Raw genomic sequence first — 40,813 nt, 5'->3', positions numbered from 1 at the left:
CAACACAACACAACACAACACAACACAACACAACACAACACAACACAACACAACACAACACAACACAACACAACACTCTTTTAAATAAAAATCAGAGTTATGTTGCCTTAGCGAATAAAAAAGAATATATGTATATAGTACAATCCTCTTTAGAGCCTGACAAATGTAGAATCGGAATAACTGATAACCTTGAAAGAAAATTAAAAGAATACAATTCAATAACAGGAAAATCCGAAGATAATATTTACAGCTTTCTTTTCATATGCGAAGTAAAAAATATGCGTAAAATAGAAGCTGATATAAAAAATCAATTTTCTTGTTTAAGAGAGCTGTCAAGAAATGAGATTTATTTTTATAATACTATTCTATTTGATATGTATGTAGACTTCATTAAGTCGCATCCTTTATTTATAAAAGAAATATTTATAAAGCCGAAAGAAAAAAAGACTGTAATTAAAATTATAAAAAACTATTCCTACACTTCTTAAAAGAGGATTAACCAGACACGATATTAGCAAAAATTACATAATATTAATAATAATGAGTTTTATATTTATTATGAAGATGATAAAGAATATTACTCATATCATAAATGGCAAGAAAAAATTCGCCCATATTTTAATCACGAAAGTGCATCTATGACAACAGAAAGAAAATAATTAATATAAATAATGAAAATTCACCGCAATAGTCAATCTACTTGTTTTTTATATATTATTCATTATGTATCATAACAATATATTGACTTGCTGAAAGGTTTAACTCAGCCGCTTTATTTGTTATACTATCCCAATACTCATCATGCATAGTTGTATTATGACTATTCATTTTACCTTTTTCTTTATTTCTAAAAGTGCGTTCTGCTCCCTCTCTTTTTTTGCCTCTGCAATTTTGTACTCCTCCAAAGGCGGACAAAGTCAATTTTATATTCTCCCTCATCTTCATGCGGCTTGAATATACTGCCTTAATAAAAAAATACCTAATAACTCTATATATTTATTTCGATTTCTATATCATTTATATCGCCTTGTTTTTCATATACTGTATCAAATATAAAAACCAATCACCTTATTTGGGGCAGCCAAAAAACATATATTCTTCTTCTCTTGTTTTGCTGTATCTAGGTTTAATTTCTCCGAATTTTAGATTATTTTGTTTAATTAATTCTTTTACTTTGGATATGACTTTATTATTAAATATTAAATCTATACTATTATTAAGCAATCATCATTTTCAGGCATAACATAATAAATATAATAGTAATTTTTTTGGCATAATATCACCATTTATGTTTTTTAGCTTAAAGTAAGTAAGTAAGTAAGAGAATATAAAAACTAAAATTATAATTTTTTATAAAGCATCATTAAATCTTTTTATAACTTTTTTTTATTACTTTTTATCTATAAATTTTAATAATTCATCTAATGCACGTATCATTTTTTCAGCCTCTTTTTTAGTAACATTAAGATTATGATATGAATTATTTTTCTCCATTCTTAATATAGTTGCTTTACTTTTAATAGCTTCTATACTTTTATCATTTAAAATAAATTGAAATAATATAAATTCATTAGCACTGCCATAATAAGTAAAATTAATTCCTGAATCAGATATTCTATTTTTCGGTTCAGCCTGCATTATATAATCATTAGAATATTTAATATATAATCTATCTAAAAAAAATACAGTATTAGGCGTATAACTAACAGCAACATCCATAATGATTATATTTTTATTACCATTAGCAGTTCTAAACCTAATTTGTCCCCAAGTACTAAAACCAGCTTTAGACATACTCAAAGTAATTTCTTTTGTCTGATAGTATTCTGTACCATTAAAATCATCTTTTATAATATCTATTTTAGCAAAAGCTATAGATGATACAGATAATAAAATAGTTATATAAGTTAATAATTTTCTCATATATAAATCCTTCTCTTATAAAGATAATAATATATTTTATGCAAATTAAAAACTATATTAAAACACAGTATATATTTATATTATAGATTATGTTAGTTTTTTATTAACTGCTTATTTAAATGTAAACACAATATATTTTTCAAACATTGTCAAATTATTGTATATTTTTATATTGACTTTATGATAAAATACTATATAATAATACAATAGATGTTTGTTAAGATTTATAATACAGCAAGCCGGAAATTTTTTTATGAATATAGTAAGATACATAGTAATAGGATTTATTTCTTTAATAACAGGCATATTAACTTCATTTATAGTATTATTTTCATTATCACCTATATTAGAATTTATAGGTTTTAAAAATAATGGGGATAAATGGAATTATGACCCTATAGCTCTTCTATCAATAAATGTCGGAATATTACAAACATTACTTGCTATAATAACTTTAGGTATTGGTTCTGTGGCTTTTTTTAATTTTTTGAGTATGAAAAAAGAGTTTAAAAGATTTAAAAAAAGTATTAAAAAGCAGGTTAAAAATATTAGAAATAATGGTGATGCAAAAGAAACTTCTAATAAAGAACTAGAAAAAATTACAAAAGAAACAGATAAATTAGAAGAAAACCAAAAGGGGGAAGAAGTAAAAGATGTTTTTTAATGAAAATATGTATAATCAAAATTATTTGAATATAATAAAAAAAAATCAAGAAACTATTCCTGTAAAAATTACTAAAATAGCTTCAGAACTAGGAATAACTATTTATCGTGCTGATATGTCAAAAAATATTTCTGGTGCTATATTTGGCAAAAATATTGGCTATGATAATGAAAAATACTTAATATATGTTAATGGCTCACACCATATTAATAGACAAAGATTTACAATAGCACATGAAATAGCACACTTTTTATTGCATAAAGATAAAATAGGAGATAATTTAACAGATAGTGCTATGTATAGAAGCAAACTATCCAATGTTTTAGAAAGACAAGCAAATACATTAGCAGCAGAAATATTATTACCTATAAAAGAATTAAGAAACTATTTTTACGAAAAAAGAATAACAGATATTAAAACATTATCTAATATATTTGAAGTATCAAAAGAAACTATGCAGATAAGATTAAGAGATATAGATAAAAATAATATTTTTTTAGAAGAATAATAAAAATAATAAACATCAATAAATTTATTAATACACAGTCTTTATAGCAAATTAAATATATAAATTTATATTAAAAAATAAAAATATTAAACTTTAGTTTGAGACTTATATTTATTAGTATTTTCTAATTTAATAAATACTATTCTCAAATTTAATTTTTATTACTCTATATAAGCATTTCTAAAATCATATATAGAAAAAATATCATATTTTACACCATAAAGTTTTTTACTCTGCATAACAGTAGCCTTATCATAATATATAGGTATAATAGCCATATCTTCTTGTATAAGTATGCGTTCTGCATCATAAGCTGCTTTTATTCTTATATCTTCATTTGCATTAGTCATAGCAATATCAACTAAATAATCATAAACTTGATTTGTGTATCCGCCGTCATTTCCTAATCCTTCAAGCTGAAAAAGCCTTAAATAACCAGATGCCTGATTATAAGCAACACTTGTACCCGCCTTAATCATCTGAAAACTTCCGTCTTTTATTGACTGCAAATATGTTGCAGGCTCTTCATACCTTAGTTTTAAATCTATACCCAAATTATTTTTATACATATTTTGAATAGCTTCGGCTGTAAAAAGAGATGAAGGATTAGTAGTTGTAATTAATTCTATTATAGGAAATTTTTTTATATCAGAATATCCAGCCTCTGCAAGAAGTTTTTTAGCCTCTTCAATATTTTTTTGATAATCGCTTTCTTTTAATGAAAAATATTCAGGGGCATTATCCCTGAAATTATTAGTTCCTATTTTTACATTAATAGGCACAAATCCGTCAGCAGCAGCTCTTCCTCCTCCTAAAACATTATTTACTATATAGTTTCTGTCTATGCCTAATGCTAATGCCTTTCTTACTAAAGGATTATTAAAAGGCTTTATTTTTAAGTTAACCATATAGTATGCAATAGATGTTATATCAGCTTCTCTTCCTATACCCTGCTCTATCAAAGAAGCCCTTTCATTTTCAGGTGCTTCAGGATAAAATAGTATGCTGTCTGCATAAATAGCAGCAACTGCAGTATTAACATCTTCTAAAAACTCGAAAGTTATTTTTTTTGCTTTTACATTGTCTTTATCCCAATAATAAGGATTTTTCTCCATCACTATTTTTACAGCCTCATCATATTCTGTAATTATATAAGGTCCGTTTCCTATATAATGCTCTTTACTCAATGCCCAATTCCCGCCATAAGTATTTATAATATCCTCTCTCACAGGAGAAGCGATATCGCTGGCCATAGCCTCTTCAAAATAAGGAAGCGGTATATCAAGCTCAATTTTTAATGTATAATCATCTAAAGCATAAACTCCAAGTTCTTCTAAATTCTTTTCGCCTTTCATAATACTATGAGCATTTTTTATTATATCAAAACCCAAAGAAAAAGGAGAAGCTGTTTTAGGGTCTATTAGTCTTCTTAAAGTATATACAAAATCATTAGCTGTTAAATCTTTTCCGTCTGACCATTTTGCATTTTTTCTTAAATGAAATATATAAACTGTGTTATTACTCATAGACTCCCAGCTTTCAGCAAGTGCAGGTATTATAGTTCCTTTTTCATCTCTTTGAGTAAGTGTTTCAAAAGTATGAGTTATATAAACTGCTGTATTAATACCTTTTGCAAATGCAGGGTCTAAACTGCTCGGCATTCCGCCGACTGATACAACTATGTCATCATTATATGATTTATTATTAGAACAGGATAATAAAAATATATTTGTAAGTAAAATTATTATAAAAATATTTTTCTTCATAAATATTTACTCTCTTTAATATTTACTCTATTTAATATTTATTCTCTTTAATATTTATTTTTTTTATATTGTTTTTTTATTATTATTATATTTTTTATTTTTTAAACAAAAAATAAATTAATTTAATAAATATAATAAACAAATATATAATTATGTCAACTATATTATGTTAATAAAAGTTCTCAAGGTAAATAAAATTAAACAAAAGAAATAAAGGTAAATATACGAAAAAATATAAATGTATTATTTTCATTATCTAGTATATAAATCAAGAAAAATAAACGGTGTATAGTTTTTTTACTTAATAAAAACTTGAGCGGGATTAAAATTCCTAATTAAGTTTTAAAAATAATTAAAATTTTATTATCTAAATAAAACTATAAAATATAAATGGATGTGTATGTTATTTGATTATACTTACTATATATTCAGCCATATACATAAATTGCATAGCCGAACTTTATTTGATGTCTTTATATATCTATTCAGCATTATATATAATTTAAATATCATAATATATATTACAAAAGCCTTTTTATATTATCATTATAATGCTCCATAGAATATTTAAGAGGTTTTTTTAAAAATTTATCATAAAACTCTTGCGTTAAATATTTTTTATCATTATCAAAATATTTTATTGTAAAATCCTTTTTTATATAATCTTTTTCATCTATATATTTCAATATATCTTCGCTTGTAATTTTAACTATTGTACTAAATTCGATTTCACTATTTACATTATGCTTTCTTTTTACAGAACCTAAGTGCACCCAAACAAATCCGGATATATAATTACTAGGCGGTATATTTATAATCTCCACTCCTAAATCTTCATATATCTTATATTTATATATTTTTGAAGGCAAAAAAATAAAATGATCTCCTACACATCCATTATATACATTTAATGTGTTTAAATAAAAACTGTTATTATTTAATACTAAATTAAATCCTCCCAACAATAAACAATAATTATATTCATTTTTTATTTTTGAATATATAATAAAATCTTTTAAATTTAAAAGCTCTTCTACTCCGTTAAATTTATAATCTTTATTTTTTATATTAAATAATTTTTTTATGTAATATGTTCTGAAATTATTTCTTAATTTTTTAATTGGTATATACCAAGAAATTTTATCTATTTTTAATAATTTATTAATAGTTTCTGAACAATTAATATCTGACAGTATAGCCTCTCTAATTTCAAGAAGCTTATCTTTAAAATAAATTTGATCAGCATCTATCTTCATATAGTATTTATATTTTATTTTTAAATATCCAAAATTATAATAATTAGGCAAATAATGAATTAATGAATATTTAGTAATATATTCATTTTTATGATATTTAATAATGTTAGGTCTATAGTAATAAAGTCTTATTTTATCAGGATACTTTGCAGCATACTCTTTCAATATATCTTCTGTAGAGTCTGATGATTTATTGTATGTTATAATAAGCTCATCTAAAGCATCAATACAGGAATCTATACATTCAGCTACACTCATAGCTTCGTCTTTTACTCTCAAATGTCCTGATATACCTAAAGGACGATATTCATCAAGTATTTTAAAATCTTTTTCTTTTATTATGTATTCTTCAGGATTAAATTCTTGATTTCGGCATTGTTCGCATTCGCAGTAATATGACATTTTATGCTCCATTAGCATTTAACTGCATTATTTTTTTTGAAAAACGAAAATTAAAATGAGAATTAATTTGATGCGAATTTGTATTACATATAAAATTATGCAATATAAAAATAGCCCTATTAATTAGAATAGGTATATATATAAATTGAAATATTTTATTTATTTGCTTGCTTGCTTGCTTGCTTGCTTTATAAGAATATAAAGATATTATATTATGAATAGATATTAAACTTATCATATTCTCAGATTATATAATAAATTAATAAAAAAGCAATAAAAAAAACTTATGAGTTTTTTTACAGATTTTTATTATAAAAGTAAGTATTCTTCTTAATAATATTTTTTAATCAAAATACTTTTATTTTATCTATAAATTAATAAATAATATTGCCTGCTAAAACTTTATTCCACCTAAATCTATTGTAAAAAATTTATTTTACTTGTAATATAAATAAATATTTTTATTTTAAGCAATTTATAAAAGGATATATTTATGGCTGTTATAGGCTTATCTGGAAATATTTTATATGAAAATAATTCTATACCGAAAGCATTTATTAATCGTTATTATGCTGACTCTGTTATAAGATCTAAAGGAATTCCATTTATAATGCCCATTACAGAAGATGAAGAAATTATAAAAAAAATGACTGAAAATATTGACGGAATCATAATGACAGGAGGAGCCGATATTCACCCATTTAGATTTAATGAAGAACCTATAGAAAAAATCGGTAATATTCTAACTGAAAGAGATGAATTTGATTTTAAATTGATGAAATATGCAGTTGAAATGAATAAGCCTATATTTGGAATATGCAGAGGAATACAAGTAATTAATGTTTATTTCGGAGGCACTTTGATACAGGATATACCAAGTCAAAGAAATACTAATATACTTCATAGCCAAACAGCTGAATACTATGCACCTACACATAAAATTCAAACTGTAAAAGACAGCATAATATATGATATGTTAGATGAAATTTCAGAAGTAAACAGCTTTCATCATCAGGCTGTCGATAAATTAGCTAAAGATTTTAAAGTTACAGCAGCGGCAAAAGACGGAATAGTTGAAGCTATAGAATATAAGAAAAAAGATTCTTTTATACTCGGAGTTCAATGGCATCCTGAATTGATGAGTGCAAAAAATATAAAAATGCAGAATATTTTTGATATGTTTGTAGAAGTTTGTAAATCAAGAAAATAATTTTTTATTATATTATTCTATATGTAATCATAGCATTCATATCAAAATATAATTTTCCAGAATATTGCGGATGAGCTATATATTGCCCTATTCTCAGATTTACTTCAGTGTATATTCTATTTAAAAACTCATATTGAAAATGAGCATAAGCACCTATGGAATGCCATAACTGTTTTGTATTATTCATATAAGCAAGCATATAATTAATACCTACAGTTAAAGGCATTAAGTCAAAAAGAAACATAGAATCTAATTTATATGATATATCATCCTGATCCCTTATCAAAAGCAAATCATAATCTAAATGATATTTTCCATGCATATTATGTACATATTTAAAAGAAACACCTGCCTGCAAAATCAAGCCTCTTCCTTCAAATAATAACCTTAAAAAACTTACTTTAAATGTCGGAGTTATCTCAGCTTCAAATGATAAATTAGCAGTTTTATTAGCAGCATTTATACCATTTGTGCCGAAATCTGTATTAGGAGTATCAAAATTAATAAATCCTCTTTTGGCATAAGAAAGATAATAATTAAGCATTGATAATTTAACATCTATATTAAAATATTGAGATATAGAACTATTAACAAATAATGTAAGTCTGTTCATTTCAGCACTGATATGATCGCTTATGCCTACATCAGTTTTTATGCCTTCAAAAACATATCTTGGAAAAACATCTGAAATAAATCTGTAAAATAATAATATTCTTCCTCCGCCGTCTAAATACGGGCTAAATCTTCCGTTTAAATCAGCACCTATGTAAAGACCAGCCTGAATATTAGTTTGAGCTGTCAGAGGCTTGAATATAATTAATATATATATAATTGTAAAAATAAATAAAAATTTTATTAACTTCATTTAAAACATTCAATATTATAATTATAACACTTTATAAAAAATATGAAATTATATATTTTTGCAAAAATAAGTAATTAATTTTTCACAGGTGTTACAATAGTATCTTCAAAATCATTATCATTATAAGTTTCATTATCAGAATAAGCCTCTTCAGCACTCACTAAAAGATTAGCTTCTCTTTCATCTTCAGATGCTTTTTTTGATTTCTTTTTTGAAGAGTGATTTTCTTCATTTTCATCATTATTTTCTTTTGATATTTCTTTAGCTGCTTCATTTTTCTGTTCTTTCAAATATTCATCAAGTTTTTCTCTCACCTTATCAGCACCGCCCATATTTAATGTTTCTCTAATCTGTATCTCAAGCTCCATACGCATTTTAGGATCCGATGCCAAAAGTTCTCTAACCCTTTCCTTACCCTGTGCAATCTGTTCTCCATTATAATAGAACCAAGCACCGCTTCTAGTAATGATTTTTGCCTCCATTGCCAAATCTATTAAAAGTCCCTCTGATGATATGCCTTTACCGAATATTATTTCTAAATTAATAACTTTAAATGGGGCTGATAATTTATTTTTTACAACTTTAATTTTTACTTTATGACCTATAGTATCATCGCCTTTTTTAATCCATTCAGTTCTTCTAATATCAAGTCTTACAGACGAATAAAATTTCAAAGCCTTACCGCCTGTAGTAGTTTCAGAAGGACCTGCACCATAACCAGTAGTGGCAATATTCTGTCTTAATTGGTTAATGAATATTACAGCAGTATTAGTATTACTTATTATAGCTGTAAGTTTTCTTAAAGCATGGCTCATAAGTCTAGCCTGCAAAGCTATATGGGCATCTCCAATATCTCCTGCAAGCTCTGCCTTTGAAACGAGTGCCGCAACAGAGTCAACAACAACTATATCAAAAGCAGTAGAAGATACAACTTTTTCTAATATTTCCAAAGCTTCTTCACCGCTGTTGGGCTGAGAAATATATAAATTATCTATATCAACTCCTAAAGCACTGGCATATACAGGATCTAGGGCATGTTCTGCATCTATAAAAGCAGCATAACCTCCTGCCTTTTGTGCCTCAGCTATGATATGCAAAGTGAGTGTTGTTTTACCAGAAGCCTCATGTCCGTATATTTCTATAATTCTTCCTCTAGGAACTCCTCCAACTCCCAAAGCATGATCAAGAGTTAATGCCCCAGTAGAAATAACATCAACATTAACAGTTTTATTGCTCCCAAGTCTCATAAAAGAGCCAGGACCATATTTTTTATTTATCTGATCGGTAATAGCTTCAATAGCTTCATTCTTACCATCTTTTTTTACTTCAGCAGTTTCTTTCTTTTTAGTAGCCATATTAAAAATTCTCCTAAAAATTAATATTAATATAATAATACATTGTACAAAAATACATTATTTTGTCAAGGTATTTATATATAAAAACTAATATTTTTTATAAATTCGCTTTTTCTAAATATTCATAAAGTCTTATCATAATAGATACTACATCTTCAGCTTTATCATCATATATATATCTAGTATATAAAAAATTATTTTCATTTTCTCCTTCAAATTCCATAATATTATATATCTTATCTCTAACAGAATTATCATATAATTTGTTTTTAATTTCTGCATCATTTGAAAACACACTAATATAAAACTGATTACTATCAATAGCTATCCATAATATTACAGATAATCTTAAATCTTTTAAATTTAAAGTTACAGCCCTAGAAAAATCATCATTAATAAGCTGATATTTAATATTTTCCATAGATAAAATATAATTATTACTATTTTTTTTGTCTTCAAAATATTTATTTAATTTTTCTATAGCTTCTGTTAATAAAGTAATATTCTCTTTTATAGGAGAAACTTCTATTTTTTTCATCTTAATTATATTAGCAGCTCTATAAAGTAAATCAGCATAATTATTAATATCTTCAACACTATTCAATGATTTATATTCATCTGTTTCGACCAAAAACTCTCTTATAACTTTATCTTCCATATCTTCATTCCTAAATTGTTTAGTAATTAATTTTTCATTATCTCTCATCTGTATTAAACCAGAATAAAGAGAATGATATTTTATATCTTTCTGCAAAAAAGAATATTTATTGATAATAGTTTCTTCAATAAAATCTCCAAGCTCATCATGCGATAAACATTTTATTCTTTTATTTTTTGATATATCATTATATTTATCTCCTAAAGAATTAGGCTTATCTCCATATTTAGTTAATAAAACCACAAATAATTTATTTTTGTCAATATGTGATTCTCTGTCTATATAATAATCATATAGCTGATTATTTAATTCATAGGAATTTATTTTATTTTCTAAAATTATTTCAAAATTATTTTCACTTTTAATAAGAATATCAATTCTCCTATTCTTAGCAGTAAGAACTTCTCTATAAACCTCTATTTTCTCATCAGTATTTATTTCAGTATGAGAACATCCTTTTTTTATGACATAATTAGAAAAATCTCTTGCAAAGTTCACTTCTTTTTCATTATCAGCAATAAAATTTAATTTAAGCATTTCATATATTAATTTACTATTGTATATTTCTAAATTAGAATAATCTAAAATTTTTGTTATATTGAATTGGGGAATAATTTTTTTATTTTCTTCAGTAATTAAATCAAAAATTAAATCTTTTTTGTTACAAATTAAATTATAAAAAGAATTTAATAATTGCTCATCATTCATATTGATTCCTAAAATTATTAAATTTTAATATATTATATAAAAATACATTGTTTTTGTCAAGCTATTTAATTATAAAATAAAGAAAAAATAATAAAAATAAAATTGGATTTAAGAGAAATAAAAGGCCCCTTACAGCAGGAGAACTAGCACCCAGTTGGGTTGACTTACCGTTGCTTCCTTCCGAACCTGGCGGATTCATCATCAACTGCCGTAGAACCCCGCTATAAGAGATGTATAAAAACTAAGCTTACGGAGAGAGTGGGATTCGAACCCACGGTACTTTTACGCACACACGACTTCCAATCGTGCTCCTTCAACCAGCTCGGACATCTCTCCAATTTGTGCCTGAGAAGATTTGAACTTCCAGCCTTCAGAACCGCAATCTGATGCTCTATCCAATTGAGCTACAGGCACTTAAATATTTTAGTTATGCAAGTATAACATATTTATATTTTTTTTGCAAATTTTTATTAATGACTAGAATTTTTAAACTTGACTTATTATATTATTTTTATTTGATAATTAAATTATTTTTATATATTAATTAAATTAATTCGCATTCTATTAACTATTTCAAAAATAATATTTTTAGATTTAAAATATTATCTTATAAAAGTAATAGAACTGCATTTTTTCAAATATTATGTTCACTCTTAAAACATATAATTATGAATATAAATTAATTATTAAATAAACCGCTTCCTACTTTTAAGCCTAATTGAATGCCTAAATCAAATGAAGCCAGATTTCTGCTGTCAACTTTTACTAATTCAGCACCTCTTAAATCTATTCCAAAATCTGTACCTACATAAGCCCCCAATAATAAAGCAATATTCTCGTGAACATAAAAAGAATAGTCAAATGTTAATTTCACATAAGTCATAACAGTATTTTTCATAATGCTGTTCATTTTAGAAGTATTATAATAACTGTATGTTTTAATAATTTCATTATCTTTTGCAATTTCTGCAGAATGCGTAAGATATAAAGGAAGTTTTACTCCTACCCCAAAACCAAAAGAATAATTTTTATAATGAAATTTAGGAAGTATTCCAATAGATAAACTTTCAAAAGTATAATATTCAGTGCTTTTTACTTTTATATTTCCTTCATTGTATGAACTTGATAATCCGAAAGAATCATGAGAATATCCCAAATCCAATAATAAGCTTATTCCTTTATCTCCGTCAGATATCAAATATCCGCCTTGCAAATTAACTCCTGCATCAAATCCTACTGCCCCATTTATTTTTTGATAATTTTTTATATAATCAGCAGTAGCTTCAGAATTATTAAAACGAACATTATAAAAACTAAAACTAGCCCCAATAGGAATCATAATTCCAAACTGCCAGCTGCTCTCAGCAAAAGAAAGTTTAGAAAATATCATAATGATTGAAAAAATAATAATTGTAATATTCTTCATAAAAATAAATCTCCTTAAACATTTAACATATAAATTATATTTCAGACATATCTATTTTTTTGGCTTCATACCATAACTTATCTAAATTATAATACTCTCTTCCCTCTTCAGTAAATATATGAACCACCAAAAAACCATAATCGCTTAAATACCAAACAGATTCCGAACTATTATCATTTTCAGCATAAGGCAGTACTCCTTCTTCTTTCAAATCCTTATAAACGGCATCAGAACCTGCTTTCATCTGAGGCGAAGAAGAGGCTGTAGCTAATATAAAAAAGTCAGAAAGCGTTGTTACTTCTTCTAAATCTAATATAACTATATCTTCAAGCTTCTTATCATATAAAGACTTAGCTGCTTTTAAAGTTAATTCCTTTGCTCTATCTTTATCTATAATTTTTTTCTTTCTCTTTTTTAATTTAGTTTCTAAAACTTCATTTGCCTTGTTATTAGATAATTCCTTATTTTCTTCATTATTGTTTTTATCGTGTAATTTCATAATAATCATTCCCCAAAATTAATACAACATTATTTAATACTCTTCTATCTGTTTTAGCATATATGCGGTTTATTCTGCCTTCATTAGCAACCATAAATGCCTTTTCTATATTTCCGTCCCTTACAAGCACAACGCTCTCATTAAGATTAGCACCAAAATTACCATACTCCCCTGCAGAAAAACCTCTATAACGCATTCTAATATTTATTCTGTCAGCAAGTCCTGCAGTTGTCGTGGCATTCAATACTATTAAACTTACATCTTCATTATTTAATTCGCTTTTTTGTGTTTTAAGCTCAACATATAATGTCAAATCGTCCATCTGCTTAATAAATGCATTTCCATCAAATATAGGAACTAAGACACCATTATCACCGATTCTTGCATCTATATTCTCTATAATTAAAGTTCTTTCATTGCTGTTTGCAAGTATCTTTGTAAAAGCTTCGATATCAGGCGGTCTTAAATTACTTCTTACTTTAGAAAATACGGCATTTCTCATACTTTTGGCATTAATTATATTTTTTAGCTGAGAATTTTGTATTAATCCAATCATAGAATTAATTATAATATCTTCTAATCTGTATAAAGTTTCTATATCCTCATAGCCTTTCATAGTTAAATAATGCAAATATGATACTGTCTTTTCTCCTGTAAAAAGCCATTCCCCTATATCAAATGAAAGCTCATATCCTTTCTCTTCATCTTTGTATTCTATAGGCTCTTCAATATACATTTTAATGCCGCCTATTAAATCTATAATATCAGATATCTGATTATTATCAATAGAGATTTTATAACTTATTTTTTTATTAACAGAAGTACTTATAGCCTTAAATACAGCATTCTCTCCTCTATCTTTATATAATTCACTCAATTTTGAAGGATTATAATTTTTATTCTCCCATAATGCTATATTTCTAGGCAAACCTATAAGTCCTATCCTATTATTTAAACTCGATACTATTCCTACATAAGCACCGTAAATCTCTTTATCATCATCTATAAATAAAATTGAAAAATATAAAGGCTCATCATTTTTCTCAGCAATATACAATTTGCTTATGAAAAAATAATAAAATATTATAATGATAAAAGATACTGAAAATATAATAGTAAAAATAACAGCCATAACAGCTTTTTTATTAGCATTACTTATTGTTTTTAAAGCTTTATCATTTATACTTTTTTCACTTTTTTTATTCATTTTCATTTATATATAATATATTATGTTAATTGAGTTGTCAAATATATTTTTTATATAAAGATATTATTTAAAAATATTTATGTTAACTATTGAAATTGTTAAACTTTATAATATAATATCATTATAAAATATAACGGACTTTTTAATATGGCATTTTTTAGAAAAATTATTTTTATTTTGGGACTGCTTTTGTCATTAATATCCATACATACTTTAGTTTCATATCATAGCCCCAAAAAAGAAAAAGAGATTACAAAAGATTATTAAAATACTATGCTTTTTTTGAAAAATAAATTTATATTAATATTAATATTTTTATGCAATATTCCAATATACACTATTACCATAACTATACTTCCGTTTTCAAGTACGGATAAATTATGGATAGAAGAATACAAAGCAGATGACGGCATACCCAGAGTATTAGAAGATTCATTAATAAATACAAAAATGATTAATGTTACAGATTATGATTTACTAATATCATATTTTGAATCTTATGATATAGTAGTTTCATACAAAACATTACAAACCAATTTGCAGCTGGCATCTGATTTTATAAAAGAAACTTTCGATTCTGACTATATAATAACAGGAGAAATAATAGATTTTAACCTTAAAAAAGGCGGAAAAGATACGGCAAATACAGCATTTAAAATAAATCTTATAGATATAGATTCATTAAAAATACTAAAATCTTTTACAAATGCAGGTACTTATACGCTTCCTAATAATAGCCCTGTATATTCTTCTGAAGATGCTCTTTTTACAGAAACTGCTCTTGGAAAGGCTTCATCAATAGCATTAAATAAAATAGCAAATGATATAACAAAATTCTTAGGCGATCCTCCAATTATGGGAATAATAACCAGAGTAGAAAATGATAAGCTATATATAAATCTCGGAAAAAAAAATAATATAAAAAAAGGAGATGTGTTTAATATATACAAAACAGATAAAGTACTTGAACTGCCTGATAGCAGCAAAGAAAATAAATCAGCAAATATAAGCAATAACCCTAAAATTTTTTTCCCTCAAAATGAAAATACTAAAAAATATATGCCTGTAAGAACTAATGAAAAAGGAGATGTTTGGTATACAAGCGAAACACTTTATAAATATAGGTATTATAAGAATATAGAAGAACTTATAGCATCGGCAAAAGTTATAGAGGTATATGATAATTATTCTGTATTAGAAAATAAAACGAATATAAAAATAGAGCCTATGATGACAGTAAAAATAAAAGATTAGTAAATTTAAATAAAGGAGAATAGTTAACGATAAAGGGAATAGTTAATGATTAAAGGAGAATAGTTAATGATATCAAAACAAAATGTATTGTATAATGAAATAGAAAGAAGCGACTATTATATATATATAAATCAAAAAACAAGTAAAGGCATATTTACGCCGTATTATAAAGGAAGCAGCAATAGTTTTTTATATGATTTTAAATTAGATATATGCAGAACTTTTCATAAAAATGCAAAATCATACTCTATAATAGATATGTCATTAGACGGTACTAAAATTATGACTATTTCCGTTGCAGACAATGACTCTCAAAATAATGTATTTAAAATAATTGAAATAGGAACGAATAAAGTATTGCTGGAAATAAATAATTTATATGTATACGAAGCATATTTTACAGCCAATCCAAGATATATACTTTTAAGAGCTAAAGAAACAAATATTATTAAAGTATTTATATATGATGTACAAACTAAAAAAGTTATGTTTACTTTAAAAGACAGCATATATATTATGAACGGATGTTTTAATGAAAAAAGAGAAATATTTACATATCCGTCAATTACAGAAAATAGAGTTATAAATCATTTAAACTTTAATACGCTGACAGAAACTAAAGAATTAATAGGGTATTCTGAAATTAATGTTTCTAAAATATTCAGTATGGAAGGAGAATCTATATTATTATTGGATAATGATATATCTATTTCTTTATATAATAATAAAAAAATATTATGGAAGGTTCAGTTTTTATCATTTATTAATTATTATAATGGAGGTTTTTTCTACTTGAAAGAGGATAATAAAGTATATTTAGATACCCCTGCTATAATACAGGAAAAAATGTCTAATAATCAAATAGACACTATGGTTTTATACCGAATAGACGGCTATTCTGGAAATATAGAAGCTCTGCAATTGCCGTCAAAAATAAAATATAAAAAATTTACCCGTATGTTTGATTATAAATTTATAGATACTGCAGGAAATATATTTGATATAAAAGATAGGACTGCTTATTCTTTTCCTATTAATACATATAGATAAAATAAAAAATAATTATAAATTTTGAAAGGTTATATCATTATGATTATTAAGAAAAATAAAATATTACTAATATTATTTATTTCTGTTTTATTAATTACATGTAGTAAAACTTACAAATTTCAGTCAGTAAATAAACTGCCGTCAGAAACGGTATTTAACTTTAATGAGCTTACAGAAAAAGAATATAATGTTCTCATAAATAAAGGCACAGAAATACCTTTTACAGGAGATCTTTTGAATATAAAAGATGAAGGAGTTTATATATGCAGGATTTGCACTACGCCTCTTTTCAAATCTGAAGATAAATTCAATTCAGGAACAGGCTGGCCCAGTTTTGATGATGCTTTCACTGAAAATATTAAATTATTAAAAGACGGAGAAAGAATTGAAGTTGTATGTGCAAAATGCAATGGTCATATGGGGCATGTATTTTATGGAGAAGGATTTACAGATAAAGAAACAAGATATTGTATTAATTCTGTTTCATTAATTTTTGTTCATAAATTTACAAATGAAAACAATATAAATAAATAATTTTAGATAATAAAGAAATTTTAGATAATAAATATTATAAAAAATAAATTTACATAAATTTAAGGAGAATACCCAATGATAAAAAAAACAATAATAATAATATTATATTTATTATCTATTATTTCATGTTCTAAAAAACTTTATAATCAAAATATTAATAAGGATAATAGTATGAATAATAATGAAAATATAAAATATGCATATTTTTCTTCAGGCTGTTTTTGGGGAACAGAATACTGGTTTGAAAAATCTGATGGAGTAATTTCTGTGATAAGCGGATATGCAGGAGGTCATAAAGTAAATCCTACATACAGAGAAGTATGCACAGGACTTACAGGACATTTAGAAACTGTAAAAGTTGCTTATGATACAGAAAAAACTACTTATGAAGAGTTGGTAAAGCTATTTTTTGAAACTCATGACTTTACTCAGAAAAATGGGCAAGGTCCTGATATAGGCTCTCAATATTTATCAGCAATTTTTTATCAGAATCAGGAAGAAAAAGAAATAGCTGAAAAATATGTTAATATATTAAGAGAAAGAAAATATGATGTCGCTACAGCTATAAGAGAATATAAAAACTTTTATGAGGCAGAAGATTATCATCAGGACTATTATACTAAAAAAGGCTCTATGCCGTATTGTCATTTCTATACAAAAATATTTTAATACTCAATAAAAATTATAAAAATAGGCTTGCTTTATTATAAGTTTAAAGCTTATTTTTATATTAAAACAGAGGCTTAAAAAAAACTCCGAAACTAATGCCGAAATCTAAATTTGAATAATCATATTTTTTATATATATCATTAAATGATATTGCTAAAGGGCTTTTAAATGTATTTTTATTTAGTACTGAAACATCATACTTCATACCAAAATTATAATTTATATATAATCCAAGCATAAAACCAATCTCAGAATTATCTGCTTTAAAAGGATTAAAAGCATATTCAAATATTATTTTTATATATGGAGATACTGGAGTAATAAATAATTTTTTTATATCATAAAAACTTAATTTCTTTTTTTGAGGCATAACCAATGAAGTATTATCATTTATACCATTACTTGAATTACCTAATCCCGATATAGGAAGTAATATTCCTCCTCCTATACCTATAGAAAAGTTATTAAATGATATTTTTTCTACAATTCCCAAAATAAGACTATGAAGAATAAGAATAGTAAGGAGAACTAATATTATTAGAACATCCCCAAAAATTAAGTATAGTAAGAAATACCATAAATAAACAAGCAAGCCTTTTCATAAACAAAAACCTAAGCTATATTGATAATATACTAACATATTAAGAGTATTTAGTCAATTTTTACTTATAAAATATAAGCTCTTTAATTAAAAAAAATTAGTATATAAATAGAAAAATAGTAATCTTCAGAAACTCATATTAATTATTTTTCTTTTTTAGTTTTTATTAAATTATATTTTTGCTTTTAAAGTTACTATAACAATTTCTGGAATTGCAAATAATCTGAAAGGTAAAAGCACTGCCCCTATTCCAGAAGTAATATAAAGTTTAATGCTGCCGTAATTCATTAATCCGTAAACAGCAGGGAAAATCGGGTATTTTCTATTTTTATTTACAGCCTCCCAAAAACTCATAGGAAGAAAACTTATTTGAAGTCCGTGAGTATGTCCTGAAAAAAAGAAATCTATTAATTTATCATATCCTCCTTCTCTAGCTCTCTTTAAAGGCATATTAGGCTCATGCGATATAACTATATGAAAATCTTCTGCTTTAACATTACTCACAGCAATATCAAATCTCACATCATCTGTTAAATAATCCCCTACTCCTCCTATAGATATATATTCTCCTATTTCATTTGTAATAAATAAAATATTATTGTCTATTACTTTAAATCCATTAAAATACAAAGCATTAGAAACATCTTCTCTGCTCTCCCAATTATCATGATTTCCCAAAACTGCATATTTTCCGTATTTAGCTTCTAATCCCTTTATTCCATTACTGAACTTATCAGTATTTTTTTTATTATAATATTTAAATCTATGAGGGGCACTGTAAATATAATCTCCTGCAAATAATATAATATCAGGATTATTATTCATTATCAAATCAGACATTCTTATTATATGGCTTTCAGGTATATAAATCCCTGCATGCATATCTGCAGCTAAAGCTAATTTGATATTATCAAAGCTTATAGGCAAATCTTCAAACTCTAAAGTAATATATCTAATTCTTATAGAATGTGCTGTTTTATACATATAGACATACATTATAAAAAAGAATATTATAACTAATAAAAATATTATTTTATTTCTTTTTGATGTTTTTTCTAAAAATTTCATATAAACAGCCTTAAATTTATTATGTATTATAATTTGATATAAAAACAGATAATACAAATGATAATAATATTATTGATATAGTAAATATCAAAAAGTTAAATATAAAAGAAAAGAAAATAAATAATACTGCCGCAGATATTATTAAAGATATAAGCAAAGATATTATATATAATTTATTTAATATTTTTCTAGCCTGAATATCAAAATATTTAAATAATCTTCTGTAAAACAATGAAAGCAATGAAGAAGATAATAAAGAAAGAGAAAATGCTGAAGCAATTATAAATATAAAAGCAATATTTTTAATTGAATTATTATTTTCTAAATAATATTTCATATCATAAGAAACTGCTTTTAAGTTATTAGAGTTTATAATACTACTATTAGTCAAAAGAGAGTATATATTATCATTATCTGAAAAAACAATTATACTTTCATTATATGGGGATTTACTGCCTTCTTTTAGATATATAAAACTATTCATAGCAGTCATATCTCCTATAATATCATAATTTTTATCCTTAAAATCATATATTCCGCTTACATAAAAATATCCCGTTTCAAGCCAACCCCTTGAAGCTTTAGCTATCAATGATAAAGTATCTCCTATTTTTAACTGCAAATAATCAGCTAAATCTTTTCCTACTATAATCTCTCTTTTAGGGCTTTCAAATATGCTCCCTTCAGTTATAATATTTGATAAGCTCATTCCATTTTCAAGTATATTTTTATCATAAGCATAAACTCTTGAATATATGCTTCCTGTTCTTATAACAACTCCTACAGGAAAAGTTAATACTGTTTCTATATCAGCGTATTTATCATAAGATGCTATCTCATTAAATAATATATTAGTTATACTATTATCAATATAATGCGAATCTATAGAACCATTAAATAAAAATGTATTTTTAGATGTATTATTTTTTACTATTCTCACTATTTTTTCAGAATATATATCGTTATTTTTGACGCTGTTGTCTGCAAATATAAAAAATGATAAATATATAATTATAAAAACTAATATATAACTAAATATCATAGGAAACATCATTAATATATTATTATTATATTCTTTATTTTGCATAAATAATTTCTCAATAATAGAATATTTAATATTAGCTAAAATAACAGACAATATATTTATAAAAAATAATATAATATATATATAATTAAATTCATTTCTATAAATTAAAATGTATATAAGAAAAGATATTATAAATCCGATAGAACTGAATAATAATTTTGATTTGAGTGTTTTTTTATAACTGTTAATAGTATAAGAATTAATAAAAATGAATACTGAAAATAAAGTAAATAAATAGATAAATATTATATATATTTTATACTTATTATAATTTGTATTAATATCATAACTATTTCCTAAAATATCTTTTTTAGAATAAGCAGCAAAATCATCTAAAAAAATTTCTTTTATATTATTATCAGTTAATTTTTCAATATTCATATCATCTTTAATATACATTTCTGTAGCAGCATTTTTTAATCCTGCAAATTCATTCAAATGGCTAATATCTACAAGAGCATAATTATAATTAAGATTTTCAGATACTTCTATTATAGTATACTCTTCAGCATTATAATGTCCTGTTTTTGTAATAAGTCTTAATATTATAGTATCATTTGTATTAACATCTAATATTGAAGATATTGATTTGCTTATTATAATAGAACTGCCAAAATCAAAATTCTCTAATGTATAATCATTAAAAATGCCGAAAACCTCATTATCATTTTTTATATCAATACCATTTATTACTATTTCTTCTTCGCCTAAATGAGATATTAAACTAGCTCTATATTTCAATCTTGATGTTATAGGACTTGATTTAAATATTTCTTTTAATTTCTGTTCTTTTTGAGAATAATCAAATATATAATAATCATCTAGTATATAATCTCTTGATTCTTTATAATTAGTATTCATTATATTAATATGGCTTAAAGAAGTGTCAGTATCATTTTTATTTAAATAGCTTAAAGAAAATAATGTTATGAATGTGATTATTATTGATATAAAGCAAATAAGCATATTAATTTTTTTCATAAATATACAAAATATCCAAAACAAAATATTATATAAAAAAGATTATATCTTAATAGTAATTTTTGTAAATAGCAGGTAGTATTTTATTATAATATAAAAAAGTATTGAAAAAAAATATTTTTATATTATAATAAACAAGAATATTTATATTAAATATTTAAGGGGAATCTGGGTGAAAATCCCTCGCTGGCACGCAGCCGTAAAGATTGACTAATTTTTAGTTAACGAAGTCGGAATACCTTATTTTAATAATCAGTCGAGTGCACTAGATTAATAATTTTCTCTTGCACTCCTATAAAAGATTGCATCATCTTATAATCTGCAATTTTTTATTAAAAGGAGTTAATATGCAAAACAAAATAACAATTAATAATCTTTTATTAATATTTAAAACTTTAATGTTTCTTAAAATACCTTTAACTATTCTAATGTGATTTTCATTTATTAAATTACAAAACTTTGATTGTAAGATTTATGCTAATACCAAAATATTAGCAGTATAATACTGCATCAAAAATACAATTCATAATTCTCAATTATTATGCAAAATTATATACCTATATTAGGTAATAATATACAAAAAATAAAAAGGAGTTCTATATGGGACATATTATAGGTTTTCCAAGAATTGGAGAAAACAGAGAACTAAAAAAATCTCTTGAATTATTTTGGTCTTCTAAATCAAGTGAAAAAGATTTAGAAAAAACAGCAGCTGAGCTAAGAGCAAAACATTGGAATTATCAAAAAAATCTTGATAATGTATGTGTCAATGATTTCAGCTTTTATGATAATATGCTTGATTTAGCATTTGCAATAGGTGCTGTACCAAAGAGATTTTCACATTTAAATGGATTAGAATGTTATTTTGCTATGGCTAGAGGAAATAAAGATTCTGTTGCATGCCAAATGACAAAATGGTTCAATACTAATTATCATTATGTTGTACCAGAACTTAGTATTGATGATAAATACAAATTAAATATTGATTATATAATTAAGCAGTATAATGAAGCTAAAAATTTGGGGTATAAACCAAAAATAAGTTTAATAGGAATATTTACTTTTATAGAACTTAGTAAAATTACAGACGGAAGTTTTGATGAGATATTCAATAATGTGAAAAATATATACTTTGAGCTTTTAGATGAATTATCAAAATTAGATAAAGAAATTATCATAGAATTTAATGAACCTATTTTTGTGAAAGGAGAAAATAATTTATTTTTTAAATATATTAAAGAAGTGTATAATGAAATATCACAAAAAAATTTGAAAGCTATAGTAACAACATATTTTGAACATAGCAATGAAGCTAGTAATATACTTCTAAAAACTGGTATATTCGCTTTAGGACTAGATTTTGTATACGGAAGTAAAAATTTAGAAATTATAGAAAAAATATCAAAATCAGGAAAAACTCTTTATGCTGGCATTATAGACGGCAGAAATATATGGATAAGTAATTTACAAAATAAATTAGAAATGCTTAATAAAATATCGCAATACATACCAAAAAATAAAATAGTTATAAGCAGTTCATGCTCTTTGCTTCATGTTCCTTACAGCAAAAATAATGAATTAAAAATGGATAAAGATATACTTTCATGGCTTAGTTTTTCTATGGATAAGATAAAAGAAATAGAAGTTTTAGAAAATATATTTTTTGATAAAGTATCAGAAGAAGAGAAAAAATATTTTGAAGAAAATATAAATATTAATAATAATCGTTTAAACTCTAAAAAAATCAATGATGATGATGTTTTTAATAGAATGAAAAGTGATTATAAAATAAGCAGAGATTTAGATTTTAAAGAAAGAATAAAAGTACAAAGAAAATTATTAAAATACCCGAATCTTGCCACAACAACAATAGGTTCATACCCTCAAACGAGTGAAATAAGAGCTGTAAGAATGTATTATAAAAAAGGACAAATAGGCGCAGAAGAATATGAATCAAAAATAAAAGAATATATAAAAAATACAATCGAATTTCAGGAAAGTGTAGGTTTAGATGTTTTAGTACATGGAGAACCTGAAAGAAATGATATGGTTGAATATTTTGGAGAACAATTAAATGGCTTTGTATTTAGCGAGAATGCTTGGGTTCAAAGTTATGGAAGCAGATGCGTCAAGCCTCCTATAATTTACGGAGATATTTCAAGACCAAAAGCTATGACTGTAAAGTGGATAGCTTATGCACAAAGCTTAACAAACAAAATAGTAAAAGGAATGCTCACAGGTCCTGTTACTATACTTAATTGGAGCTTTGTGAGAAATGATATAGATAGAAGCGAAGTTTGCAAACAAATTGCCTTTGCAATATCAGATGAAATAAATGACTTGCAAAACTCTAGTATAAAAATTATTCAAGTAGATGAAGCTGCTTTCAAAGAAGGATATCCTCTTAGAAAAGAAAATATAAGCAGTTACGAAAAATGGGCAGTTGAAAGTTTCAAAATAGCAACTTCAATAGCTAGAACTGAAACACAAATTCATACTCATATGTGTTACAGCGATTTTAATGACATAATAAAAACAATAGAAAAATTAGATGCTGATGTTATAAGTATAGAAACTTCAAGGAGCGGAAATGAGCTTTTAAAAGTTTTTGAAAAAATAGGATATACTCATGAAATAGGACCTGGTGTTTATGATATACATAGCCCTAGAATTCCAAGTGTAGAAGAGTTTATTAATCAAATAAATGCTTTGTTGGAGGTACTTCCTAAAGAACAGTTATGGATTAATCCAGACTGCGGACTTAAAACAAGAAAATGGGAAGAGGTAAAACCTAGCTTAAAGAATATGGTTGAGGCTGTAAAGAAAATAAATAAATAAAAATATCTAAAAGTACCGCAAATAATATTTTATTATCTGCGGTATTTAACAATCTTATTTAGTATTTTTTAAATAAAAATGCGGACATAAAATTATATACCAGCATAATATATGCATAGTTAAAATATTATTATTCTTGAAATAAAGGCATTGTTTTATTAGTATCAAAACCTATTATTTTTGTAACTATTAAAAACATATTTGTAGTACCTTCTTCCATTCCTTGCCTTTCTTCTAAATAACCTTCAGCTTTTAGATTAACTTTAAAAGGCTCATCAAAATTAAATCCTGTATATTCTCTCTCCAAATTAATATACTCTCCTTCCATAGCTACAGGATAATTTTTCATTTCTGCATAATTGCTGAAAACAGCAGAATCAGCATAATAAACAAAATCCCCTTCAAACACTTGAGTATTTGAACTTAATTGAGTTTCTGCTGCATTATTATGATTGCTTTCTCTATTATTAGAACAAGAAATAGCAAGCATAAAAATGATTAACAATAAGTAAAATTTTTTCATATTCACCCTCTTTTTTATATTTGATTATTTTTTAATTTTTTAATTAAAAATATTAATAAAAATTAACAATAAGTATTTATATAGTTTTCACTAATCTAATTTCCTCATCTGAGGGAAAAGTATAGTATCTCTAATACTTCCTACATTCAAAAATAATATAGCCATTCTGTCAATACCTATTCCAAGCCCGCCTGTAGGAGGAAGCCCATACTCCAAAGCATTGATATAATCTAAATCCATATCCATAGTTTCATCTTCGCCTCTTTCCTTAGCCTTTAGCTGTTCTTCAAAACGCTCTTTCTGGTCTATAGGATCATTAAGCTCGCTGAATCCGTTAGACATCTCCATACCGCCTATAAATAATTCATATCTCTCTGTAATTTCAGGATTATCAGGATATGATTTTGAAAGAGGTGAAACTGATTTAGGATAATTAATAACAAATGTAGGCTGTATTAGTTTTTCTTCAACTTTTTCTTCAAATACTGTAACCATTATCTCCCATTTAGAAGGCTTAGTTTTTGAAGTATCTATTTCTATTCCTATTGATTTAGCCTTTTCTAATGCCTCATCATCTGTCTCTATAGCATTAAAATCAAGTCCTGAATGCTCTTTTACCAAATCAGACATAGAAATTCTTGCAAAAGGAGGCTTAAAATTAATCTCATAATCTTTATACTGAGAAGTATATTTTCCATTTAATTTGAAGCATACTTTAGAAAAAACTTCTTCCACCAATTCCATAACCTTATGAAAATTAGCATAAGCCATATATGCTTCCATCATAGTAAACTCAGGATTATGTTTTGTAGATATGCCTTCATTACGGAAATTTCTATTAAGCTCAAAAACTTTATCGAATCCTCCTACAACTAATCTCTTCAGATAAAGTTCAGGTGCTATTCTCAAATATAAAGTCATATCCAAAGTATTATGATGAGTAATAAAAGGCTTGGCTTTAGCTCCTCCTATTAAAGGATGCATCATAGGGGTTTCTACTTCTAAAAAATTATTTTCTATCATAACCTCTCTTACAGCAGAAATCATTTTAGACCTTTTAATAAATGCCTCTTTAACATCATCGTTCATTATTAAATCAACATACCTTTGTCTATAGCGAAGTTCTGTATCTGTTAATCCGTGAAATTTTTCAGGCAGAGGATTAAGTGATTTTGTAAGAAGTTTAAGCTCATTAGCATATATTGTTATCTCTCCTGTTTTAGTTTTAAAAACAGTTCCTTTTACTCCTACAATATCTCCTATATCTATTAACTTTTTAAATACTGTATTATAAAATTCATCTCCTACTTTATCTTTCTGTATATAAGCCTGAATTGCTCCTAATGCATCTTTTATAGTTAAAAATGAAGATTTGCCCATTACCCTATAAAGCATAATCCTTCCTGCAATGGCAACTTCTGTTTCATTTTTCTCTAACTCTTCAAAATTATCCGATATATCCTTTGATTTATAAGTTACATCATAGCTGTTAGGAAAAGGATTAATTCCCATACTTCTTAATGCATTTAATTTTTCTTTTCTATTTTCTTTTTCTGCACTAGTATTTTTTTCATTTTGCGTATTTTCAGAATTATTTTGATTTTCTGACATTAATTTATCCCTCTTAAATTATTTGCTATTTGTAATGAAAATAACATAAAAATTTTTCTATAAATATATATCAAAAATAAAAAAAATTCTATAAAAATTATAAAAAAAGAATAAATCATAAATAAATTAATTAATTAATTTATTTATAAAACAATATTCTGCTGATTTATGAAGATTATTGCTGCTTGATATTTTTTCTATAATATACTATTATTAATGTGAAATATATTATAGTTTTTAAGAAAAAAAATAATGAAAAAGTTTTTGTTTATATTTGTTTTAATATTAATGACATCTGCATTAGCATACTCTTTTCCATACAATATGTATACAGGTATGACAGGGGCATTGCGTTTAGGCGGTACAATTTATATTAATAATGACAGAATAGGGGTAAAAAATAAATACACTTTCTCAACACCTATTATGCTCAATTTCGGAATATTAAGGAATTTTGATATATTTGCAAGAGTTCTTCCTATTACATACACGCCCAAACTAGGGGTAGGTGTTGAAGGACAGCCTCAATTTTCTATAATGCCTAGATTTCAATTTTTTAATGGTTTTATAGGAGGCGTAGAAGTATTATTTCCGGGTTCATCTAAACAAAAGTTCGGGCTTAATCCTCAGCTGCATTATTTAATAGGATTGGGAGACTTTTTTACAATATTTTTAAATCTTGAGCTTCCAATGTATTTTAATGATCCTAGGGGTGTAGTTGAATCTATTAGATTAAAAACTGCCTTCGGTGTTTATCCTGGAGCTTTATTCGGATTTTCTTTAGCTGGAATATATTTAGAATATCATTTTGCTTATGATTTTTATAATAGTGCTGTACTATATCTTAACCGTTTAGGGCTTGGTATTTATTTAGTATTGAACAGCGATGCAAGTCTTTCATTTAACTTAACTCCGTATTTGGAGCAATTAGCAAGCGGATTCTATTTTGGTATAGGGGTTTCGCTATCATATACATTTGATTTCAGCAGATTTGTAAGATAATTGATTATAAAATATATACCAATAACTTTATAAGTATTTATTATTATATATTGACTTTTTTTATGTTTTTATATAATCTACTTCAATGATTAAATACTATATTTTTTTAATAATGATAATATCAAATGCCCTATATTCAATAGTCATAGTAGAAGAAAAAATAAATAAAAAAAATATGTATCTATGGCAGAATTTGGAGTACTCTCTTATTTATACAGGAGATGCGGATAAATTCAAAGCAGAGGGAATTAATACTAATGCCGTAAGCGATTTTGAAGTAATTAATGAAAAAGTTGAAATAGAAACTATACATAAAGAAAATGAAATTCCAACTATGAATTATAAAATAATATATACTATGAAGCCTGTAAGAAGCGGCAAACTTAAAATACCGCAGTTAGAGGCAAGATACTATAACATAGAAAGAGGAAACAGCTTGATTCCCAAAGAACAGATGATAGATGAATATAATATAAGAGTATTTAATTTTTGGTTCTTATTAATTATAATAGGACAATGGATTATTATAGTACTTATTGCATTTTTAATTTATAAATTTGTGAAAGATCAGTATAAATTAAATAATAATAACTTTAAAAATAAAAAAATGAATAATTAAAAAACATAAAGGAATGATAATGTCAGATAATATTAATAACAGCGAAAATACAAATGAAATTAATAATGAGATAAGCAGCACAAGTAAAGATTTGCAGGTTATATCCGAAGCCTCAAAAATGGCACTTGATGTTGTAAATGCTATAAAAAATGAAATAAAAAAAGTTATAATCGGTCAGGAAAATATGATAGATAAACTTTTACTTGGTATTATATGCGATGGGCATGTATTATTGGAAGGCGTACCCGGACTTGCAAAAACATTAACTGTAAAATCTTTAGCAAGCACAGTAGACGCCTCATACAAAAGAATACAGTTTACTCCTGATTTGCTTCCTGCAGATATAGTTGGAACAGAGATTTATGATATAAAAAATTCTGCATTTATTCCAAAACAAGGTCCTATATTTTCTAATATAATATTAGCAGATGAGATAAACCGCTCTCCTGCTAAAGTACAGTCAGCACTTTTAGAAGCTATGGGAGAACATCAGGTTACAATAGGAGATAAAACATATAAATTACCGGATGTATTTTTGGTATTAGCCACTCAAAACCCTATAGAACAGGAAGGAACATATCCTTTGCCTGAAGCTCAGGTTGATAGATTTATGCTTAAAGTAATAGTAAAATATCCTACAAAAAGCGAAGAAAAAACTATCATTAAAAGTATGTCATCTTCAAAACCTGCTGAATTAAAATCTATAACTACGATAGAAACTATAGAAAAATTAAGAAAATTGGCTAATCAAATACATATAGAAGAAAGATTAATAGATTATATAGTAAATATAATAGATGCAACAAGAAATCCAAAAGATTATAAGCTTCAAAGCGAATATATAGAATACGGAGCTTCTCCAAGAGCTGGAATATATTTAACTAAAGCAGCTAAAGCAAATGCTATGATGCTAGGCAGAGGTTTTGTTATGCCTGAAGATATAAGAGCGGTTGCTTATGAGATATTAAGACATAGAATAAGCATAAGCTATGAAGCTCAGGCTGAAAATGTAAACAGCGATATGATAATAGAAAATATTCTTGCTAATATTAATGTACCTTAATTATTAATGCTTTAAAATAAAAAATATTAATTAATTATAAAGCCTGATTAAAAAATTAATCTGTCTTTTTTTATTATAACAATTTATTTTAAATTAAGTTAAGAATTTCATTATTTTTACTTATATCATATTTTATTATATCTAATATATTAGAATTAAAAGGATAGATTTTTAAATGTACATTATTAATTATCTTATTTTGTTTCAATAATCTTCTTAGATTTATATTGTCTTTTATCTTGTTTGTACTGTTATTTTGCTTGGAATTATTATAAGAATTAATATTATTTTTATATACTAAATAAAACTTTATATTTTCTATATCATTAGAATAAGCTAGAAAAATAGCTCTTATTCTCAAATATGCACCTAAAAATTGTTTGTGAAGTTCTTTTAAATCATTATCATGAATACTATTTTTTAATTCTATTATATGCAAGTCAAATGTATTATTAGAATTTTTATTTATAATAACGGCATCAGCACATTTTTGAATTTTTAAATGATTAAATTTTTTTTGTCCTTCTATATCTGATGAACAAATAGATTTGCCTATTAATTTTATACAACATTCCATATTTGATTTTTTATCTTTTATAGTAAAAACATCTTCTCTGATATCAATTTTACACATTTTATTATCAAATAAATATTTTTGATTATATATGAAAGGAGAATTATAAAGTTTATCAAAATCGTCCATAATTATTAACCTTCATTTATTGCATCATATTCTAAAGAGGCATTATTTATATATTTATGAAATGTTTCTATATAAAATCCTGTTTCTCTGCCTCCTTTCAATTCTTTTATAGCTGTTATATCATTATCATCAGTATCAAATTGATATATTCTAACTTTTTCTATATCTATTATGTCATTTTCTGTATATGAATACTCTTTCATTATTTGATTTTTTTTATTTTCATCTTTTATGCTATGAAGCACTGCCATGTTATTTATATGTTCTAATATAGTGTCGCTGTGAGTAGATATTATAATATTTCTTTTTTTATTAACTAAATTAATTAATACACAAGCTATTTGCTTCTGCAATTTTAAATGCAATGATAATTCAGGCTCCTCTATAAATAAACTTCCGACTTCATTTTTATATTTCAAAAATAAATATAATGGGGCAGCTTCTGTTATAACAGCAGAACATAAATGCATAGGTACTTTCAAATCGCTGTTATTAGGCTGATAATACATAGCATTTGTTTCTTCATTAAGATTTATTTTACCTTTAAATATATTGTTTTCAAGTATTTCTATTACATCTTTATAATTATCATTTTCTTTATAATTATAAGATAAACCTATTAAGCTATTAATGAAATCTATAATAGGTTTCTGAAACAGAGTTTTTTCTTTTTTCTCCCCAATGCTAAATTGCTGCATATTTGATATTTTTGATAATTCTTTATATGTTAATAAAAAACCTGTTCTTGATGTTGGTAAAAATTTTAACCCTAAAGAATAAAAATTATTTTCTAATAGATTGGAAATTATATTTCTAATTATAAAAATATAATCAATATTATCATCTTTATCTATATCTAATTGAGAAATACAATCTAATTTATTAATAAATATAAATTCTTTAGCAATAAAAATATTAAATAAATAATTTGAATAATCAAAATATATAGTATCTAAATTTATTAAATTATCATTATCATTAAAAATGAATTTTAAAATTTCTGTTTTATATTTATTTAATAGTTTATTTAATAATTCATAAAATAAATCAACTTCATTCTTTTTTAAAAGATTAAATTGTTTATCAGCATTTTTATATATTAAAAAACTATCTAAAATAAAACTGTTATTTTTTATTTCTATATCATTTATATTTATGTATTTATCAACTATATCTTTAATTTTTTTATATTCTTCCAAGCTGTAAATAAATTCCTTATCCTGAAGCATAATATTTGCAATATTATTATTATATTTTATCAAACCGTATATCAATGTCATCAAATAGCTTTTTCCGCTGTTATTATCGCCTATAAACAATATAAAGTTAGAAAGTTCTATTTCTGCCTCTTTAATTTTACCGAAATTTTTAATTATTAGCTTGGAATATGACATTTTCAAAATACCTTTTTTAATTTGTATTATTTTATAATAGAATTTTATCTTTAACAAGTATTTTAGAAAACAGAACATAAACAGCTTAATATAAATTCTATAAAGCAATTTTTATAATTACCGAAAATTTAATATCAATAAATTTATAAAATAACGGAGTGTATTATATGGTACGTTCTTTATGGACAGCTGCAAGCGGTATGAATGGTATGCAGTTTAAAACTGATACTATAGCCAATAACCTTGCAAATGTTAATACTATAGGATATAAAAAAGTAAGAGCTGATTTTGAAGATTTAATATATCAAAACTTAAAAATACAAGGAACTCCTGCTACAGAAGATACTGTAACACCTGTAGGACTTCAGACAGGATTAGGTGTAAAAAGTGCCGCTACTCAGAAAATGTTTGATCAAGGCTCTTTACAGGCTACAGGAAATAAACTTGATTTGGCATTAGAAGGAGAAGGATTTTTTCAAGTATTAATGCCTGACGGAAGTGTTTCATATACTAGAGACGGTTCTTTCAAGATTGATGCTAATGGACAGATGGTTACTTCAAACGGATACAGACTGCTTCCTGAAATAGTATTCCCTGAAAATTTTTTAATAGAACAAATAAATATATCAAGAGAGGGAGTTGTTTCCGTAAAGATAGGCGATGAAAATGATCCTGTAGAAATAGGACAAATTACACTTCATAGATTTATAAATCAGCCAGGACTTCTATCTATAGGAGATAATCTATATAAAGAAACAATAGCAAGCGGACCTGCTTTTGAAGGAGAGGCTGGTACAAACGGTTTTCCTAGAATACATCAAGGCTTTGTAGAAATGTCTAATGTTAAAGTTGTTGATGAGATGGTGGATATGATTGTGGCACAAAGAGCTTATGAAATGAACTCTAAAGCAGTACAGACAAGCGATAATTTACTTGCTACTGTTGTAAATTTAAAAAGATAAATAAAAAACTAAAATATAACTAGTAATAGAAAGGGGCTTTAAAAAGCCTCTTTTCTATATATAGTTTTATAAGAATCTTCATCTTTTAAATAAAGATTAACCATAGTATCATACTCATATTTTATATTTTCAGCATAAGTTTTTCCTAATACATCATAAGAATTTCCAGCATTATAATATCTAAGGGCTTTTACAATATCACCGTCAAATTTATCCAAAAGCTTATCTATAAATCTTACTCCAAGTATAATATTATCTTTAACATTATATCTATTTAAAGTAGGATCAACATCTTTATTAGCTATAGGAGTTATCTGACAATATCCGTAAGCATTTTTTCTTGATAAAGCTGTAGGTATAAAACTGCTTTCTACTTTGATTAAAGCAACCATTAAAAGAGGATCAACATTATAATTACTGCAAACATCAAAAACATATTTTATAAACCAAAAATCCTGATTATAATGATTAGATACATCTTTAATTAAAGTTGCAACATTATTAGAAGGAAAAGAGTAGTCATTGATGTTAAAACTATGCGTCTCCAAATTGAGATTACAAATAAATAAAATTAATATTATAATTATTCTTTTCATAAACTTCCTATTTAAAATTTTATTTTCTGTTATTTAAATAACTTATTAAAATAAAAAAAATTATACTAATTATATTAAAAAATTGATATTTTTCTTAAAATATCGTTAAAAAATATGACTTTTTACTATGATTTATGCATATTGAGATGATATCTAATTATATACTAACAGAGCCGTCAAAAGAATATCTTGCTTCCCCTTTCATAAATACAATATTATTCTCATATCTTAATATTAAATCTCCGCCTAAAAGATGATTAAGTATAATATTATCTGTTCTGCCGCTAATAAAACCTGCCGCACATACAGCTGATGCACCTGTACCGCAGGCTAAAGTTTCTCCGCTGCCTCTCTCCCAAGTTCTCTGTCTTACCTCTCCCCTATTTATAATCTCTACAAACTCTACATTAGTTCTATTTGGAAATATGCTATTATTTTCTATATAACTTCCTATATCATTAATATTCATATCTGAAACATTATCAACAAATATAATGCAATGAGGATTTCCCATAGAAACAGCAGTAAAATAATATGTTTTATTATTGAATATCATAGGCTCATCAATAATAGGAGTTTTATTTATAGTAGTTGGGATTTTAAGACCTTCAAATATAGGAAAACTCATACTAATTTCTACAGTATCAACTTCTCCGTCTTTTATAAATAATTCGGCATCTAATATTCCCCTTAATGTTTCTATTTTTAGAGGATTATTCTTACTAATTCCTCTGTCATAAGTATATTTTGCTACGCATCTTATACCATTGCCGCACATCTCGCTTTCGCTTCCGTCAGAATTAAACATTCTCATTTGCACATCAGCTTTTTCACTAGGCATTATAAGTATTATTCCGTCAGCACCTATAGAATAATGTCTATTGCTTAGTATAGGAGAATATTCGGCAGCATCTTCAGCTGTAAATTTCTCTTTAAAGCAATTTATATAAATATAATCATTTCCTATGCCATGCATCTTAGTAAATGACAAAGTCATATTAAAAAACCCTAACATAATTTTTGCCGTTTATTTTATAATAAATTTTAAATTAAGTAAATACCATTTGTTTATAAAAAAGTAGGACTATTACTCTATACATTATTTTGTAATATATAATAAAAATTATATTCTAACATTATAAAAAAAATTTATATTATAAATAATAAAAAATAAGGGACTGTCCTAGATAACTTAAATTTGTTAAAATTTAGGTATGAAATGCACGCCTTTGGCGTTGATTAAAGAAAAGCAATTAAAATTAATAGAACATTTTGCAGCAAGGACATCTTTAATCTTAGTAAAAGTTAATAAAACTAGAGCTTCTTATTATTTTTTAAGATTAAGAGAATTAATATTTGAATATGAAACAGAAAAAGAAATTTTTAATGGTGAAATAGAAGTTGATGACACCGCAAGAATGTACTTCGTAAAGATACTTTGGCGGTAAAAGAAAAGGAAAAAGAGGAATAGGAGCTAAAGATAAAATATAAATATTTGGTTTATTGAAAAGATGAAGAAAGTATTATGTAAAAATAATAAATACAACATTATTTGGTATTATTAAGCAAAAACGGAGCTTTTTTAATTATCTAAGACAGTCACAATTATAATTTTAATATATCTTCAATTTTTTCTAGCAAATAACTATCATTATTACATGCATTAATGATATCTTCTTTAGTCATTAATCCTTCCAATATAACATCTCTTGCTGAATCTATTTCAGCAACTATATTAGGTATTTTTGTAAGATATATTGGATAATCATCAATTAAACTATAAACTATATCTTCCCAAAATTCATCATCTTTTGCAAACGGCAATTTTTCTGCAACAGCTCTAGCCATATCACCAACTAAATACATCATTCCTGTATCGCCATATCCTGAAGCAGATTTTTTTACAATCTTTATTACCCTATTATCGGAATCTCTTGCAATGTATCCGTCTTCCTCGCCTTTTACTATTTGTTTTGATATTATTTGTGAAACATTAGGTTTTATATATGGAAAAACATTTTCTTTTATATAAATATCTCCGTTAATAATTAAAGTATCATCAAGTATATCGAGTACTAAATTAAGAGAACTGCTGCTATTTTTTTTATCATATACATCAGATACAACTTTTTTCAAATTATATTTATCTGCATAATAATCAAAAGCTTCATTCATATAGCCTGTAACTATTGTAATATCGTATATATTATTAGAATGCAGAAATTCTATATTTCTTTCCAAAAGCGTCCTGCCATTAACTTTAAATAAAGGCTTGGGTTCTTTTAAAGTAAATGGATACAGCCTAGTTCCTTTTCCAGCTGCAAGTATTATTCCCCTCATTAAAATCCTTATTATATATACTTAATACTTTTTAAATATTCTTCTAAAATATTTAAAAAATCAGATATATCATTTTTATCTATAGCACCAATATTTGCTACTCTAAAAGTATTAAAATTAGAAATTTTACCCGGATAAATAGTAAAGCCTCTTTCATATAAATAGTTATGCATATTATCAAAATTATATCCTTCGCATTCTGGTTCAAATATTGCAGTTATAATCTTTGACTGACACTCATAATCTAATAAAAGCTTCAAATTTAATTTTTTCAAACCTAATATTAAAGTTTCAAAAGATTCTGTATATCTCTTATTTCTATTTTCTATAGTTTCTTCTTTTGTTTCTATTACAGCTTGTTTTAAAGCATATAATGTTTGAACAGGCGGCGTAAATCTTGTTTGTTTGGTTTTAGTAAAATTACTATACTGTGCATATAAATCTAAATAATAGCTTTTTGATTTAATATTTTTTAATCTTTCTAGTGAAACTCTATTGCATATAACAAAAGCAATGCCAGCCATACCTTGAATATTTTTATTTGAACTAGCTATAAGAAAATGTATATTCATTTTTTTCATATCTATTGGAATTCCTGCATAAGAACTCATAGCATCAACAATAAACTCAATATTATATTTTTTTGCTAATAAACCTATATGCCCAATATCATTTAAAAGCCCAGTACCTGTTTCATTATGCACAGCACATATATAATCAAAATTACTGCTTTTTAAAACTTCTTCTAACTTTTGATAATCTATTGGTTTTATTAAATCGCTCTCATAATTATAAAAATCAGCGTCATAAGTAGATAGTATTTCTATCATTCTTTCACTATAAGAACCATTATTAATAACTAAAATCTTTTTCCCATTACAGATAGAAGAAAGAACAGCCTCCACTCCAGCAGTTCCAGCTCCTCCAAATAAAACAGCAGTATAATCTTTAGTATCAGCAACAAAGCTTGTGAGTTCTTCAATTATAAATTCCATAACTTCTCCAAACTCTTTTTCTCTAGGACAAATATCACTTACAATTTGAGCCATTTTAACAGTATCAGTAGTTGTAGCAGGACCGGGATTTAATAATATATTTCTTTTTATATTCATAAATTTATCTCCAAAAATATTATATTTTATTCTTCAGGTATTAAAGTAAGTATATCTTTTATAGACATACACATATCATCAGCCTCTTTTGCCCTTCTATTATAAAGTATAGTTTCTGCAGTTTTCTTCATAGCAGGAAAAGCACTTCTTGTAAGCTGATTAGCATATATAACTATATTAACACCCATACAGCTAAATTCATCTTCTGTAACAGTATTAAATGTAGTAGGCACAACAACCAAATAGCTTTTATTATCTTTTTCTCTAAACTTATTACAAAATTCAAATATTTCATCTGGCTCTTTTTTTCTGGAATGTATCATTATACCATCAGCTCCGGCTTTAGAATATTCAAATGCCCTATTTAAAGCATCTTCCATGCCTTTTTCTAAAATAAGACTTTCTATTCTAGCTATTATCATAAAATCTTTTGTTTTTAATACTTTTTTACCAGAACTTATTTTATTACAAAAATTTTCTATAGTATCCTGCTGCTGTTCAACTTCTGTTCCAAAAAGAGAATTTTTCTTTAATCCTATTTTATCTTCTATAATAACAGCAGAAACTCCTATACGCTCTAAAGTTTTTACATTATAGATAAAATGTTCTATAAGTCCGCCTGTATCAGCATCTAATATTATAGGTTTAGTAGTAACTTCCATTATTTCATTAATAGTCTGAAGTCTTGATGATAAATCAACCAATTCTATATCAGGTTTTCCTCTTGAAGTAGAATCACATAAGCTAGATACCCACATTCCATCAAATTGATAATATTTTCCATCTTTTACTACTGTAGTTTTTTCAGCTATCAATCCTGTTAAACCATTATGTGCTTCTATAATAGAAACTGTTGGTTTATAGGAAAGTATTTTTTTTAATCTTCCTCTCCTTATTTCTGGCACAGACAAATATTCAGCTGATTTATATTCCAATACATTAAATTCCTTATCTTTAGAAAAAGGGTATTCTATTAATATGCCGCCTATTTTTTTTAAAGTATTTATAGTTTCTTCTCTAATATATTTTAAATTATCATCTCTCCACTCATCGCCATGTACAACATAATCAGGCTTTATACTCATTAAATTATCTGTATAACTCAAAGTCTTTTGCTCAATAACTTCATCAACATACTTAATGTTTTTGATAATTTCGTATCTATGTTCATAATCAAGTACAGGATACCTTTTAAAACTAGCTACAGCCTGATCGCCCATAACACCAACTACAACTTTTCCTAACTCTTTAGCTTTTTTCAATATTCTTATATGTCCGCCATGTATTATATCTGTACTGAATGCTAAATAAACAACTCTTTGCTTATTAAAATAATTATTAATATATTCTCTATTTTTTATATCATCATCTAAAACTATACAAATTTCACTTCTATTATTATCTATTAATGAAATATCCTCAAATTCAAATATTTTACTATAATCACTTATATTTGAAAATTTATTAATTTTTATTATAGGAAAATAATAGAATAAATTATCTCTTGTATTAATATCTATATTTTTTATATTATCAGAAATATTTGCATAGCTATTTACAGCAGCTGATTTAGTATTAAAAGAAAGTACATCGCTTAAAACAGCTTCAGAAAATATAGAATCTCCATTTAATATTAGTATATCATCTTCTAAATTTCCATCAATCACATTATAAATATCATCTGCAATATAATAATTAATGTTATATTCCCTGCAATATTCATCTATACTATTGCTGTTATATAAAAAATATATATCTGTTATTGCAAATTTACTTAATAATCTTAATTGCCTTTTCAATAAATCTTCATCATTATGAACAATATATGAAGAAAAATCAGATTTCAAAATAATAGCTTTCATAAAAATCCTGCTGTTTAATGATATGTTTTATTCTCTTAAAAATTTAATGAAATTATTCTTATTATCTAATGGAGTTATATTAGGTCTTATTAAATCTTTTCTAGAAAAAATAGAAACTTTTACTTCAATAAATGATAAAACATTTTTTAAATTTATAAGTATATCATCTAATTCATCTAAACTATCAACTGCAGCTGAAAATTCATAGCCTGATTTTTTGGCTATTTCAGGTAAATTAATTTTATCAGCAGCTGTAGGCATTCCTCCGACAGACTCATGGGCTGCATTATTTAAAACTATATGAACAAAATTATTAGGTTTTCTGCTTCCAATAATTGGTAAAGCTCCCATATGCATAAGTACGGCACCATCTCCGTCTAAACACCAAATTCTTTTATTTTTCTTTTGTAATGCTATGGATAATGCTATCATAGAACTATGTCCCATAGAACCAACTGTTAAAAAATCATTATTATGCCCAAATTTATTATTTTCTCTAATTTCAAACAGCTCTCTAGAAATCTTACCTGTAGTTGAAACTATAATATCATTTTTAGAATATTCTAAAATTTTTTCTATGGCTTTTTCCCTAATTAACTCATTAGTATTCTTGTAATCAAATAATTTTTCTTTTTCAAAAAAACCGTCTTTAATAACAAATGCCGCCTGTATGCCTTTATCTAATAATGATTTGAAACTACTTAAAAAATCTTTTACAATATCGTATGTAGCATTTTTATCCAAAACCTCATATACAATATTTAAATCATCAAGCAGTTTTAATGTTATCTCACCTTGAAACAGATGCTGCGGTTCATCTTTAATATCAGGCTCACCTCTCCATCCGATAATAAATAAAACAGGCACAGCATATATTTTTTCATTTAAAAGAGATGCAACAGGATTTATAATATTTCCAATTCCGCTATTTTGTAAATAAACACAAGGATAATTGCCTGAAGCCAAATTATAACCGCAGGCAAGACCAACAGCATTGCCTTCATTAGCAGCTATAATATGACTATCCGAAATTCCATATTTTTCCATAAGTTTATCACAAAAACTTTGCAGTTTAGAATCTGGAACTCCTGTAAAAAAATTAATATTGTACTCATTTAATAAATTTATAAAATCATAAGCTTTAATCATAAAATAAGTTTCCTAAACAGATTCTAAATATGTTTTCAAAACTAAAGCTCCATTTTTTGCCGCTTCTCCTTGAAACTTATAAGCCTCTTCTTTAGCTTTAATAATATTATCTTTTAATTCATTATTATTAATTGTATATTCAATAATACTTGATATATTAGAAAAGTTATTCTCATCTATTGAAATAGAAATATTCGGTAAGGTTTTGAATGTCCAAGTTTCTTCTTTTAATTCAAAAGCATCATATCCCCTTTTATCAAAACTAAAACTAGGTATAATAGCAGGTTTATCAAAAAGAAAAGCATAATCAAATATTACGCCTGAAAAATCAGATATCATAACATCAGCTTTTGATAAAGAATAAATATTGTCTATATTAAAATCCCATTCTATATCAGCATTGTTTTTATATTTATTTTTTAATCTTTCAAGCATATCTCTTTCTGATATACTAGATTGAGGATGAGGGCGTATAATTACATAATATCCGCTTTCTAAAATAGGATCTATAATTTTTTCTCCAAATCTAGTAAGAAGCCCGTTCATACCCCAAGAAGGAGCTATCAAAACAGTTTTTTTATTTTGTACTTTAGTAATAGATTTTGAAGCTGCTTCTTTCTTTTTATTGAGTTCATCTAAATAAGTACTTCCTATAATTTCTAAATCTTTTAATTTAGTATTTCTAGTATTTTCTAATTCTCTTATATCAGAAATTTGATTCTCACCGCTTAATAATACAGCATCAAAAAAATCTAAAGAATACAAGCAATATAATGATGCTTCATTAGGAGCATGAAATATATGAATGTATTTTTTTACCCCTTTAGAGCGTTTTAATTGAAAAACATCTAAATTCGGAGTTGTCATTAAGCAGATATCCGCTTCTATAAAATTCAATTTAGCATAAGCTTTATTTCCTACCCCTATAAACTCCGTATGAAGCAAATCATTTTTTATTTCAAATATAGGATCATCTTCGCTTGAACTATAATATATTACTGGCATTTCTAATTTAATTAATTCTTCTATTATAGGCTTAAATACATTGCAGTATCTTTTATCTTCTCCGTAAATTATTATCCTAGCCTTTTTAGAAGCCTCTGTATCTATGGATTTATTTTTAGAAAATGACATAGTTTTTAATTTTATTAAAAGAGCTTTAGATAAAAAGAATAAAGTGCCTATTATCCCAAAAAGTGCAGAAAAAAGCAAACTTCCTGTGCCTGGATCTATATATCCGAAAAGATTAGCTTGTATTAAAATAAAAAATATTAATATATCTATTTTTTTATCAAACATTATAATACTCCCGAAAAACTAACCTTTTTAGAGTTTATAATATTTTTGA

Annotated in this window: 38 protein-coding genes, 2 tRNA genes, 1 other RNA gene, 2 pseudogenes and 1 riboswitch; of the genes and pseudogenes, 15 read left to right on the top strand and 28 right to left on the bottom strand. The window is 25.5% G+C overall.

All coding sequences use genetic code 11. From position 1 onward, the window contains the following. Positions 1-170: 170 nt before the first annotated feature. Positions 171-263, top strand: a pseudogene (locus QZ288_RS11775) (hypothetical protein); the annotation flags it as partial. A gap of 15 nt (positions 264-278) precedes the next feature. Then, on the top strand, positions 279-488 hold the full coding sequence (locus QZ288_RS06705; RefSeq protein ID WP_295156746.1) for a hypothetical protein: 210 nt from the start codon (positions 279-281) through the stop codon (positions 486-488). A 226-nt stretch (positions 489-714) separates the two neighbouring features. On the opposite strand, the gene QZ288_RS06700 is transcribed toward QZ288_RS06705, so the two are convergent. The 3 genes from QZ288_RS06700 to QZ288_RS06690 form a co-directional block, all read right to left on the bottom strand. Next, positions 715-939, bottom strand: a complete 225-nt coding sequence (locus tag QZ288_RS06700; RefSeq protein WP_295156743.1) for a hypothetical protein — start codon at positions 937-939, stop codon at positions 715-717. A 129-nt stretch (positions 940-1,068) separates the two neighbouring features. After that, on the bottom strand, positions 1,069-1,224 hold the full coding sequence (locus tag QZ288_RS06695) for a hypothetical protein (RefSeq protein WP_295156740.1): 156 nt from the start codon (positions 1,222-1,224) through the stop codon (positions 1,069-1,071). Positions 1,225-1,389: 165 nt separating this feature from the next. After that, positions 1,390-1,923: a hypothetical protein gene (locus QZ288_RS06690; protein ID WP_295156738.1), complete on the bottom strand. Its 534-nt coding sequence runs from the start codon at positions 1,921-1,923 to the stop codon at positions 1,390-1,392. 253 nt (positions 1,924-2,176) lie between these two features. Here QZ288_RS06690 and QZ288_RS06685 point away from each other — a divergent pair, with 253 nt between their 5' ends. Both QZ288_RS06685 and QZ288_RS06680 read left to right on the top strand, forming a co-directional pair. After that, a complete protein-coding gene (locus QZ288_RS06685; RefSeq protein ID WP_295156735.1) occupies positions 2,177-2,587 on the top strand; it encodes a hypothetical protein in 411 nt (136 codons plus the stop codon). Further along, a complete protein-coding gene (locus tag QZ288_RS06680) occupies positions 2,577-3,095 on the top strand; it encodes an ImmA/IrrE family metallo-endopeptidase (RefSeq protein ID WP_295156732.1) in 519 nt (172 codons plus the stop codon). The genes QZ288_RS06685 and QZ288_RS06680 overlap by 11 nt, the downstream gene beginning before the upstream one ends. A gap of 161 nt (positions 3,096-3,256) precedes the next feature. On the opposite strand, the gene QZ288_RS06675 is transcribed toward QZ288_RS06680, so the two are convergent. Together QZ288_RS06675 and QZ288_RS06670 are read right to left on the bottom strand one after the other, a co-directional pair. Beyond that, positions 3,257-4,861: a peptide ABC transporter substrate-binding protein gene (locus QZ288_RS06675; protein WP_295156729.1), complete on the bottom strand. Its 1,605-nt coding sequence runs from the start codon at positions 4,859-4,861 to the stop codon at positions 3,257-3,259. Between the two features lie 521 nt (positions 4,862-5,382). Then, complete coding sequence (locus QZ288_RS06670; protein ID WP_295156726.1) at positions 5,383-6,519, bottom strand: hypothetical protein; 1,137 nt, start codon at positions 6,517-6,519, stop codon at positions 5,383-5,385. 493 nt (positions 6,520-7,012) lie between these two features. Between QZ288_RS06670 and QZ288_RS06665 the strand changes: the two genes are divergently transcribed. Beyond that, positions 7,013-7,729 carry a gamma-glutamyl-gamma-aminobutyrate hydrolase family protein gene (locus QZ288_RS06665; RefSeq protein ID WP_295156723.1) on the top strand — a complete coding sequence of 239 codons (717 nt, stop codon included), beginning with the start codon at positions 7,013-7,015 and terminating at the stop codon, positions 7,727-7,729. Between the two features lie 7 nt (positions 7,730-7,736). Here the strand turns inward: QZ288_RS06665 and QZ288_RS06660 are convergent, their stop codons facing one another. From QZ288_RS06660 to QZ288_RS06620, 9 genes are all read right to left on the bottom strand, one after another. Further along, positions 7,737-8,594: a toxin A gene (locus QZ288_RS06660; RefSeq protein WP_295156720.1), complete on the bottom strand. Its 858-nt coding sequence runs from the start codon at positions 8,592-8,594 to the stop codon at positions 7,737-7,739. A 74-nt stretch (positions 8,595-8,668) separates the two neighbouring features. Continuing rightward, positions 8,669-9,949, bottom strand: a complete 1,281-nt coding sequence (gene recA, locus QZ288_RS06655) for a recombinase RecA (protein ID WP_295156717.1) — start codon at positions 9,947-9,949, stop codon at positions 8,669-8,671. Between the two features lie 97 nt (positions 9,950-10,046). After that, on the bottom strand, positions 10,047-11,315 hold the full coding sequence (locus QZ288_RS06650; protein WP_295156714.1) for a PD-(D/E)XK nuclease family protein: 1,269 nt from the start codon (positions 11,313-11,315) through the stop codon (positions 10,047-10,049). Between the two features lie 128 nt (positions 11,316-11,443). Beyond that, an RNA gene (gene ffs, locus QZ288_RS06645) (signal recognition particle sRNA small type) lies at positions 11,444-11,540 on the bottom strand. Between the two features lie 25 nt (positions 11,541-11,565). Beyond that, a tRNA-Ser gene (locus QZ288_RS06640) sits at positions 11,566-11,651 on the bottom strand. Positions 11,652-11,655: 4 nt separating this feature from the next. Beyond that, positions 11,656-11,729 (bottom strand) — tRNA-Arg (locus QZ288_RS06635). A 265-nt stretch (positions 11,730-11,994) separates the two neighbouring features. Then, positions 11,995-12,741 (bottom strand): hypothetical protein, encoded by a 747-nt coding sequence (locus QZ288_RS06630; RefSeq protein ID WP_295156711.1) that lies wholly within the window; start codon positions 12,739-12,741, stop codon positions 11,995-11,997. Between the two features lie 34 nt (positions 12,742-12,775). After that, positions 12,776-13,240: a ribosome silencing factor gene (rsfS, locus tag QZ288_RS06625; protein ID WP_295156708.1), complete on the bottom strand. Its 465-nt coding sequence runs from the start codon at positions 13,238-13,240 to the stop codon at positions 12,776-12,778. Further along, positions 13,224-14,447, bottom strand: coding sequence for an LCP family protein (locus QZ288_RS06620; protein WP_295156705.1), 1,224 nt, complete (start codon positions 14,445-14,447; stop codon positions 13,224-13,226). Before QZ288_RS06620 ends, rsfS begins: the two co-directional genes overlap by 17 nt. Before the next feature lie 273 nt (positions 14,448-14,720). On the opposite strand from QZ288_RS06620, the gene QZ288_RS06615 reads away from it, so the two are divergent. The 4 genes from QZ288_RS06615 to msrA all read left to right on the top strand — a co-directional run bounded on the left by QZ288_RS06615 (position 14,721) and on the right by msrA (position 17,954). After that, a complete protein-coding gene (locus QZ288_RS06615) occupies positions 14,721-15,701 on the top strand; it encodes a hypothetical protein (protein WP_295156702.1) in 981 nt (326 codons plus the stop codon). A gap of 66 nt (positions 15,702-15,767) precedes the next feature. Further along, on the top strand, positions 15,768-16,751 hold the full coding sequence (locus QZ288_RS06610; protein WP_295156699.1) for a hypothetical protein: 984 nt from the start codon (positions 15,768-15,770) through the stop codon (positions 16,749-16,751). Positions 16,752-16,790: 39 nt separating this feature from the next. Further along, complete coding sequence (msrB, locus tag QZ288_RS06605) at positions 16,791-17,285, top strand: peptide-methionine (R)-S-oxide reductase MsrB (protein WP_295156696.1); 495 nt, start codon at positions 16,791-16,793, stop codon at positions 17,283-17,285. 75 nt (positions 17,286-17,360) lie between these two features. After that, positions 17,361-17,954 carry a peptide-methionine (S)-S-oxide reductase MsrA gene (msrA, locus tag QZ288_RS06600; protein ID WP_295156693.1) on the top strand — a complete coding sequence of 198 codons (594 nt, stop codon included), beginning with the start codon at positions 17,361-17,363 and terminating at the stop codon, positions 17,952-17,954. Between the two features lie 61 nt (positions 17,955-18,015). Here msrA and QZ288_RS06595 read toward each other — a convergent pair whose 3' ends face one another. The 3 genes from QZ288_RS06595 to QZ288_RS06585 all read right to left on the bottom strand — a co-directional run bounded on the left by QZ288_RS06595 (position 18,016) and on the right by QZ288_RS06585 (position 21,691). Continuing rightward, positions 18,016-18,447 (bottom strand): hypothetical protein, encoded by a 432-nt coding sequence (locus tag QZ288_RS06595; protein ID WP_295156692.1) that lies wholly within the window; start codon positions 18,445-18,447, stop codon positions 18,016-18,018. A gap of 279 nt (positions 18,448-18,726) precedes the next feature. Next, on the bottom strand, positions 18,727-19,623 hold the full coding sequence (locus QZ288_RS06590; RefSeq protein ID WP_295156690.1) for a metallophosphoesterase: 897 nt from the start codon (positions 19,621-19,623) through the stop codon (positions 18,727-18,729). 19 nt (positions 19,624-19,642) lie between these two features. Further along, on the bottom strand, positions 19,643-21,691 hold the full coding sequence (locus QZ288_RS06585) for a hypothetical protein (protein ID WP_295156687.1): 2,049 nt from the start codon (positions 21,689-21,691) through the stop codon (positions 19,643-19,645). 122 nt (positions 21,692-21,813) lie between these two features. Continuing rightward, positions 21,814-21,953, top strand: a riboswitch (cobalamin riboswitch). A 338-nt stretch (positions 21,954-22,291) separates the two neighbouring features. Between QZ288_RS06585 and metE the strand changes: the two genes are divergently transcribed. After that, positions 22,292-24,529: a 5-methyltetrahydropteroyltriglutamate--homocysteine S-methyltransferase gene (gene metE / locus QZ288_RS06580; protein ID WP_295156684.1), complete on the top strand. Its 2,238-nt coding sequence runs from the start codon at positions 22,292-22,294 to the stop codon at positions 24,527-24,529. Between the two features lie 130 nt (positions 24,530-24,659). Here the strand turns inward: metE and QZ288_RS06575 are convergent, their stop codons facing one another. Together QZ288_RS06575 and lysS are read right to left on the bottom strand one after the other, a co-directional pair. Then, a complete protein-coding gene (locus QZ288_RS06575; RefSeq protein ID WP_295156682.1) occupies positions 24,660-25,052 on the bottom strand; it encodes a copper homeostasis protein in 393 nt (130 codons plus the stop codon). A 90-nt stretch (positions 25,053-25,142) separates the two neighbouring features. Next, positions 25,143-26,663, bottom strand: coding sequence for a lysine--tRNA ligase (lysS, locus tag QZ288_RS06570; protein ID WP_295156679.1), 1,521 nt, complete (start codon positions 26,661-26,663; stop codon positions 25,143-25,145). A 252-nt stretch (positions 26,664-26,915) separates the two neighbouring features. On the opposite strand from lysS, the gene QZ288_RS06565 reads away from it, so the two are divergent. From QZ288_RS06565 to QZ288_RS06555, 3 genes are all read left to right on the top strand, one after another. Then, positions 26,916-27,665, top strand: coding sequence for a hypothetical protein (locus QZ288_RS06565; protein ID WP_295156677.1), 750 nt, complete (start codon positions 26,916-26,918; stop codon positions 27,663-27,665). Between the two features lie 112 nt (positions 27,666-27,777). After that, positions 27,778-28,284, top strand: a complete 507-nt coding sequence (locus QZ288_RS06560; RefSeq protein ID WP_295156753.1) for a BatD family protein — start codon at positions 27,778-27,780, stop codon at positions 28,282-28,284. 19 nt (positions 28,285-28,303) lie between these two features. Then, positions 28,304-29,347, top strand: a complete 1,044-nt coding sequence (locus tag QZ288_RS06555) for an AAA family ATPase (protein WP_295156674.1) — start codon at positions 28,304-28,306, stop codon at positions 29,345-29,347. Between the two features lie 88 nt (positions 29,348-29,435). Here QZ288_RS06555 and QZ288_RS06550 read toward each other — a convergent pair whose 3' ends face one another. Both QZ288_RS06550 and QZ288_RS06545 read right to left on the bottom strand, forming a co-directional pair. Beyond that, positions 29,436-30,050 (bottom strand): hypothetical protein, encoded by a 615-nt coding sequence (locus tag QZ288_RS06550; protein ID WP_295156672.1) that lies wholly within the window; start codon positions 30,048-30,050, stop codon positions 29,436-29,438. Between the two features lie 5 nt (positions 30,051-30,055). Beyond that, positions 30,056-31,444, bottom strand: coding sequence for an AAA family ATPase (locus QZ288_RS06545; RefSeq protein ID WP_295156669.1), 1,389 nt, complete (start codon positions 31,442-31,444; stop codon positions 30,056-30,058). Between the two features lie 167 nt (positions 31,445-31,611). Between QZ288_RS06545 and flgG the strand changes: the two genes are divergently transcribed. Next, complete coding sequence (gene flgG, locus QZ288_RS06540; protein WP_295156667.1) at positions 31,612-32,406, top strand: flagellar basal-body rod protein FlgG; 795 nt, start codon at positions 31,612-31,614, stop codon at positions 32,404-32,406. 38 nt (positions 32,407-32,444) lie between these two features. Here the strand turns inward: flgG and QZ288_RS06535 are convergent, their stop codons facing one another. Both QZ288_RS06535 and dapF read right to left on the bottom strand, forming a co-directional pair. Next, positions 32,445-33,002 (bottom strand): transglycosylase SLT domain-containing protein, encoded by a 558-nt coding sequence (locus QZ288_RS06535; RefSeq protein ID WP_295156663.1) that lies wholly within the window; start codon positions 33,000-33,002, stop codon positions 32,445-32,447. Between the two features lie 157 nt (positions 33,003-33,159). Next, positions 33,160-33,999, bottom strand: a complete 840-nt coding sequence (gene dapF / locus QZ288_RS06530) for a diaminopimelate epimerase (protein ID WP_295156661.1) — start codon at positions 33,997-33,999, stop codon at positions 33,160-33,162. Positions 34,000-34,216: 217 nt separating this feature from the next. On the opposite strand from dapF, the pseudogene QZ288_RS06525 reads away from it, so the two are divergent. Next, positions 34,217-34,514 (top strand): annotated as a pseudogene (locus tag QZ288_RS06525) (IS1595 family transposase); the annotation flags it as partial. A 93-nt stretch (positions 34,515-34,607) separates the two neighbouring features. Here QZ288_RS06525 and QZ288_RS06520 read toward each other — a convergent pair. From QZ288_RS06520 to QZ288_RS06500, 5 genes are read right to left on the bottom strand one after another with little or no spacing between them, the layout of a single operon-like run. Continuing rightward, a complete protein-coding gene (locus QZ288_RS06520) occupies positions 34,608-35,342 on the bottom strand; it encodes a sugar phosphate nucleotidyltransferase (protein WP_295156658.1) in 735 nt (244 codons plus the stop codon). An 11-nt stretch (positions 35,343-35,353) separates the two neighbouring features. Next, on the bottom strand, positions 35,354-36,454 hold the full coding sequence (locus QZ288_RS06515) for a 2-aminoethylphosphonate aminotransferase (protein WP_295156655.1): 1,101 nt from the start codon (positions 36,452-36,454) through the stop codon (positions 35,354-35,356). A 26-nt stretch (positions 36,455-36,480) separates the two neighbouring features. Further along, positions 36,481-38,316, bottom strand: a complete 1,836-nt coding sequence (gene aepX, locus QZ288_RS06510; RefSeq protein WP_295156653.1) for a phosphoenolpyruvate mutase — start codon at positions 38,314-38,316, stop codon at positions 36,481-36,483. 27 nt (positions 38,317-38,343) lie between these two features. Beyond that, on the bottom strand, positions 38,344-39,465 hold the full coding sequence (aepY, locus tag QZ288_RS06505; protein ID WP_295156651.1) for a phosphonopyruvate decarboxylase: 1,122 nt from the start codon (positions 39,463-39,465) through the stop codon (positions 38,344-38,346). 12 nt (positions 39,466-39,477) lie between these two features. Beyond that, positions 39,478-40,764, bottom strand: a complete 1,287-nt coding sequence (locus QZ288_RS06500) for a CDP-glycerol glycerophosphotransferase family protein (protein ID WP_295156648.1) — start codon at positions 40,762-40,764, stop codon at positions 39,478-39,480. Between the last annotated feature and the right edge of the window lie 49 nt (positions 40,765-40,813).

It is taken from the genome of uncultured Brachyspira sp. (assembly GCF_910578695.1).
Taxonomy (GTDB): Bacteria; Spirochaetota; Brachyspiria; order Brachyspirales; family Brachyspiraceae; genus Brachyspira.
This window is presented reverse-complemented; position numbering and strand designations above follow the sequence as displayed.

What these genes read in the sequence shown, in the direction of transcription:
- QZ288_RS06630 (WP_295156711.1), bottom strand. Translation starts at nt 12,741, where the DNA reads ATGAAGAATATTACAATTATTATTTTTTCAATCATTATGATATTTTCT.
- QZ288_RS06670 (WP_295156726.1), bottom strand. Translation starts at nt 6,519, where the DNA reads ATGTCATATTACTGCGAATGCGAACAATGCCGAAATCAAGAATTTAAT.
- QZ288_RS06665 (WP_295156723.1), top strand. Translation starts at nt 7,013, where the DNA reads ATGGCTGTTATAGGCTTATCTGGAAATATTTTATATGAAAATAATTCT.
- QZ288_RS06515 (WP_295156655.1), bottom strand. Translation starts at nt 36,454, where the DNA reads ATGAATATAAAAAGAAATATATTATTAAATCCCGGTCCTGCTACAACT.
- aepY (WP_295156651.1), bottom strand. Translation starts at nt 39,465, where the DNA reads ATGATTAAAGCTTATGATTTTATAAATTTATTAAATGAGTACAATATT.
- QZ288_RS06535 (WP_295156663.1), bottom strand. Translation starts at nt 33,002, where the DNA reads ATGAAAAGAATAATTATAATATTAATTTTATTTATTTGTAATCTCAAT.
- metE (WP_295156684.1), top strand. Translation starts at nt 22,292, where the DNA reads ATGGGACATATTATAGGTTTTCCAAGAATTGGAGAAAACAGAGAACTA.
- QZ288_RS06690 (WP_295156738.1), bottom strand. Translation starts at nt 1,923, where the DNA reads ATGAGAAAATTATTAACTTATATAACTATTTTATTATCTGTATCATCT.
- QZ288_RS06550 (WP_295156672.1), bottom strand. Translation starts at nt 30,050, where the DNA reads ATGGACGATTTTGATAAACTTTATAATTCTCCTTTCATATATAATCAA.
- QZ288_RS06650 (WP_295156714.1), bottom strand. Translation starts at nt 11,315, where the DNA reads ATGAATGATGAGCAATTATTAAATTCTTTTTATAATTTAATTTGTAAC.
- QZ288_RS06520 (WP_295156658.1), bottom strand. Translation starts at nt 35,342, where the DNA reads ATGAGGGGAATAATACTTGCAGCTGGAAAAGGAACTAGGCTGTATCCA.
- flgG (WP_295156667.1), top strand. Translation starts at nt 31,612, where the DNA reads ATGGTACGTTCTTTATGGACAGCTGCAAGCGGTATGAATGGTATGCAG.
- QZ288_RS06680 (WP_295156732.1), top strand. Translation starts at nt 2,577, where the DNA reads ATGTTTTTTAATGAAAATATGTATAATCAAAATTATTTGAATATAATA.
- QZ288_RS06500 (WP_295156648.1), bottom strand. Translation starts at nt 40,764, where the DNA reads ATGTTTGATAAAAAAATAGATATATTAATATTTTTTATTTTAATACAA.
- QZ288_RS06590 (WP_295156690.1), bottom strand. Translation starts at nt 19,623, where the DNA reads ATGAAATTTTTAGAAAAAACATCAAAAAGAAATAAAATAATATTTTTA.
- QZ288_RS06705 (WP_295156746.1), top strand. Translation starts at nt 279, where the DNA reads ATGCGTAAAATAGAAGCTGATATAAAAAATCAATTTTCTTGTTTAAGA.
- QZ288_RS06545 (WP_295156669.1), bottom strand. Translation starts at nt 31,444, where the DNA reads ATGTCATATTCCAAGCTAATAATTAAAAATTTCGGTAAAATTAAAGAG.
- rsfS (WP_295156708.1), bottom strand. Translation starts at nt 13,240, where the DNA reads ATGAAATTACACGATAAAAACAATAATGAAGAAAATAAGGAATTATCT.
- msrA (WP_295156693.1), top strand. Translation starts at nt 17,361, where the DNA reads ATGATAAAAAAAACAATAATAATAATATTATATTTATTATCTATTATT.
- QZ288_RS06620 (WP_295156705.1), bottom strand. Translation starts at nt 14,447, where the DNA reads ATGAATAAAAAAAGTGAAAAAAGTATAAATGATAAAGCTTTAAAAACA.
- lysS (WP_295156679.1), bottom strand. Translation starts at nt 26,663, where the DNA reads ATGTCAGAAAATCAAAATAATTCTGAAAATACGCAAAATGAAAAAAAT.
- QZ288_RS06565 (WP_295156677.1), top strand. Translation starts at nt 26,916, where the DNA reads ATGAAAAAGTTTTTGTTTATATTTGTTTTAATATTAATGACATCTGCA.
- dapF (WP_295156661.1), bottom strand. Translation starts at nt 33,999, where the DNA reads ATGACTTTGTCATTTACTAAGATGCATGGCATAGGAAATGATTATATT.
- aepX (WP_295156653.1), bottom strand. Translation starts at nt 38,316, where the DNA reads ATGAAAGCTATTATTTTGAAATCTGATTTTTCTTCATATATTGTTCAT.
- QZ288_RS06615 (WP_295156702.1), top strand. Translation starts at nt 14,721, where the DNA reads ATGCTTTTTTTGAAAAATAAATTTATATTAATATTAATATTTTTATGC.
- QZ288_RS06610 (WP_295156699.1), top strand. Translation starts at nt 15,768, where the DNA reads ATGATATCAAAACAAAATGTATTGTATAATGAAATAGAAAGAAGCGAC.
- QZ288_RS06660 (WP_295156720.1), bottom strand. Translation starts at nt 8,594, where the DNA reads ATGAAGTTAATAAAATTTTTATTTATTTTTACAATTATATATATATTA.
- QZ288_RS06700 (WP_295156743.1), bottom strand. Translation starts at nt 939, where the DNA reads ATGAGGGAGAATATAAAATTGACTTTGTCCGCCTTTGGAGGAGTACAA.
- QZ288_RS06585 (WP_295156687.1), bottom strand. Translation starts at nt 21,691, where the DNA reads ATGAAAAAAATTAATATGCTTATTTGCTTTATATCAATAATAATCACA.
- QZ288_RS06560 (WP_295156753.1), top strand. Translation starts at nt 27,778, where the DNA reads ATGATAATATCAAATGCCCTATATTCAATAGTCATAGTAGAAGAAAAA.
- msrB (WP_295156696.1), top strand. Translation starts at nt 16,791, where the DNA reads ATGATTATTAAGAAAAATAAAATATTACTAATATTATTTATTTCTGTT.
- QZ288_RS06685 (WP_295156735.1), top strand. Translation starts at nt 2,177, where the DNA reads ATGAATATAGTAAGATACATAGTAATAGGATTTATTTCTTTAATAACA.
- QZ288_RS06575 (WP_295156682.1), bottom strand. Translation starts at nt 25,052, where the DNA reads ATGAAAAAATTTTACTTATTGTTAATCATTTTTATGCTTGCTATTTCT.
- QZ288_RS06675 (WP_295156729.1), bottom strand. Translation starts at nt 4,861, where the DNA reads ATGAAGAAAAATATTTTTATAATAATTTTACTTACAAATATATTTTTA.
- QZ288_RS06555 (WP_295156674.1), top strand. Translation starts at nt 28,304, where the DNA reads ATGTCAGATAATATTAATAACAGCGAAAATACAAATGAAATTAATAAT.
- recA (WP_295156717.1), bottom strand. Translation starts at nt 9,949, where the DNA reads ATGGCTACTAAAAAGAAAGAAACTGCTGAAGTAAAAAAAGATGGTAAG.